The organism is Kosmotoga olearia TBF 19.5.1, assembly GCF_000023325.1.
Classification (GTDB): domain Bacteria; phylum Thermotogota; class Thermotogae; order Petrotogales; family Kosmotogaceae; genus Kosmotoga; species Kosmotoga olearia.
Genome location: NC_012785.1, coordinates 1,038,089 through 1,095,759 on the forward strand (window position 1 = coordinate 1,038,089; position 57,671 = coordinate 1,095,759).

At 41.3% G+C, this 57,671-nt stretch carries 47 protein-coding genes and 1 tRNA gene (2 of these 48 running past the window's edge); 14 read left to right on the plus strand and 34 right to left on the minus strand.

The genetic code is table 11. The annotated features are described in order from the left end of the window. The 16 genes from KOLE_RS04960 to KOLE_RS05040 form a co-directional block, all read right to left on the minus strand. A protein-coding gene (locus tag KOLE_RS04960; protein ID WP_015868353.1) for an ABC transporter ATP-binding protein crosses the window boundary here: on the minus strand, positions 1-638 show its 5' portion. The gene continues 463 nt to the left of window position 1, outside the view; 638 of the gene's 1,101 nt are visible here — the first part of the coding sequence; its start codon is at positions 636-638; its stop codon lies off the left edge, out of view. 17 nt (positions 639-655) lie between these two features. Beyond that, positions 656-1,531: a carbohydrate ABC transporter permease gene (locus KOLE_RS04965; RefSeq protein WP_015868354.1), complete on the minus strand. Its 876-nt coding sequence runs from the start codon at positions 1,529-1,531 to the stop codon at positions 656-658. Beyond that, positions 1,528-2,460, minus strand: coding sequence for a carbohydrate ABC transporter permease (locus KOLE_RS04970; RefSeq protein WP_041288661.1), 933 nt, complete (start codon positions 2,458-2,460; stop codon positions 1,528-1,530). The genes KOLE_RS04965 and KOLE_RS04970 overlap by 4 nt, the downstream gene beginning before the upstream one ends. A gap of 109 nt (positions 2,461-2,569) precedes the next feature. Continuing rightward, positions 2,570-3,922, minus strand: a complete 1,353-nt coding sequence (locus KOLE_RS04975) for an ABC transporter substrate-binding protein (protein WP_015868356.1) — start codon at positions 3,920-3,922, stop codon at positions 2,570-2,572. A gap of 200 nt (positions 3,923-4,122) precedes the next feature. Continuing rightward, positions 4,123-5,160, minus strand: a complete 1,038-nt coding sequence (gene iolG / locus KOLE_RS04980; RefSeq protein WP_015868357.1) for an inositol 2-dehydrogenase — start codon at positions 5,158-5,160, stop codon at positions 4,123-4,125. A gap of 12 nt (positions 5,161-5,172) precedes the next feature. Continuing rightward, positions 5,173-6,069, minus strand: coding sequence for a myo-inosose-2 dehydratase (gene iolE / locus KOLE_RS04985; RefSeq protein ID WP_015868358.1), 897 nt, complete (start codon positions 6,067-6,069; stop codon positions 5,173-5,175). A gap of 16 nt (positions 6,070-6,085) precedes the next feature. Further along, positions 6,086-7,957 carry a 3D-(3,5/4)-trihydroxycyclohexane-1,2-dione acylhydrolase (decyclizing) gene (gene iolD / locus KOLE_RS04990; protein WP_015868359.1) on the minus strand — a complete coding sequence of 624 codons (1,872 nt, stop codon included), beginning with the start codon at positions 7,955-7,957 and terminating at the stop codon, positions 6,086-6,088. A gap of 3 nt (positions 7,958-7,960) precedes the next feature. After that, a complete protein-coding gene (locus tag KOLE_RS04995; protein WP_202795108.1) occupies positions 7,961-8,764 on the minus strand; it encodes a 5-deoxy-glucuronate isomerase in 804 nt (267 codons plus the stop codon). Positions 8,765-8,780: 16 nt separating this feature from the next. After that, a complete protein-coding gene (locus KOLE_RS05000; RefSeq protein ID WP_015868361.1) occupies positions 8,781-9,848 on the minus strand; it encodes a tartrate dehydrogenase in 1,068 nt (355 codons plus the stop codon). Beyond that, positions 9,848-10,825, minus strand: a complete 978-nt coding sequence (locus tag KOLE_RS05005) for a transketolase family protein (RefSeq protein ID WP_015868362.1) — start codon at positions 10,823-10,825, stop codon at positions 9,848-9,850. The genes KOLE_RS05000 and KOLE_RS05005 overlap by 1 nt, the downstream gene beginning before the upstream one ends. Next, the gene (locus KOLE_RS05010) at positions 10,822-11,676 is read right to left on the minus strand and encodes a transketolase (RefSeq protein WP_015868363.1); all 855 of its coding nucleotides are present in this window, start codon (positions 11,674-11,676) and stop codon (positions 10,822-10,824) included. The genes KOLE_RS05005 and KOLE_RS05010 overlap by 4 nt, the downstream gene beginning before the upstream one ends. Positions 11,677-11,679: 3 nt before the next feature. Further along, complete coding sequence (gene larAH6, locus KOLE_RS05015) at positions 11,680-12,945, minus strand: nickel-dependent malate racemase, LarAH6 family (RefSeq protein WP_015868364.1); 1,266 nt, start codon at positions 12,943-12,945, stop codon at positions 11,680-11,682. Next, positions 12,942-14,207, minus strand: coding sequence for a phosphoglycerate kinase (locus tag KOLE_RS05020; RefSeq protein WP_015868365.1), 1,266 nt, complete (start codon positions 14,205-14,207; stop codon positions 12,942-12,944). The genes larAH6 and KOLE_RS05020 overlap by 4 nt, the downstream gene beginning before the upstream one ends. Before the next feature lie 5 nt (positions 14,208-14,212). Continuing rightward, positions 14,213-15,229, minus strand: coding sequence for a type II glyceraldehyde-3-phosphate dehydrogenase (locus tag KOLE_RS05025; RefSeq protein WP_015868366.1), 1,017 nt, complete (start codon positions 15,227-15,229; stop codon positions 14,213-14,215). A gap of 16 nt (positions 15,230-15,245) precedes the next feature. Further along, a complete protein-coding gene (locus tag KOLE_RS05030; protein WP_237697554.1) occupies positions 15,246-16,229 on the minus strand; it encodes a LacI family DNA-binding transcriptional regulator in 984 nt (327 codons plus the stop codon). A gap of 717 nt (positions 16,230-16,946) precedes the next feature. Beyond that, a tRNA-Pro gene (locus tag KOLE_RS05040) sits at positions 16,947-17,022 on the minus strand. Between the two features lie 141 nt (positions 17,023-17,163). Between KOLE_RS05040 and KOLE_RS05045 the strand changes: the two genes are divergently transcribed. The 3 genes from KOLE_RS05045 to KOLE_RS05055 all read left to right on the plus strand — a co-directional run bounded on the left by KOLE_RS05045 (position 17,164) and on the right by KOLE_RS05055 (position 19,914). After that, positions 17,164-18,264, plus strand: a complete 1,101-nt coding sequence (locus tag KOLE_RS05045) for a HesA/MoeB/ThiF family protein (protein WP_015868368.1) — start codon at positions 17,164-17,166, stop codon at positions 18,262-18,264. Continuing rightward, on the plus strand, positions 18,245-18,433 hold the full coding sequence (locus tag KOLE_RS05050; RefSeq protein WP_015868369.1) for a MoaD/ThiS family protein: 189 nt from the start codon (positions 18,245-18,247) through the stop codon (positions 18,431-18,433). The genes KOLE_RS05045 and KOLE_RS05050 overlap by 20 nt, the downstream gene beginning before the upstream one ends. Before the next feature lie 134 nt (positions 18,434-18,567). After that, the gene (locus tag KOLE_RS05055; protein ID WP_041288902.1) at positions 18,568-19,914 is read left to right on the plus strand and encodes a cyclic 2,3-diphosphoglycerate synthase; all 1,347 of its coding nucleotides are present in this window, start codon (positions 18,568-18,570) and stop codon (positions 19,912-19,914) included. 68 nt (positions 19,915-19,982) lie between these two features. Here the strand turns inward: KOLE_RS05055 and KOLE_RS05060 are convergent, their stop codons facing one another. From KOLE_RS05060 to KOLE_RS05075, 4 genes are all read right to left on the minus strand, one after another. Then, the gene (locus KOLE_RS05060) at positions 19,983-20,717 is read right to left on the minus strand and encodes a protein-L-isoaspartate O-methyltransferase family protein (RefSeq protein ID WP_015868371.1); all 735 of its coding nucleotides are present in this window, start codon (positions 20,715-20,717) and stop codon (positions 19,983-19,985) included. A gap of 733 nt (positions 20,718-21,450) precedes the next feature. Continuing rightward, positions 21,451-23,151 (minus strand): HD domain-containing phosphohydrolase, encoded by a 1,701-nt coding sequence (locus KOLE_RS05065; protein WP_015868372.1) that lies wholly within the window; start codon positions 23,149-23,151, stop codon positions 21,451-21,453. Between the two features lie 267 nt (positions 23,152-23,418). Then, a complete protein-coding gene (locus tag KOLE_RS05070) occupies positions 23,419-24,753 on the minus strand; it encodes a TldD/PmbA family protein (protein WP_015868373.1) in 1,335 nt (444 codons plus the stop codon). Beyond that, positions 24,750-26,141 carry a TldD/PmbA family protein gene (locus KOLE_RS05075; protein ID WP_015868374.1) on the minus strand — a complete coding sequence of 464 codons (1,392 nt, stop codon included), beginning with the start codon at positions 26,139-26,141 and terminating at the stop codon, positions 24,750-24,752. Before KOLE_RS05075 ends, KOLE_RS05070 begins: the two co-directional genes overlap by 4 nt. Positions 26,142-26,256: 115 nt before the next feature. On the opposite strand from KOLE_RS05075, the gene KOLE_RS05080 reads away from it, so the two are divergent. Continuing rightward, on the plus strand, positions 26,257-26,853 hold the full coding sequence (locus KOLE_RS05080) for an MBL fold metallo-hydrolase (RefSeq protein ID WP_015868375.1): 597 nt from the start codon (positions 26,257-26,259) through the stop codon (positions 26,851-26,853). On the opposite strand, the gene KOLE_RS05085 is transcribed toward KOLE_RS05080, so the two are convergent. Genes KOLE_RS05085 through KOLE_RS05100 form a run of 4 tightly spaced genes read right to left on the minus strand, consistent with a single transcriptional unit; the run spans position 26,854 to position 29,926 of the window. After that, positions 26,854-28,176 carry a C69 family dipeptidase gene (locus KOLE_RS05085; RefSeq protein ID WP_015868376.1) on the minus strand — a complete coding sequence of 441 codons (1,323 nt, stop codon included), beginning with the start codon at positions 28,174-28,176 and terminating at the stop codon, positions 26,854-26,856. Between the two features lie 8 nt (positions 28,177-28,184). After that, complete coding sequence (locus tag KOLE_RS05090) at positions 28,185-28,949, minus strand: YdcF family protein (RefSeq protein WP_015868377.1); 765 nt, start codon at positions 28,947-28,949, stop codon at positions 28,185-28,187. Positions 28,950-28,959: 10 nt separating this feature from the next. After that, positions 28,960-29,682 (minus strand): glycerophosphodiester phosphodiesterase family protein, encoded by a 723-nt coding sequence (locus KOLE_RS05095; RefSeq protein WP_015868378.1) that lies wholly within the window; start codon positions 29,680-29,682, stop codon positions 28,960-28,962. Further along, entirely contained in the window at positions 29,675-29,926 is a 252-nt protein-coding gene (locus KOLE_RS05100; RefSeq protein WP_015868379.1) for a hypothetical protein, read from the minus strand. The genes KOLE_RS05095 and KOLE_RS05100 overlap by 8 nt, the downstream gene beginning before the upstream one ends. A gap of 179 nt (positions 29,927-30,105) precedes the next feature. On the opposite strand from KOLE_RS05100, the gene KOLE_RS05105 reads away from it, so the two are divergent. From KOLE_RS05105 to pruA, 4 genes are read left to right on the plus strand one after another with little or no spacing between them, the layout of a single operon-like run. Next, a complete protein-coding gene (locus KOLE_RS05105) occupies positions 30,106-30,423 on the plus strand; it encodes a (2Fe-2S)-binding protein (RefSeq protein WP_041288664.1) in 318 nt (105 codons plus the stop codon). Beyond that, positions 30,410-32,224 (plus strand): FAD-dependent oxidoreductase, encoded by a 1,815-nt coding sequence (locus KOLE_RS05110; protein WP_041288665.1) that lies wholly within the window; start codon positions 30,410-30,412, stop codon positions 32,222-32,224. Before KOLE_RS05105 ends, KOLE_RS05110 begins: the two co-directional genes overlap by 14 nt. Continuing rightward, on the plus strand, positions 32,217-33,359 hold the full coding sequence (locus tag KOLE_RS05115; RefSeq protein WP_015868380.1) for an NAD(P)/FAD-dependent oxidoreductase: 1,143 nt from the start codon (positions 32,217-32,219) through the stop codon (positions 33,357-33,359). The genes KOLE_RS05110 and KOLE_RS05115 overlap by 8 nt, the downstream gene beginning before the upstream one ends. Positions 33,360-33,371: 12 nt before the next feature. After that, on the plus strand, positions 33,372-34,949 hold the full coding sequence (pruA, locus tag KOLE_RS05120) for an L-glutamate gamma-semialdehyde dehydrogenase (protein WP_015868381.1): 1,578 nt from the start codon (positions 33,372-33,374) through the stop codon (positions 34,947-34,949). 60 nt (positions 34,950-35,009) lie between these two features. Here the strand turns inward: pruA and KOLE_RS05125 are convergent, their stop codons facing one another. Then, positions 35,010-35,435: a hypothetical protein gene (locus tag KOLE_RS05125; protein WP_015868382.1), complete on the minus strand. Its 426-nt coding sequence runs from the start codon at positions 35,433-35,435 to the stop codon at positions 35,010-35,012. A 596-nt stretch (positions 35,436-36,031) separates the two neighbouring features. On the opposite strand from KOLE_RS05125, the gene KOLE_RS05130 reads away from it, so the two are divergent. After that, the gene (locus KOLE_RS05130) at positions 36,032-37,261 is read left to right on the plus strand and encodes a 6-phosphofructokinase (protein WP_015868383.1); all 1,230 of its coding nucleotides are present in this window, start codon (positions 36,032-36,034) and stop codon (positions 37,259-37,261) included. Between the two features lie 43 nt (positions 37,262-37,304). On the opposite strand, the gene KOLE_RS05135 is transcribed toward KOLE_RS05130, so the two are convergent. From KOLE_RS05135 to KOLE_RS11135, 3 genes are read right to left on the minus strand one after another with little or no spacing between them, the layout of a single operon-like run. Beyond that, positions 37,305-38,402 (minus strand): HD domain-containing phosphohydrolase, encoded by a 1,098-nt coding sequence (locus KOLE_RS05135; protein ID WP_015868384.1) that lies wholly within the window; start codon positions 38,400-38,402, stop codon positions 37,305-37,307. After that, positions 38,383-38,787 carry a response regulator gene (locus tag KOLE_RS05140; RefSeq protein ID WP_015868385.1) on the minus strand — a complete coding sequence of 135 codons (405 nt, stop codon included), beginning with the start codon at positions 38,785-38,787 and terminating at the stop codon, positions 38,383-38,385. The genes KOLE_RS05135 and KOLE_RS05140 overlap by 20 nt, the downstream gene beginning before the upstream one ends. Beyond that, the gene (locus KOLE_RS11135) at positions 38,759-40,375 is read right to left on the minus strand and encodes a sensor histidine kinase (RefSeq protein ID WP_015868386.1); all 1,617 of its coding nucleotides are present in this window, start codon (positions 40,373-40,375) and stop codon (positions 38,759-38,761) included. The genes KOLE_RS05140 and KOLE_RS11135 overlap by 29 nt, the downstream gene beginning before the upstream one ends. A 554-nt stretch (positions 40,376-40,929) precedes the next feature. Between KOLE_RS11135 and istA the strand changes: the two genes are divergently transcribed. After that, positions 40,930-42,399: an IS21-like element ISKol1 family transposase gene (istA, locus tag KOLE_RS05150; RefSeq protein ID WP_012744575.1), complete on the plus strand. Its 1,470-nt coding sequence runs from the start codon at positions 40,930-40,932 to the stop codon at positions 42,397-42,399. A 7-nt stretch (positions 42,400-42,406) separates the two neighbouring features. Beyond that, positions 42,407-43,129, plus strand: coding sequence for an IS21-like element ISKol1 family helper ATPase IstB (istB, locus tag KOLE_RS05155; protein WP_015868387.1), 723 nt, complete (start codon positions 42,407-42,409; stop codon positions 43,127-43,129). Between the two features lie 126 nt (positions 43,130-43,255). Here the strand turns inward: istB and KOLE_RS05160 are convergent, their stop codons facing one another. From KOLE_RS05160 to KOLE_RS05170, 3 genes are all read right to left on the minus strand, one after another. After that, on the minus strand, positions 43,256-44,356 hold the full coding sequence (locus KOLE_RS05160) for an ArsR family transcriptional regulator (protein ID WP_015868388.1): 1,101 nt from the start codon (positions 44,354-44,356) through the stop codon (positions 43,256-43,258). Between the two features lie 93 nt (positions 44,357-44,449). After that, positions 44,450-45,841 (minus strand): dipeptidase PepV, encoded by a 1,392-nt coding sequence (gene pepV, locus KOLE_RS05165; RefSeq protein WP_015868389.1) that lies wholly within the window; start codon positions 45,839-45,841, stop codon positions 44,450-44,452. Next, positions 45,838-46,869: a mannose-1-phosphate guanylyltransferase gene (locus tag KOLE_RS05170; protein WP_235599723.1), complete on the minus strand. Its 1,032-nt coding sequence runs from the start codon at positions 46,867-46,869 to the stop codon at positions 45,838-45,840. The genes pepV and KOLE_RS05170 overlap by 4 nt, the downstream gene beginning before the upstream one ends. Before the next feature lie 97 nt (positions 46,870-46,966). On the opposite strand from KOLE_RS05170, the gene KOLE_RS11140 reads away from it, so the two are divergent. After that, entirely contained in the window at positions 46,967-48,673 is a 1,707-nt protein-coding gene (locus tag KOLE_RS11140; protein WP_049753250.1) for a sensor domain-containing diguanylate cyclase, read from the plus strand. Here the strand turns inward: KOLE_RS11140 and KOLE_RS11145 are convergent. The 3 genes from KOLE_RS11145 to KOLE_RS05190 all read right to left on the minus strand — a co-directional run bounded on the left by KOLE_RS11145 (position 48,670) and on the right by KOLE_RS05190 (position 52,145). Beyond that, on the minus strand, positions 48,670-50,121 hold the full coding sequence (locus KOLE_RS11145) for an HD-GYP domain-containing protein (protein WP_015868392.1): 1,452 nt from the start codon (positions 50,119-50,121) through the stop codon (positions 48,670-48,672). The two genes, KOLE_RS11140 and KOLE_RS11145, sit on opposite strands and share 4 nt — an antisense overlap. Continuing rightward, positions 50,102-51,139, minus strand: a complete 1,038-nt coding sequence (locus tag KOLE_RS05185) for an ABC transporter substrate-binding protein (RefSeq protein ID WP_015868393.1) — start codon at positions 51,137-51,139, stop codon at positions 50,102-50,104. The genes KOLE_RS11145 and KOLE_RS05185 overlap by 20 nt, the downstream gene beginning before the upstream one ends. Before the next feature lie 757 nt (positions 51,140-51,896). After that, positions 51,897-52,145, minus strand: a complete 249-nt coding sequence (locus KOLE_RS05190) for a TM1266 family iron-only hydrogenase system putative regulator (RefSeq protein WP_015868394.1) — start codon at positions 52,143-52,145, stop codon at positions 51,897-51,899. 107 nt (positions 52,146-52,252) lie between these two features. Between KOLE_RS05190 and KOLE_RS05195 the strand changes: the two genes are divergently transcribed. Beyond that, on the plus strand, positions 52,253-55,345 hold the full coding sequence (locus KOLE_RS05195) for a PD-(D/E)XK nuclease family protein (protein WP_015868395.1): 3,093 nt from the start codon (positions 52,253-52,255) through the stop codon (positions 55,343-55,345). 2 nt (positions 55,346-55,347) lie between these two features. Beyond that, on the plus strand, positions 55,348-57,671 hold the 5' portion of the coding sequence (locus tag KOLE_RS05200; RefSeq protein WP_041288666.1) for a UvrD-helicase domain-containing protein. It continues 592 nt past the right edge of the window; 2,324 of the gene's 2,916 nt are visible here — the first part of the coding sequence; the start codon lies at positions 55,348-55,350; its stop codon lies beyond the right edge, outside the window.

A 57,671-nucleotide genomic window follows, 5' to 3' on the forward strand; every position in this document is an offset into this window, starting at 1 on the left:
TGAATCTTTCCCGTGGAGAAGACAGCAATTCTATCGGCCATGGTCATTGCTTCAACCTGGTCATGGGTAACGTAAACGGTGGTGATTCCAAGATCATGCTGAAGTTTCTTAATCTCCGCACGCATATAGGCTCTTAAAGCTGCGTCGAGGTTAGAGAGTGGTTCATCAAAGAGAAGGATTTTTGGCCTTTTAATCAACGCGCGTGCAATAGCGACCCTTTGCTGCTGTCCTCCAGAAATTTGGTGAGGTTTCCTGTCTAAAAGTTTTCCTATGTCAAGATTTTTGGTTACTTCTTTAACTCGACGATCGATTTCATCCTTTTTAACTTTCATTGCTCTCAGTGGGAACGCTATGTTATCGTACAGAGTCATATGTGGATAGAGGGCATAACTTTGAAAAACCATCCCAATTTCCCGATCTTTTGGAGGTACATCGTTCATTAAATAACCATCGAAAAAGATCTCACCCTTTGTTGGTTTGTAAATTCCAGCGAGCATTAACAGGGTTGTTGTTTTACCACAACCAGATGGACCCAGAAACACTGTGAATTCCCCATCTTCAACATCAAGGTTTATTCCATCAACAGCTCTAACTTTTCCAAAATGTTTGTGGAGATCTTTAAGAACGATACGTGCCATAAACTCACTCCTTATCTTTATCCTTTCGTACCGGTTATATTGACTTCTAACAGGTATTTATTCGTAAAGAGGTAGAATACGAGTGTTGGGAGCATGTAAAACAAAGATACTGCTGTAAGAAGACCATAGTCGACAAACCTGAAGTCTCCGATTACACCTTTAATTAGCCTTGATAATGTCCAGGTTTGTTGGTCGAGAATGAAAGTGTTGATAAAGATGAATTCTCCCCAACCGGAGAGGAACCCAAAAATCGCGGTCACGGCAAGACCGGGTTTTACCAGAGGAAGAATGACTTTGAAGAAAACCTGGATTCGAGAATAACCGTCCACTACCCCAGCCCATTCAAGTTCCCAGGGCAGTTGATCGTAAAAGCCTTTCATGATCCAGGCCCCCCATGGGATTTCCAGTGCTGCCTTTAGTAATATTACTCCCCACAGGTTGTTAATGAGTCCTAAAACCTTAAGAACGTAGTAAATAGCTACCAGAAGTGACACGGATGGGAAAGAATGAAGAACCAGTATCCCCATCAGCATCGTTCGTCTACCTTTGAATTTGAAACGTGAAAGAGCATAACCAGCGAAGCTTGTGATGAATAATTCCAGGAACATGACCATTAAAGCTACGATAAGCGTGTTGAGTGTGATATGCCATATATTTGGATAGCCAGCGATTGACTCCCAGAGAAATCTCCAGTTGTGAAGGGTTAACTTTGTGGGAATGATTCCGTACTTCATATTTTCAGAAAAAGAACTCAAGAAAAGCCAAAGGTATCCGAGAACAATTGGGAGACTTACAACGATTAGAATGGTGTAGATTACCAGGCTTGCAATTTTCTCTTTCTTTCTTTGAAAAAAGGTGATTTTATATGTTCTTCCTGTCGTTTTTTCCATCATGCATCAACCTCTATCCGTGGTTCTTGAATCATTTCCTTGAATCTGAATATTTTCAAATACACCAGAGAAGCTACCAGACCAATTACTACCAGTACTAATGAAAGAGCTGCTCCGAAACCAAATCTAAAGTTTTCAAAAGCATTATGGTATGTGTAAAGTGCCCAGACTTCTGTTGAGAACACAGGGCCACCGTCGGTGATTATGAGAATGTATTCGAAGGATGTAAGAAGTGATAACGTTTGGTATGCCGTTGTAAAAAGTATCTGCCATTTTAGCAATGGGAGAATGATCTTTCTTAATCTGTAAAACCAGCTAGCTCCATCTACACTTGCTGCATATAAATAATCCTTTGGAATAGATTTAATCGCAGAGGTAAATAAGATCATTCCAAACGAAGCACCAACGAACCCGTTGGCGATGATGATAATGAGCATAGGATGTTGCCACAAGAAATCAATAGGTTCTACCCCGTTGAAAAGGGCTGAACGTATTCCATTTATCAAACCGTACTTTGTGGGATCGAAGATCCACAGCCAGAGCAATCCATAAACGACAGATGGAGTTAATCGGGGCATCATCCAGATGAGCCTGAAGATGGTGCCACCACGATCTCCTATACTTGTCGTTAAAATCGAAAGAACAAGAGACAAACCGACATTGAAAAATGCAAGGGTAAAAGCGACATATATGATCGTGTTCTTGATGACTCCCTTGATCATGAAATCTCTAAACATGTCTATGAAGTTCTGTATCCCCACGAAATCCCAGTTGAATCTATAATCCATCGAGGTTAAAGATAGAATAACCGTTAAAATAACCGGTATGAAAAAGAATACCACGGTAAGCAGTAATGCTGGCATAATAAAGGTTGCCAGTGTAAAACGGGTTTTTAATCTGGATCTTTTATAAACGACTGCTTTGCTTTTCATATGTCGACGTGCAACAAGAAGCACTTCCTCCCTTCAAAAAGAGTCCAAAAACAAGGGAAATAACCCCGCACACTCAAAACGAGTGTGCGAGGACGGGAAAGAACGGTGATTACTTAATTATTACTTCATCCTTTAGCTGGGCTCTCAAACGCTGAACTACCCATTCTACGGCAAATTTAGGAGTCATCTTTCCGGATTCAAGACCGGTCATAGCATCGAATATGATTTTGTTGTATTCATTGAATCTGTCGTTGTTAGGAGCGAATGTGGCGTAGGGTAGGAGTTTCTTTGCGGTGTCGGTTAAGAAATCATCTTCCGCGTACATTGGCAGTGAAAGTTCAGCATATCTGATTGCCAGGTGACCGCTGTTTACTGCGTGAATTGCGTTCAACCTTGCATCGGACGCGAGAAGAATAAGTAGTGTGGCAAGTTCTGGATATTTTGATTTTGATGTAACCATGTATGCAACCGGATGGGAAATGGTGTTACCGGGTTTCCCTTTTTCAGCGCTGGGTACGAGAGTGTAGGTAAACTTCGCTTTTATATCTTCTTTTGTGTAACCGAACATATTCATCCATTCGGCAACGTTCCAGGTTCCTCCGAGGTAGAAGAGTACGTCTCCTTCGGGACCAGCAAAGGATCTGTGTATTGTGTTCCATGGTGTACCGATGAGGTTCTTTGGAGTGACTTTGTAGGTATTGCAAATGTCATAGAAGAACTGGAATGCTTTCAAATAACCGGCCTTGTCGAATACCAATTTACCCTGATCGGGATCATAATACTGAACACCGAAGGAATTGAAGATCTGGAAGTAATCCACACCGGGTTTTGGTCTGTGCCAGATTCCCCACTTAACGACTCCTGCTTTGATTGCTTCCTGTGATATCTTCACGGCGTCGTAAAGTGTGTATTCACCAGTGGCAAATTTTTCCATCATGTCAGCTATTTCTTCTTCAGTGTAACCCATAGCCAGAAGTTTGTCTTTTCTTGCGTAGAAAGGTCTTGCTTCAGTGTCCTGTGGAACACCATAAATCTTTCCTTTGAATTTCATGGCTTCCCACAGTGACGGAATAATGTCGTAGAATCCAAGATTCCAGAACTTTTTGATGTATTCGTCAAGAGGTCTGACGTATCCGGCTTTTGCCCACATGCCGATATCGTCATGTCCACTTGTGATGATGTCCAATTGCTGGTCCGGGGATTGGAAAGCGATTAACGCTCTCTGTTTGTAGGAAGACCAATCCGTCGAGTCAAAAGAAGATACGAGTTCGATTCTTATGTCCGAACCTGAAGCCTCCAGCATAGCATTGAGCATTTCGGCTGCTCTATCGAGGTTCAGCTTTCTGTTGATGGATGGATCATCTGGTCCAACAGTCCAGGCAACAAGTTTAATTGTTTGAACCGCAAGCAATGAAGTCCCCAGCATAAGCAACAGTACTAACAACCAAAAAGACCTTTTCATAAGTAATTCCCTCCTTCTTTCAATTTTGATAAACAATCCAAAATAAAAGCACCCTTTCTCCACGGAACCTATACATGGCTAACCCTTTTGATTTGAACCGCGTTCGGATCCCCCCAAGTATCACCTCCTTAAATTGGTGGTAATAGGAGTTGTAGTACAGCATCAACATTCACGAAGCTTATCTCGTCGTACCAAAGCACTTAACCCAGCGCAGTTTTTTCTATTTCCTCTATCCTGACAGGTCTTTTTTCTTTAGCGGATAATGTTGCTGCTTTGGCAATGATGATAGCTTTGAGTCCATCATTCCCGGTGACAGGCAATTCTTTGTTCTTTGTTAGAGCGTCAATAAAGTTCTTCATCTCTTCCTCGAAAGATTTCATGTATCTTTCGAGGAAGAAATATAGGGGCTTGTCACTTGAAACACCCTCTTCAGTACTAACTACAACGTTTGTCGGTCTGTCATTTAAAGCCATTGCGTTTCCTCTGGAACCGAAAACCTCAACTCTCTGGTCATAACCATAAACGGCTTTTCTACTGTTATCTATGAGACATGTGGCACCATTCTCAAATTTGAGGACTACAGCAGCTGTATCAAAGTCTCCAGCCTCTCCGATTCTCGGATCGACCATTACACCTCCAACAGCATAAACTTCGGTTACCTCACTACCTACAAGGTATCTGGCCATGTCGAAATCGTGGATAGTCATATCCATGAATATGCCGCCCGAGCTCTTTACATAGTCTATCGAGGGGGGATTGGGATCTCTGGATGTTATATTCACTATGTGAACGTTTCCCAGTTTTCCATCTTCGATGAGTTTCTTGATTTTCCTGAAATTATGGTCGAAGCGCCTGTTGAATCCTATTTGAAGTTTTACGCCGGTTTCCTCGACGACCCTCAAAGCTTCTATCGTCTTTTTAAGATCCAGATCAATTGGTTTTTCGCAGAAGATATCTTTTCCCGCTTTTGCTGTGGCAACAATCAAATCAGCGTGAGTGTTAGTTGGACTACAGACAACAACTGCATCAACTTCTGGATCCGCTATGACTTCGTAAGGATCGGATACCACTCTTTCTATACCAAACTCTTTCGCCCATTCTTTTGTTTCATTTACAAGGGGATCGGCAATGATAGTAACCTCGGCATCAGGAACATTTTTAACGAGGTTTTCGATATGTATCTTTCCGATTCTCCCGGCACCTATAACCCCTATCTTCACTTTGCTTTTCTTCGCCATATCTTTCTCCTCCTAAAATCCCAGTACACTGGATAGATAATTCCTGGCTTTTATTGCGTATTCAAGTGGTGGCGCAAGCTTCGGATCCTGTTCGGCTTCGACAATAATCCAGCCCTTGTAATCTATTTCATCCAGTGCTTTTACGATTGGAACAAAATCAATCGTTCCGTCGCCGGGGACCGTGAAAACCCCGAGTTTAACAGAATTTAGAAAACTAAGATCATCTTTGAAAGAGCGTTCCATTACGTCTTTTCGTAAATCTTTGAAATGAACGTGTTTAATTCTTGGGCCAAACTCTTTTATTAATTCAACAGGATCTCCACCAGCGAAGACCATGTGACCGGTATCTACAAGGAGGTAAACGAGTTCTGGATCAGTGAGTTCCATGAGTTTTCGGATTTCTTCGTAAGTCTGAACGCCCGTACCCATGTGATGGTGGAAAACAATTTTCATACCTTTTTCCGCAGCCAGTTTTCCCAATTCATGAAGTCCATCCACCAGTTTTTTCCAATCCATGTCACTGAAGATAGGTTTTGCGCTGTGCAGGGGGGTGTTTATCTCCCCCTGAATAGATTTTCCAGTCTCAGAAACGACAATAACTTTTGCGCCCATTGCATGGAGAAAGTCGCGGTGTTTCAGAAAGGCAGTATAGGTTTCTTCGGGATCTTTGGTGGTAAAGAAGGTGCTGAACCAGGCGCTGGCTACCTGAAGGCCTCTCGGTTCAAGAGCAGCTCTTAATACCTCAGGATCTCTTGGGAATTTGTTTCCAACCTCACACCCTTCAAATTTTGCTTCTGCCATTTCGTCGATGCATTGTTCAAAAGGAATATCTCCACCAAGTTCTGGCATGTCGTCGTTGGTCCATCCAATCGGAGCAATTCCTAACCCTATATCCTCTCTTACGACCACAAGAACTCCCCCTCGATTACCATTTTCTGGCTTTCTTCATGTATTTCTGGTTTTCTTCAAAGGCTTTCCTTACGGTATCACTTTCTGAAACCTCTGCAACGCCAACTCTCCACCAGGACTCATAACCTCCTGATTGCGTGCCGGGAAGTACCTTAACGTCTATAAGAACACTTATGTCTTCTTTTCTAGCTTTTTCGAGAGCGTCTTTCAGTTCTTCAATAGTTCTTGCCGTGTAGGCTTTTGCGCCAAGACTTTTTGCTATACCTGCGAAATCGATCTTCATATAGTCTCCATCAAGTTTTCCGGTGGTTTTAGAACGATAACGTAATTCGTTTCCAAAACCTGTTTTACTTCCATGTCCTTTTTGCAAGCTGTTTATACTCTGGAAGCCTCCGTTGTCGAGAATTATCACGTTTATCTTTTTGCCTTCTTGAAGACTGGTGATGAGTTCGGAATGGAGCATGAGGAAGCTTCCATCGCTCAGAAGAGCGAATGCCTCTTTTTCGGGTTCAGCCATCTTAACACCGAAGGTACCGGAAACCTCGTAACCCATACATGAAAAACCGTATTCCATGTGATACGTCTTGATTCCCTTACATCTCCAGAGTCTGTGGAGATCTCCCGGTAGACTGCCAGCGGCAGCAACAAAGATGTCATTTTCTGTCGCGAATTCATTTATGACACCAAGTGCGGCTGTTTGAGGAATTCCTTTATCAGATCTCAAAGAATAAAGTCTATCTACCTCACGATCCCACTGAGCTTTGAGTTCTTTCAGCCTTTCTTCGGAATGTCCGGAGCGATAGCTTTTCTCCTTAAGGATTCTTTTGAGTTCTTTAAGGGCAAGTTTTGCATCAGCATTCAAATACTCTGCATCCATTTTCAGACCATCGAATGGATTTACGTTTATGCTCAAAATTTTGACATCCGGATTCTGGAAAGCTGTTTTGGAAGCAGTTGGGAAATCCATGAGGCGCGTACCGATAGCTATAATCAGGTCTGCTTCTTTTGCAAGAATATTTGCAGCCAGGGTACCGGTAGTTCCGACGCCTCCCATATTTAAAGGATGATCCCACAACATAACGCTCTTACCGGCCTGCGTTACGCTCACCGGAATGTTGAAGGCTTCCGCAAATTCTCGAAGCTCTTCTACTGCTAGTGAATAATGCACACCTCCACCGGCTATGATCAAAGGTTTCTTCTTTTGAAGGATCAAATCGACAGCTCTCTCAAGAGCGGGTAGAGAAGGTGGACGGCGGTCTATATGATGAACCCTCTTTTCGAAAAATTCGACCGGGTAATCGTAAGCTTCTCCCTGAACGTCCTGTGGAAGACAGAGGGTAACCGCTCCTGTTTCGGCTGGATCTGTAAGAACCCTCATTGCATTCAGAGCAGCGGACATAAGCTGCTCAGGCCTTTCTATCCTGTCCCAGTATTTGCTTACAGCCTTAAAAGCATCATTAGACGTTATTGTTGGATTGTAAGGCATTTCAATTTGTTGAAGAACGGGATCGGGTTGTCTGTCAGCGAAAGTATCTCCCGGTAACAACAAAACAGGAATCCTATTTACGGTGGCCGTTGCAGCTCCGACAACCATATTAAGTGCTCCAGGACCAATGGAGCTGGTACAGGCGAATATTTCGAGGCGGTTTTTTTGTTTTGCATAGGCGGTAGCGGCATGAACAATGCCCTGTTCGTTGTGTCCCTGGTAGAACGTTAAAGAAAGATCCTTCATATTTTCCAGAGCTTCACCGATACCAAGAAGGTTACCGTGGCCAAATATACCGTAAACCCCTTTGACAAATTTGTGTTCTTCCCCGTCCAATTCAACATACTGAGCATCAAGAAATTTCAGTAAGGCTTGAGCCGTAGTCAACCGAATTGTTTTCAAGGATCATTCACCTCTCTTTGTCCATATGGGCGCATTCTTGTTCATGACCCATGTATGTTCTGGTTCGAAAACCGGTGTTATGTAAGGATTATCATCAAGATGGCGAATTGCCCATATGTAATACATTGCATAACCAGGAGCACTTACCTGAGGGTGTGATAGATCGTTTAGTATTTTCACTGTGTAGCCATTTCTGACTTTAAAAACTTCATCTCCAAGCATCGCGAAACCAAAACCCTGTTCGGGTAAGAAACGGTAGTGATAGATTTCTGGTTGAGGATGGTGATGTGGCGGGTAACTCGACCATTTACCCGGAAAATTCACAACCTCGCCAAGAACCAGTTTCGCGTCTGGTGCGTTGTTTATGTCGAATATAGTTCTGACTATACGGGTTGAGGTTTCCTGCATGGTACCCTGCCCGCGGTATTCGTCTTCTACATCGTATGGGGTGTACAAACGCGATGGAAAAGTTTTATCGTTAGTCGTGCGAACGATCGCGATCTCCGAATCACTCACAGCCTCGATCTTCACGGGAGTCTTTTGTGGGACGTGCAAACACGTTGGGCCTTCATCAAAAAGGGAATTTCTTTTTGCTTCTCGTTTCTCTTCATTGAAAAAGAAAATAACATTTCCACTTAGCAAGAGAAATGCACGTTCTTTCGGAAGGGAACATTCATAGGTTTTACCAGCTTCGAGACGCAAGATGCCAAAATCCATCATGGTATTTCCAGATGCTTCTCCTTCCTCTGTAATTGACGTATATCCCCATTGAAAAATTCCATCTGGTTTGAGTAGAAACATCACCATCCGCCCCCTCTGAAATTCACACGAGTTCTCTCATTTTATTTCTTATGGCCTCTCCTACTTCCTGGGTAGTTGAATTTCCGCCCAGATCTACGGTCAGGTATTTTCCTTCCTCTGTAACTGCTTCCATAGCATCGAATATCAATTTGGCAGCTTCAGGTACTCCCAAAAAGTCAAGCATCATGGAAGCGGCCCATATGGCTCCGATAGGATTTGCTATTCCCTTGCCAGCAACATCTGGTGCGGAACCATGAACGGGCTCAAACATGGAAGGATACTTTCTCTCTGGATTGATGTTGGCACCGGGTGCTATACCGATGCTTCCCTGCATTGCGGATCCTAGATCCGTTAGAATATCCCCGAAAAGATTTGATGCAACGACCACATCTATCCTTTCAGGATGCAAAATGAAGTATCCAGACAAAGCATCAACGTGCATAACCTGTGTTTGAACGTCTTGGTAATCTTTGGCAACTTCGTTGAAAACCCTGTCCCAGAAGACCATGCTGTAATTCAAAGCGTTAGATTTTGTGGCGGATATAAGTTTTTTCTTTCTCTTTCTTGCCAGTTCGAAGGCATATCTCATAACTCGTTCCGTTCCAAAACGCGTAAATACATTGGTTTGCAACGCGATTTCGGATGCAGTTCCCTGATACGCCAGACCTCCAACTCCGGAGTACTCCCCTTCAACGTTTTCCCTGACGACAACGAAATCTATATCCTCAGGGCCTTTTCTCAGGGGGCCCTGTATGCCCTTCAACAACTTTATCGGTCTCAGGTTTATGTATTCATCGAATTCCTTTCTTATAGGCAGAAGCAGTCCCCACAATGACACATGATCCGGTACACCTGGGAATCCGACAGCACCAAGATATATAGCCTCATGATCTTTCAGGATTCTCAAACCGTCTTCAGGCATCATTCTTCCGGTTTTTTTGTAATATTCACAGCCCCAGGGCAAATGGGTGTATTCAAAATCAAAGCCACCGTGGAGTTCTTTAGCTGTTTCGAGGATTTTTAGCCCTTCGTTAATAACATCTACGCCTATCCCGTCACCCGGTATCACCGCGATTTTGTACTTTCTCATTACATACACCTCTTCTTCCTGGAAAGTACTTTCTTTACGCTTTTAACTATATCGTTGGAAGTAAGTTGGAATCGTTTCTTGAGATAATCAACACTTCCGACTTCGCCGAAGAGATCAAAAACTCCAACCCTTTCCATAGGAACAGGACAATTTTCTACAAGAACCTCAGCAACAGCGGAACCAAGACCGTTATGGATGTTGTGATTTTCTGCGGTGACGACGGCTCCTGTCTCCTCGGCACATAAAGTAATGAGTTCTCTGTCGATGGGCTTGATGGTGAATATGTTCACCACTCTGGCGTCAATACCTTCTTTTTCAAGGATGTCAGCAGCGTCGAGAGCTTCAGCCACCATAATGCCTGAGGCTATTATCGTCACGTCTTTTCCATTACGTAAGATGATGCCTTTGCCTATTTCAAAGGTGGAACCTTCTTCGTATATCTTCACCGGGAACTTTCTGGAAACCCTGACGTAAAAAGGCCCATACGTGTATGTTATGTCTTTGAGGATGTTTTTCATCATGACGTTATCAACAGGTTCAACAATAGTCATGTTGGGGATTCCGCGCATTATCCCAACATCTTCTAAAGGCATATGAGTACCGCCGTTGTAAGAAGCGGTTATTCCTGGATCTGTTCCGATCAGTTTCGCATTCAGTTGTGCATAAGCAATCGAAATATAGATCTGATCCAGGGCTCTTCTGGTATTGAAACAGGCGAAAGTATGGGTGAAAGGAATCTTCCCGGTAGCGGAAAGCCCTCCGGCGATACCTATCATATTAGCTTCCTGAACACCTACGTTGATTGTTCTGTCTGGGAATTCTTTGAGAAATTTGTGGGTGGCATTCGAATGCATCAAATCGGCATCCAGAACGACGATATTTTTATCCTTTTTTGCCAGTTCTATGAGATTCTGGATATAAACGTCCCTCATCATCTCAGTATCGGGGATTCTATTTTTAACAATTTTTACTGTCATGCGAGATCCCTTTCTTTCCTGCGGAGTTCTTCTTCAAGAGGCTTTATTGCTTGTTCTATTTGTTCTTCTGTGAATTTCATATGATGGTTCAACTCAATACCTTCGGCGAAACTGCAGCCTTTTCCTTTTATTGTATGAAGGATAATTACAGAGCTTTTCCCTTTTGTTTTCTTGGCCTTCTGGATGGCATCATAAATCTCTGCAACGTTGTGGCCATCGACTTCTTGACTATGCCATCCGAATACTTCCCACTTCTCTCTAAGATCTCCCAATGGGTTGATATCGTCGATGTAGCCATCGAGCTGCTGCTTGTTGTAATCAACGAAAACTATAAGGTTGTCAAGTTTGGCATTTCCACCGTAAAGCGCCGCTTCCCAAACCTGTCCTTCCTGGCATTCTCCATCTCCAAGAACGACATAAACGTAATTGCTTTTACCGTCCATCTTAAAACCCAGAGCAACACCGATTCCCATGGAGATTCCCTGACCTAGAGAGCCTGTGCTCATGTCTATACCGGGTGTTTTGTTTCTGTCACAGTGACTTGGAAGGTTCGTCCCGCCCTGATTCAGCGTTTTCAGTAGATCAATAGAAAAGAACCCTTTCAAAGCGAGCGTTGCGTAAAGTGCCGGCCCTGCATGTCCTTTAGAAAGAATGAACCAATCCCGACCGTCCCATTTTGGGTTTTTTGGGTCGTATCTCATTTCCTTCCCATAGAGAACGGCCAGAAGCTCAACGATTGACATGGCACCACCGATATGCCCAAAACCGAGATATCCTAATTCTTTTAATGTTTGTATCCGAATTTCAAGAGCAAACTTCTCGAGTTCCCTGATTTCTTTTTCTGTCAGCATTATTCAGTTCTCACCTCTCTTAACTCTCGGTAAAGTTGAAGCTCCAAGCGGGAAGACAGCATACTCAGCCTTCTCACCTTTCATTTCAAAAGCTTTTGATATTGCCTTATCCGCATCCGTAAAAATTTCGATCCCTGTAAGTTTTTCATTCGCTAACTTTTCGGAAGTTACCAGGAATATTCTGGATTTCATGGCAACTTTTGCTATTGCTGCCGCTTTGTGTCCCCCAAGAACGAATTTGTTTTTTATGTCCTGTATCAATTCTTCTGGTTTTTTTCCGGAAGTTATCCACTGTCTGAAAGTTTCACTTCCATAACCTTCGGGGCATTCTGCCAGCAGGATCATTATTCCATCTTTCTTGAGAATTCCAGCGCAGTTATCGATTGCCTTTTGTGCCTGGTAAAGATTTATATCTTTGGGAAAACCACCAGCACTGACAACGGCAATATCCACCTTTTTGTCAATATAGATAGCCCCGGTTTCTTCAAGTCTTCTGGAAAGAAATCTGTGAGCTTGAATCCAGTCTCCCGATGCAGCAGCTACAATTTTGTGGTTTTCATCAACGATTACATTTAAGATGAAATCTATTCCGATGAATTTGACTCCTTCTTCAATATCTAACCTTACGGGATTGTTTTTTATATTGGCAGTAACCGCACCATCCTCGATCATGTGAGAATGGTTCTGGCGAATTGTCCTGGCAGAAGCAACACCAGGAATAATAGCTTTGGCACCACCAGAGAACCCAGCAAAATAATGGAATTCAACGTTTCCCAAGCAAATAAGAAAGTCTGCTTCAACAACGGGTCTAAAGATTTCAACAGGGGTACCTCTGCTGGTAACTCCTACTTGAACTACATCATCGGCATCATGGTTGATTACCTTGACTCGATTGAAAACACTTTCACCTACGATTCTTCTGAGCTCTTCATCAGTCATTTTTCTGTGCAGCCCCAGCGCTATAACAATAGTGATATGATCATCCGGAACACCAGCTTTATTCAATCGGGTTAAAAGCGGGGGTAACATTACATCGCTGGGGCAGGGACGCGTCATATCACTTGTTACTATCACAACCTTTTGGCCTGGTTTAACGAGTTCCTCCACCCTTTTAGAAGCAACAGGATTGTCCAGGGCATGTTCAATGATTTCTTCATCGGTTTTTCCTGAAACGTGCCTTATTGGCAAAAACTCACCTGCAAACCCAGCAAGAGGCAATTTAACCGGTAATTGCCTCTTGCCATAAGGGAGGGAAAACTCACGTATCATTTTTCAACCTTCCTAAAAGCTTTTTTCAAAGCTTTTATAAGAGGAAGTTCTTTTCCAGAAAGGAATCTAACCATTGCCCCGCCTGCCGTACAGATGTAGCCGAACTTTTTTTCGGCATTTTCTACAAGTTTTTGGGCGGCTGTAACGCTGTCGCCGCCTCCAACGACGCTGTAACCAGGAGCATCAGCTATTGCGTTCCAGATTTCCCGTGTTCCCTTTTCAAAGATTGGGTTTTCGTAGGCACCAGCTGGACCATTAACGAAGATAGTACCAGCTCTATTAATCTCCTCTTTATAAAGCTCTATCGTTTTGGTTCCAATATCCATGAAAAGCACATCATCTATTGGGAGATCATCGATCGAACATTCCACCCTTTTTCCATCTCTCTCGTAAGCGAAGTCCACCGGATTGAGAAATTTGTCTCCAAATTTTTCCATATACTCTTTAGCGGGTTTTATGAATACATCGAGTGACCGGTCATAGATGAATTTTTCCTGGGCCTTTCCAAGTTTTTTCCCCATCGCCATCTGCATAACGATACCGGTGACCCCACAAGTGAGGATTTTGTCTGCTGTACCGTTTTCGAGAACTTCCTTCATCATACCGAAAGCATCTGATATCTTCAGGCCCCCCAGAACGAACACCGCTGGTTTATCCGGATTTTCCCTGACTCTTGTTAGTGCGGATACTTCTTTGAAAAGCAGTTCTCCAGCAGCAGTTGGGAGAATCTCTTCAAAGGCAACCATAGAAGGAGAATTTCTGTGGGCAGCAGAAAAAGCATCGTTGACATAGTAATCAGCAAGCGGTGCGAGATTTCTTACTATGTAGGTATTCAACATTTCATGAGGTTCTAATTTCACGACGTTTTCAAAGGTAGAAACTTCTTCAGTAAGATAGCGAACATTACCGAGAAGAATCGCTTCTCCTGGCTTTAAGTTTTTAACAGCTTCCTGAGCGGCAGGTCCGGCAACATCATCGATGTACTTGACTTCCTTTCCAAGTTTTTCGGAAAGTTTCTCGGCATGTTCGTTCATTGGTATCAGGTTGTGATAATCGAGTGTATCACCCTGATGGGCAAGAATTGCAATTTTGGCGCCTTTCTCCATCAAAGTTTTTATGGTTGGAATGCTTTTATTTAGCCTATTTTCGTTAACGATTTTCTTTGTTTTTGGATCTATGGGAGAGTTTATGTCTATTCTCAGTATCACGGTCTTGTTGTTAAAATCGAAATCATCGAGAGTATTGATAGGAAGCTCCCTCATGGAAACTATCCCCCTATCTTCAAGTATTTGTTTGTGAGCCCAACAGCCTCAAGTCTGTCTGTTTGCATTTCCATGGCTGCTCTGATACCATCTATCGTCTCAGGGATAACGACGGCTTCTTGAGGAATATTCAAGGCGTAGATAATGTGATCTTCAAAGATCGTTACCGTTTCTTCCCAGATCGCTATCTCGTACATATCTCCTCTGGGGTTTCCAAGATCTCTGGCGTATTTGAAGAGAGATGCGTTACCGAGGAATCCGTCCGCGATTCTCACTACTCTGATTCTTGGATGGGCTCTGAAACTTTCGAGGACTTCCTCTCTGGTTATCTTCTTTTTTGGTTTGGCAAATACGGTGATTATATGTCCGTGGGTAACCGGTGTGTGAACGAGAACACCCGTAGCTTTTACATGAGGCATTATCAGCATAAGGTCAACAGCCTGGTGATTGGGAACAGGATCGATTTTAAGGGCATTGGTAAGCCCCCTGTGATAATCACCTGGATCAGCTACACGTCTGACTATATGGATCATTACGCTATCTATTCCAACGACCCTGTCGAGACAATCAACAGAGCGAATGAGTCCGGTTGTGTTACAGGATGTGAGTTTCAAAAACTGTTTACCGATTCCCTTTTCGTAATTGGCATATCCATGGAAGAAAACATCCGCTACACTTGTTTTTTCTCCACCCTGGAAGATGGCTTTTTTCCCGTACTTTTCATAAAGAACCTTATTCTTTGCGCCAACACCGGCATTTGTAGCATCAAGAATGATATCGACCTTCTGGATTAGTTCTTCCAGAGTCCCGGAAATTGGTATTCCGGCTTCTTCAAGTTTCTCCCTGTTTTCCGGTACAGCAAGATAAAAATCGTAGGGCATTCCTTTTTCCTTCAGTGCTCTAACGGGAAGAGTGGGTCCAATATCGGCAACCCCCACAAGCTCCATATCACCTTGAAATGCTACTCCATCGGCAAGTCTCTGCCCTATGGTTCCATAACCTACTACACCGACCTTTACCATTTGAAATCCCTCCTGTTTATAGTTTCACGCTGTCTCGAATAACAATGTTGGTAAACAACGATATCTGTGTAGGCCTTATGTCTTCGTTGTTCAACAGGTCAAAAAGCCTTTTGGCAGCAAGAGAGCCCATTTCTTCTTTGAAGACATTGACCGTTGTCAAAGCAGGATCTGATGTTTCTGCGGATTCTATATCGTCAAAACCCATTACTCCCACATCATCTGGAACACGTTTTCCCAAAGCCTTCAAACATTCAATTACTTTAAGAGCAACCCTGTCTTCACAGGTAGCGATCGCTTCGACTTCAGGGTGTTCTTCAAGGATTCTCTTTGTGATTTCCAGCATGTTGCTTTTTTCGTTGAATGGATAAACCAGAGGAGTGTAACCTTTTTCGTACATAGCTTTTTCGTAACCGAGCCTTCTTTGTTCATAGCTGAAGTGGGTGGCAGTATCGAATAGATAAGCTATTGAACGATAACCTTTATCCAGAAAGTACTTTATTAACTTGTACTCACCATAGAAACCATTGGAAACAACACAATCAATTTCATAACCATAAATATATTGGTCAACGAGAACGACGGGTTTTCCGATACTTTGAAAGAAATCAATAGTTTTTTTAGTAACGCCTCCACCGACCAGCAAAAACCCCTGTTTTCCTTTTATGTTTTCTTCGAGATTTTTAGAGTCAACGGAAAAAATGGTAAAGTTACATTTTTTCCTGGAAAAGTACTTTTGTATTCCCTCAATAACCTTGAGATAAAACTGATAATCTCTACTTTCAATTCCCCTAAAAACTTCATCAGTACAGCCTATTCCTATCTCCCAATAGCGTTTTTTGGCAAGGTTTTTTGCAAAAAGGTCAGGTGTGTAGTCAAGAGATTCTATTGCCATCAAAACTTTTTGTCGGGTTTTTTCAGAAACATTCGGACTTCCATTTAAAACGCGGGATACTGTTGCAGTTGATACATTCGCGATTCGTGCTATGTCTTTTGTTCTCACTTTCAAAAGCTTCATCCTCCTTTGGTAATTGTAAGCGATTACATTTATATGCCATATTATTTCACATCAAAGGTTATTAAAGCTAACCTGTTTTCTACTGAACATATACAGTCAGGACTAAATAATCCGGATTAGCGGTTTTTGACTGAAGTGATTATGTAATCGCTTACAATTGCATTGAAAAGATATAATATATGAATTTTTTCACAAAATACAACGGCATATGACCTTTTTAAGCGAAACACGAAATGATAAATGCGAAGTATTTCACAAGCAGATTGCTTATGTATGCGGATACATTTTTGGTGGTGAGCGCTGGTCTGCGTCCAGGAGGATTGGAATGGCTATGCCGTTGACGCTTGGAGCGACTACGTCGCTGACAAAAAAGGGCACAGCATCCTGTATAAAATCCGAGAGTCCGAGACCCGAGAATCCGAGAAATCAAGAACAGCGGATCTTGAATCATGTTCAGGATGACGGTTTTACCAAACGTCGCTTCATCAGTCGACAGCTTCCGCAAGCATCCTGTTTTTCTCAGACTCTCTTGTTTTTCCAATCTCCAGTTTCTAACATCCAATCTCGCTCTTGATCTCTAATCCCGGGTCTCGGGCTCTCGGTTCTCGGATTCTCGGTTATTTATCTGCACCCTAGACCCGGTTTTTATAGTCTCGGCTTTCTAAAAAAAAAAGAAACGGCGCTCTTTTCGAACGCCGTTCCTGGTCGGGGCGACTGGACTTGAACCAGCGACCTTCTGCGCCCCATGCAGACACGCTTCCATCTGCGCTACGCCCCGCTAAACTTCATTCTATCACAGAGAACAATCACTTTCAAGTATATTGTCTATGGCACTTTTTTGTTGTACATCCGGGAGGGTATATGGTTTCTTTATTCATGTTAAAATTCAATTGAGAAGAGAGGGAAGGAGGGGGGTAATTTGGATGATACGGTTATCCTCACCTTATATGAAAGACAGATTCTGGTAGAAGGTATTGATATTGAATTTCAACAAAGACTCACAGAGCAGGTTTTGGGAGTTCCGAGAATACCTGCCGAAAGGTTGATAGTAAGGTTATTGTTCAGGTCAGGGTTGCTTGGGGTTTCCCAAGACTATTCCTGGGATGAAATGAAAGTTCTTTCGGGGATTAATTCTTATATTTTTCCTTCTTCAGAAACTACGGTTATTTTCGAAAATTCAAGTGAGATGTCAGTTGAGTATGACAACACCAATGATCGGGTTACAGTAAAATCCCCGGCAAATATTTCGGATATAGCCGCGGTAATACTGGCAAGCAAGGTCTTCATGGCTTTTTTGAAGAAGGAAGGCACAAAGCTTTCCCCGGATATAATACCGGATTTTGGCAGATTTTCAATCCCGGAAAACAAAAAGGTAATGGTGGTCGGAGCTGGAGGGCTTGGATCACCGGTAATTGAATATTTGCTCCGTTGGGGATTGAAAAAGCTGGTGGTTGTCGACAATGATTGGGTGAATGTATCCAACCTTCACAGACAGACGTTGTATTTCTACGAAGATATTGGGAAGCCAAAGGTCAAGGTTTTAGAGAAAAGGATTTCCCGTTTCATGCAGGACGTTGAAATCATCGGTTATGAGACAACATTTTGTGGAGAAATGTTGTCAAAAGAGAAACCAGATGTTGTTGTTTCAGCGGTGGATAATTTCAGGACTCGTTATGAAATCAACTATGAGTGTTATCGCAGGTACGTACCTTTTATCGACGCTGGTGTGTCTGGATACGAGGGTTATGTGATGAGACATACACCTGAAGAATCTTGTTACAGATGCTTTGTTGGTGATGATAAAAAGGATAAAGAAGGTAAAAAGCCAATTCTACCATTTACCAGCTATTTGGGTGGACTGCTGCAGGCTTACTGGGTATCTGCATTGTTAAATAATAAGAAATTGCCTCAAGCGTATTGGTTTGATCTGAAGAACATGATTTTCAGTTCTTTTGAGGTTCCAAAAAAGGAAACATGTCCTGTTTGTGGGAGGAATAGCCGTGGACGTCGTTTATGGTGATAAGAAGTGGAAATTCAACGAATCCATGACAGTTAAAGAACTTCTGGAAAAGACCGGTTTGAGAAGAGATCCGGTACTTGTTATGGCGGATGGACGTTTGTTAAGTCCGGAAGATGTTATTCATGCAGATGCCAGGGTACTAATAATAAATGCGGCGAATGGAGGTTAGCATACTCGCGCATACTCATGCATACTGTGGTAAAAAAGAGTCCTTTTTCTTTAATTGCTGTATTTTATGAATAGGTCTTTTTGAAGGCAGCTATTTTCGTTGATAAAATCAAAGCGGTACATTTAGAAAATCAAATGGAGGTGACATTTGTGACAAAGAAACGCGTCATAATAATGGGAGCTGCCGGAAGAGACTTCCATAATTTCAACACGTATTTTAGAGATAATCCAAATTATGAGGTAGTAGCTTTCACGGCAACACAAATCCCCGGTATCGATGACAAGAAATATCCGGCTGAACTTGCCGGCGAACTGTATCCTGATGGGATACCTATCTATTCTGAAGAAAGACTTTTCGACCTTATAAGGGAACACAATATCGATGAAGTTGTGCTCTCTTACAGTGATCTTCCTCATCAGTACGTGATGGAAAGAGCCGAAATAGTTCTCGCGGCTGGTGCGGATTTCAAACTGATGGGTCCAAAGAACACGATGTTGAAATCTTCTAAGCCTGTTATCTCGGTTTGTGCCATTAGGACAGGTTGTGGAAAAAGTCAGACCACCAGAAGGGTTCTCGATATCCTCAGAGCCAAGGGTAAGAAAGTCGTTTCTATCAGGCACCCGATGCCTTATGGTGATCTGGTAAAGCAGAAGGTCCAGAGATTTGCAGATTATTCAGATCTCGATAAGCACGAATGTACTATTGAAGAGCGTGAAGAATATGAACCTCATATCGACAGAGGTTCTATTATTTACGCTGGTGTTGACTACGAAGCCATTCTTCGCGAAGCTGAAAAAGAGGATGTTGACGTTATTCTCTGGGACGGCGGAAACAACGATTTCTCCTTCTACAAAACCGATCTTTATATAACCGTTGTTGACCCGCACAGGCCCGGTCATGAAATTACATATTACCCCGGAATGGCAAACCTCATTATGGCCGATGTTATTGTTATCAACAAAGAAGAAACGGCAGATCCAGAAGGCATCGATATAGTCAGGAAGAACATTGCAAAATACAATCCCAATGCCATCGTTATCGATGCAGCTTCACCGCTCATCGTTGAAGATGGAGAGAGTATCAAGGGTAAAAGAGTTCTTGTTGTCGAAGATGGACCAACCCTGACTCACGGTGAAATGAGATATGGTGCTGGCTGGGTTGCTGCAAAGAAATATGGCGCTGCTGAGATAATCGATCCCAGGCCATATGCTGTTGGTTCTATAATCGATACTTACAAGAAGTATAACCATCTTGACCAGATCCTGCCTGCCATGGGTTACGGTGAAAAACAGATGAAAGAGCTTGAAGAAACCATAAACAACACGGACGCCGATCTTGTCATAATTGGAACCCCGATAGACCTCAGAAGGGTTATCAAGATAAACAAACCTGCTGTGAGGGTAAGATACGAGCTTCAGGAGATTGGTGAGCCAACTCTGGAGCAGGTAATAGATGAGTTCCTGAAAAAGCACAATATCTGAGTTTGAATAAAAAGAATCAAGCCGGGAGGTCATCTCCCGGCTTTTTTATGAGCACTGTTTGGTGTTTCTTAATCCAGAGTGTTTTCATCAATGGGTTTTAAATTTTTTCCATCGAAAATAAGTTCGTAGTCGAAGATCTGAGGTAAGAACGTTCTATATTCGTGTTGCCCTTTCATTGACATAAAAACAGCGTCTATTAACTTATAAGCGTGTATTTGCTCTCCCTTTCTTGTGAACTTATAAACTGGTGTGTAAAAGCTGTTGAAGACAATCGGGGCAACGATCCTTCCACCTGAACTTTTGAGTTGTTCTATCCATTGAACGGGAAGGGTTTCGCAAGCAACCATAGAGATTATGGCATCGTAAGGAGCCTTCAAACTATATCCCTCAAATCCGTCTCCACTGATGCAGGTAATATTTTCAACCCCATAACGTTCGAAATTCCTTAGTGCTATTTCATGGAGTTCACGATTGTACTCGATGCTAATGACTTCGCCATCTTTGAGAATTTTGGCGAGTATTAGAGTGGCATATCCTGTTCCTGTCCCTATGTCAAGCACTTTCTCATTTCCTGTGAGATTTAGATTTTGAATCATTTGGACAACAAGGGATGGTTGGGTTGAGGTGCTGATGATGAACCCGTTCTTTTCTGCGGAAGGAAGGACTTCATCGATGTGCGCGAGGAATTTATATTTCGGCAGGACAAACTCGCTTCTGTCAATTTCGCACATCGCCTGATAAATTCTTGAATCTCTTATGATGTTCCTCTGGAGCAGTTCATCGGCGAGGTCACGGGACTTCATGATGTTTAGGCATTCCTCGTATTATTAATGAAATGCCAGTACCTCCCTTCTTCGGATTTTTAGCCAATTTTTGTTTTTTTTTGTCTTCTTTCACGTATTAGTGTGAGTCCCTTACGAAGTATAACAGTTATATTCTTTTTTCACAGCAGAGTGTTATCTCTAATCAGGCAGTAATTTGCCAAGTCAATATCAAAATCTCATTTGTGAAAACCCGCTTCGGTGATGCAAACGCTTTTTTCCGATATAAAATAATTCGGTCGATTTTGTTAGTAATTCACGGTGATTTTTATCCAATGTTATAGCTCAATCGTATGATATTTCCACGAGGGAAACTATACAAGAAAAGCGAAGGAAACGCTAAAAAAACCGATTTACAGTGAGATATTACCGAATTTTGAGGATTACAAGTAAAAAAAGCAGTTATTCTCGTGAATAATCACGTTTATACACTCTTTGGCGATATTGCCCTCGAATTGTACAATAAAGATGTCAAACGAATGAGATATACTTTAGAACAATAAATAAGAAAGATTCTATCAATTACATCAAACGATTAAATTCAAAACAACGCATGGAAGTAGAAGGCAGTAATCTGTAAGTAAGAATACATAATCTATTTAAAGGGGGTAATGAGAATGATACCAACACCGATGGGAAGTCCAGGACTTTGGGCAGTACCTGTGGAAGACGAGGAATTGGGGGAAGTTTAGTATAAGAATCTGAAATGTGGAAGTTATACGGGGCTGTGCCCCGTTTGTTTTTTTAGTAACTCTTCGAGGATTTCAGACCAGATCTCTTCGAAACCAAGCTCGTAAGGTTGCGGAATCCCTTCTTTTGCACACAATTCGAGGTTCTCGATTATTTCTTTTCTTACAATATCTTTTCCGTGGTCGTGGATATATTTCAGCGCTTCGTATGAGGACCAGCCTTTTCTGTACGGACGATCGGTCGTCAGAGCGTCGTAGATATCCGCAATCGCGACTATCTGGGCGAGTTTAGGTATTTCCTCTCCTTTTAAGCTCAAGGGATAGCCGGAGCCATCCAGGCGTTCGTGGTGCAGCATAACCACGTCCACTATCTCTTTGGGAAAGTCCTGCTTCTTCAAATACTGAGCCCCGATCAGGGGATGTTGTTCAATGATCGCTCTTTCTTCAGGGGTTAGCTTTGTTGGTTTGTTCAGTATTTCGGAAGGTATTTCGATCTTCCCGAAGTCGTGGAACATAGCACCTACGGAAAGATAGAAAAGGTGGGTGCGGTCTATTCCGAGTTTTCTGGCGATTCTGTGGGAGATCATGGAGACCCTGAGCGTGTGCGAAGCTGTGTAGTTGTCCTTCTTTCTGAGTTCCTCGATGAGTTCTTTAAAAATAAGCGCGATACTTGCAAGAAGGTTATTGAGAAGATCTTCTATATGCGGAGAACTGACTTTATAGACGTGCAAGAGTTCAAATGCTTTTATTGCGCTTTTAAGGCCTTCAAAGTTTTTACCCTCGCTGTTTTTTATCAATGCATCGAGAATGAGTGTTTCGCCTTTCATATAGTTGTTTATCTTATATTCAGGGGAACTTATTAACTTTTCATGATAAATTTTCGCGCGCTGGATGTTTCCTTTCATAACGTAGTAATGTCCCAAAAAAATGTGAGAAGACCAATCACTTATCCACTCTTTTCGTGAATTGAGTTCTTCTAGTTTTTGAACAACCATGGCAGCTTTTTTATAGTCAGATAATTGCAAAAATATCTTCAATTTCAGTGTTTCACGATATCCAACTATAGTTGGATAAGCATTATCATCGATTTTTTCAAGTATATTTATGGCCGATTTATATCTTCTTTTACTGTAATAATAGTTGGCCAGATTGATGAAGATTATCAATTTTTTTGTTTCAGTATCTGCGTATTTTAGCGCCGCGAAATAATATCTTTCGGGATCACCTTCCTGAAAGAATTGAGCGATAACGAGAGCCAGACCGTTGTAGTATTCGAAACCAAAATCCTCCGGGATGAATTTTTCTAATCGAACCAGCTTGTTATAGTTTTTCAGGGTTTCTGCCGTATCCCCGGTATCGAATGCGGTCATCATCTGGAGAAAACGTAGTTTGATAACATACAGAAGTTTCTCATCTTCATTCTTTATAAATTCCTCAGCCAACGACAAAATCAATTTTGCTCTTCCATCAAGGTTTCTTCTGACAAAAAAATACGCGAGTTCATAGATTCCTTCCAGTAATTGTTCTTTTGTAAAATTTTCTATGATGGGTTTTTTTGCAAAAGCTTTTGTTATGGCAAAGTCAAGTGCCACGGCAAAATTGAACGATTCATCATTTAAATCGTTCTTTTCCAAAATCTTTTTAAGTTCGTTTTGTATTTCATCGGCGTGCTCGTAATCAAACTTTTTTGCCAGACGTCTTAGTCGCTTCAGTATATTTTCAGTCATATTTTCTCCTCAAGAATATGTTACCATGAAAACCGCTTTAAGAAGAACCCTCTAAGCGTACTAAATTTTGAATCAACGCTTAATATTTTCACACAATCGATTGATATGGAAAATATCCACTTATTTTATTATATTGGGTTCAATGGTTTGTATGTAGGGTATCTATTTAGTCATTTTCGCTATTGGTTATTGTTCAGAAAAGTAAAAACCAGAGAACCTTCTCTGGTTCCCTGGTTCTCCGGTTTCCTATATTATTTTCTTTTGTTGTTATTGTTTCCCGGTGAAAGAGACGGTGTCAACCAGAATATAAGGAAGTTCTCCCATTGTTGTTTGTTCTCTTTCTCTTGAAACAGCCACGATATGGTTCAGCAGCTCCAGTGCGTTTCCAGATACGAGTGTTCCCGTTACCGGGTGAATTCTGTTACCGTTTTCCAGATACCAGCCTCCTTTAACAGCGCCGGAGAACAACCCGTTCACGGGATTTATATTTCCGCTGAATCTATTCACATATACACCCTTATCGATCATTTTGTAGATATCATCGAGGGGTATTTCACCTTCAACGACAGCGTTGTAGATGCTTATTTCCGGGAGGCTGGAGTAATCCCCTGTGGCATGTCCTGTCATCGGTGCCTTAAGAAGCGTTGCGGAATACGCATTGTGGATGAATGTTTTCAGAACACCATTTTTGATGAGGGTCAAGCGTTTTGTCGGGACGCCTTCTCTGTCAAAAGGTGTGGAATAGGGATTATATGGAATGGTGGGATCGTCGTATATGGTCAGATTTTCCCCCGCAATTTTCTCCCCGATTTTTTCTTTGAAAGGACTGCGGTTTTCCAGGATGTTTTCACCGCTAAGTAAGAAACTGAGGGGCATAATTATAAGCCTTTCGACGGTGGAGGGACTCAAGAGTGCAAGCCCTTTGAAGGAGTTACACGGTTTGGCACCCAGTGAGCCAAGAACACTGTTTGCAAAGCTCTGAGCGGCTTCTTGAAGTTTTGATTCTATTTCTTCAGGATTCAGAATCATTCCATAACGGTAGTCAAAAGAGGAAATATCGTTCCCGTCGATTGCCATTCCCATTATTACGTATGACAGGGAGGATTTGCTTTTGGTGGCGCTGATACCTCTGGAGTTTACAAGGTGGGAATCGGTCACTGTTAGCTGGACCTGAGCGGAATCTATCGTAATCCTGGAATCGATCTTCTTTACAGTTTCAAACAGCATTTTACCGAATTCCAGAACCTTTGGAAGGTTATATTCGCTAAGTTCTTTAGAATATAAACCTGGGATTTCTTTTATTTCGGCAGGATCTGGTAATACGTTTCCGGGATCCGCTTTAGATTTTTCCATAGCGCTAACAGCATCATCGATAAGAACCGCCAGGTCGTCTTCCTCGATGGTATTGGAGGCCCCAAAGCCGAGTTTTCCATCTTTTACAACCCTTACGCCGATTCCGCTTGATTCGTCTTCGTGCAGTGTTTTGAGTTCATTTTTCTCGAAGAAAACTCTCGCTCTTTTTGTATGCTGAAAACATACCTCGGCATCTCCTTTGCTTTTATTTTTAGCCAGTTCAAGAGCTTTTTTGACTATTTCTCTCATTTTTGTTCCCCTCCTATCTTGACTTTACACCTTATATGAGGGCCACCAGCATCTACCTTGGCAGGCTGGAATTTTCCACAATATCCGGCTCCCAGTGTAAATTCAAAATCATTTCCAACCGCATCTACTGATTTAAGAACTTCAAAAGCCTGCCCGGAGATGGTTATTCCCTTCACTGGTTCCCCGATTTTTCCGTTTTTTATTTCGTAGGCTTCAAGAACACCAAACATGAATTCTGCGTTGGCATCTGCCTGGCCGCCGCCACCGAGTCCTTTGAGGTATAAACCTTCTTTTGTGGTCGCGATTATCTCTTCAACAGGGGTTTCACCAGGTGCTATGTATGTGTTTCTCATCCTGATTATAGGTTCATCTGAATAAGTGAAGGCTCTTGCATTTCCCGTCGGTTCGACACCAAAAACAGCGGCTGTTTCAGCATCGTGGAGATACGATTCCATAATTCCATTCCTTATTACGTAAATCTTTTTTGTGAGGTTTCCTTCATCATCTATCAAGACTATTCCAGAGGCACCGGTTCTTAGTTCTGGATTGGGGTCATCTATCAAAGTGACGAGATCGCTTGCAACTTTCTTTCCTATCATCCCTTTAGCTGCGGATCCGGCAAGAACAAAATCGGCTTCAACCGTATGCCCTATAGCCTCATGAGCAAGCACACCCACCAAAGATGGATGTAAAACAACAGTATAGATGCCACCTTCTGGAGTTTTTCTACCGAGCTTATCCAGAGCAATTCTCGCAGCTTCTTCGGCCATTTCTTCCCATGATTTATCGCCGAAGAGTTCTCCCCAACCACCAGTGGCTCCGGAACTTGCATAACCTAACTCCATTTCACTTCCGTCACTTGCAAAAGCAATAGCCCGGAAATCAGCTTTTACATCATAATAGGTTGCTTCCACGCCATAGTTTGAAACCATGGTTTTATTGTCGATAAGCTCCATATAGGTTGAACTGGAAGAAACAATCTTTTCGCTCACGTTCTTGATTCTTTCAACCGTTTTCCTGACGAGGTCTATCTTTTCATCAACCGTGTGGTTTTCAACCGGGTCAGTTTCAATGATCTTAAACTCTCCTCTGGCAGGTTTGAAGATAGGTTTGTAAATCTCTCCTGATTTAACTCCTTTCCCTTTACGCGCAGCGTCGATAGCACTTTCAATGGCTTTTGAGATTCCGGCTTTTGTCATGATGCTGGTACTGGCGAATCCCCAGACTCCTTCGTACCAAACTCTGACGCTGACACCTGTTAGTTTTTTCGTGGATGCTTCTTTTAGTTTCCCGTTAGAGAAACTAAAAACGCGAGAGGTTCTGGCGTGGTATCTGAGAAGAACCGGATAAGAAACCGCCGGTACCACGGATTTCAATAGTTCTAACATTTCTACACCTCCATTTATTCATTAACACAAATCCATTATATAATAATACGCAGTATGAACTAAATACACTGGTAACCCACTAAAATATCTTAAAAGGATTTAGGAGGCAGATAAAATGATTGAAAGGGTAATATCTTCAGTACTTGATGAAAATTCCTATATAGTGAAAATTGATGGAACCGTGTACGTTATAGATCCGGGAAAAGGAGCAGCAGAATTTGTTAAAAAACGTTATGGTAATGAAGAGGTTTTTGTGCTTTTAACCCATTCTCATTCAGATCATTTGATTGATTTGCCTGAACTAAAGATAAAAGCTATATATATGCATCCTGAGGAAAGAAGCGTTTTTGAAAACCCCGAATTGAATTTCGTCAACTATTTCGGGATGGAGCAATCTCAGCTCAGTAAGTTGAAAGAATTTTTGACAGACAACCCCGGAGAGCACTGGAAAGTGATACACACCCCCGGGCATACTCCAGGTTCATGTTGTTATTTGTTGTGTAACAGGTACCTGTTCGCCGGAGATACGCTTTTTGAGCGATCGATAGGAAGAACAGATTTACCGGGTGGTGACCCGGAAAAAATGGAGAATACTCTGAGGTTATTAAAATCTTTTCTTGAGAATAATCCCGAACTGGTAATATTTCCAGGTCACGGACCTTCAACAACAGCCGCTAGAAATTTGAAGGAGAATCCTTTTTTTAATTTCTAATCAGAGTCGTGTTTTATGCGATTTACCTTTTTTGCCGAAAAAACGCTTATTCTGGAGGTTCCAGTACAAACGAAACACAGGAGAAGCTTTTCCTTTTTTCAGATTTTCAGATTTCTCAATCAAAAGATCGCCAATCTTCCAGCTTTCGTCAAAAGCCATTTTGGTGATTTTGCAGAGTTCGTCAAAATCCTGTGTGTCCATTGATTTCAGCTCTTCCACAAGTTCGAGAAGCTTTCTTTCCAGGGGTATAGCTAATCCTTCGAAGAGATCTTTTGCTTGCGAATAGTTTTTTAGGGCTCTTCTATGAAATCTTTCCCAGTGAAACCAATGCTTCAAGGCCTCATCCTCTGAGTTGTATGGAAGAGAACTTTTTTCACTGTCAAACCACACCGGTTTGAAGATTGAGAGACATGGAGCACTGCCGGAAGTTACCCAGACTGTCGCTTTTTCACCGATTTCACAGACCATAGAAGCTGTCGTCTGACTGGAGATGATTCCACCTGCGTGCATACAAACGGTTTTCATGGAACCTTTCGTTATGTTTTCCTTTCCCCCATGATCCCTTAAGATTTCAAAGAGTTTTTTTACGTTTATATCAGGCAGAGCATCTCTCAAAAGTTTTTCGGACCGTTCTTTTCTTATTTTTCCGCCGGATAAGGAAGCGTACAGCTCTTTCCCATAGGCTTTTTTGAATTCAAAATCATCTATACTCTTGCACCAGTGTTTTTTCACAGCGTGTTCGATGGCTTCAGGATGGATCATGTCGAAGTCATTTCCAATTGTCAGGGCATTTGATATGGTGCAGATTGTTTTGATTTCCTTTGCCACCCAGTACTTTCCTGCTGTTTCTAAAAGCCATACCTTGCTTTTATCTGCTAATATGAAGGAATTATGATACATGAGTTTTTTGTTGAGAGCTCCATTGCCGCCCTGGCCAGGGATTTCCAGAAGAGAAGTGATTATCTCCAGAGCGGAATCAGCCGAATCGGCCCTTTCGAGAGCAATTCTGAGTATATCCATTCCCAGGAGCCCATTTTTGTTTACCGGCTCTTTTGTGAAAACCGCTTCATTTCCTATCACGACATTTTTATCGTTCACCCCCATTTCTCCACCCCATATCCACGAAGGCTTTGAGAGAATGAGAGCGTTCGTTCTTTTGACCTGAGGAAGAGTGATATAAGTAGCGTCTATTTCCTTTTCTTCCGGGATTCGTGAAGGAAAGTATACGATGCTCTGGGGTTCATTTGGTTCCCGATCGCTGTTTTTAGCGAAGAAGAGGATTCCGCTGGTTAATTTTGGAGCTACTACAAGGGTATCGCACATACTTTCCCCTACCTTTTTGCGTTGTACCAGATAATACCGATAAATTCATGTATTCCTGAAAGATTTGCAGTTAAAGCGTCTCTACCTGGAAGGAAGTCAACCCAGCTCAAATCGGTATAGTCGTAAAGGTAATCCGTTGGATAAGGGATCACGTTCAATCCCTGTTCTTCAAAACTTTCCACGGATCGTTTCATATGTACAGCCGAAGTTACCAGAACTATCTTTTTCCATTTCTTTTCTTTACAGATTTCGGCAACTCGAACCGCATTCTCATTGGTATTCCTCGCTGAGTTTTCAACAATTACATCGTTTTCATCTATTCCCCAATTGAGCAGCGTGTTCAACATTACCTCACTTTCCGATAGTGAATCACGTCCCATGGGTGTTCCACCTGTAACAATGATTGGTTTACCTGTTGCTCTATGTATCTGAAAAGCTTTATAAAGCCTTTTGAGAGTATGATCACCTGGTTCGAGTTCATACGGAGCTATGATCATTCCCCCTCCCAGAACAACAATTGCTTCAGCTGTATCTAAAAGTGAGGCATTTGGTACCGAATATTCAGTTTCCAGAGGCTTTACGTAAAGGTAAGTACCTATACCGCTCATTAAGAGATACGAGAAGAGCCCGATAATAAGGATAGAAAATGACAACATTTTCTGGAGAGGAGAAATTGCCTTTTTAAGGCTGATCAGGCCAATTATGATAATTAAAACCATTATGATTCCTGGTGGAACGAGTATAGAACTGATCACTTTTTCAAGATAAAACATCTAAAACCCCCTATCTTCCACCTTTCAGGGCGAGAATGGAAAGAAGGTTATCGGTGATAAAGAAATCGCAGTGCTGTCTGACTTTGAGTGCTAATTCTGGATCGTTGATCGTCCAGAGGGCTATTTTTATTCCGTTGTTACGCAGTAGTCTTAAAAAGGCAAGACCGGTTTCCAGGCCAAACTCGTCGAATAACTGAACAGGCAAATGCAGCGAATAGGGTTTGTATCTATTGAGCAGTTCTTCGAGATAGCCAACAGGATCTTTTCCTTTTGCGTCTTCCCCTATTAGAAGCCCTATTTTGGCGTCTGGGGTGTTCGCTTTCACGTCCAGAAGGCATTCATGATGAAAGGAGGAGAAAATGGTTCTCTCTATGGCGTTGAAGCTGTTGACAAGAGGACCTACGAACTTAGCGGCGTCAGGATCTTTAATCTCCACATTCACAATAGCGTTGTTTGGCAGTTCAAGATAGAGTTTTTCCAGCGTTGTGAGTTTTTCATCAGATATGAGGCCAATTTTTTTGAGCTCTTTATAAGTGATCTCTTTGACCTTAGCGTCAACTCCGTAGAGTCGTTTTAAATCCTCGTCGTGTGCCAGAAGCAGAGATCCGTCTTTCGTTAACCATACATCAGTCTCTACTCCGTCTGCACCAATCTGTACTGCCCTGATCAAGGATAAAAGAGAGTTTTCATCGTTGCCTTCTCCCATGCCTCTGTGTCCTAGTACTTTAACCATCGTTTCTACCCCCTAAATCTAAATATGTTCTGCCGGAAGACCCTTTCTCCTGAATTATTTGATTTGCCTCTTTGATGATGCTATCGAGTTCTTCACTTTTTCCCTGTCTGTTGACTTCTTCCTCAAGTGTACCCCAGAGAACGTCTCCACAAACCATTAACTTTATACCTTTTTTCAGAAAAAAATCGATCAGGAAAGGATAACGATCAACTATCTCAGGAATAGGCATGTTTTTACTGATCATATCCGTCCTCCCAATGAAAGGATATTTGTCCTTTAGTGCTCTATACATTCGATTATAGCAGGTTAATAAATGCGTACATCTTTATGCTTCGTATTAGAAATTTTTTTCTTATGGTGTATAAAACATATACTTGTATTGTAAACTACAAATTTTTTTATTGCGATAGGGGGCAAAAATCTGTGGAGAGATTGCGAGAGCATCCTATCCTCAAAATCAAGAGGGGGCGCAAAATTCATTTCTTCTTCGAAGGAAAAGAATTCGAAGCATACGAAGGCGAGACCATTGCAGCGGCTCTTCACGCAAACGGTATAAGAGTGTTGAGAATCACCCCAAAGCGGCAACGCGCACAGGGCCTTTTTTGTGCCATAGGAAAATGCTCTTCCTGTCTTATGGAAGTTGATGGTGTTCCAAATGTTAGAACATGCATAACCCCGGTGCGCGAAGGAATGTCTGTCAGGCGTCAAAAAGGAAGAGGTGAGATTGTTGAACAGGATTGATGCTCTGGTAATTGGAGGAGGTCCTGCTGGTCTTGCCGCAGCCATAGAAATCGGCAAGAGTGGGTTAAAGGTATTGGTAGTTGATGAGGGAGTCAGACCCGGAGGACAATTGGTTAAGCAGACACACAAGTTTTTCGGCAACAAAGAATTCTATGCTTCCATCAGAGGATTCGAAATAGCGGAAAATCTCATTCAAGAACTGAAGAAGATGGACAATGTGAGGATCATGACTGAATCCACGGTTATCGGAATCTATGAAGATGGTGTTCCTGTGCTTCACAGGCCTCGTGACAAGACAATTCTCTATCATCCAAGAAGAATTCTAGTGGCAACCGGTGCGTCAGAAAAGTATCTTCAGTTCGATAACAACGATCTTCCTGGGGTTTATGGTGCTGGTGCGGTACAAACACTCATGAATCAGTTTGGGGTATTACCTGGAAAAAATGTTTTGATGATAGGTTCTGGAAATATTGGATTGATAGTTAGCTATCAATTAATTCAAGCAGGGGTCAATGTAAAGGCTATCGTAGAGGCAGCTGATAGGGTAGGAGGCTATCAGGTACACGCCGATAAGGTAATGAGACTGGGAATCCCCATTTTGCTCAGACATACTATCGTGAAGGCAATAGGGAAAAAGGAGGTTCAGGGTGCGGTAGTTGTACAGGTGGATGATCATTGGAAACCGATACCCGGTACAGAAAGAGAATTTGTTGTGGATACAATATGTGTGGCTGTTGGTTTGTTGCCTTCGGCAGAGCTCATAGCCCAGGCAGATGGAAAGCTGCAGTTTATACCTGAACTTGGAGGCTATGTTCCGGTAAGGGATGAAGATATGAGAACTACCGTTCAGCATGTCTTTGTTGCTGGTGATGCTGGTGGTATAGAAGAAGCAACAACGGCTATGATTGAGGGTCGGATAGCTGGATTGAATATTGTAAAAGACCTTAAAGGGAGTATAGATGAATCTTATCTGAATCACCTGAAATCCCAGCTCGAAGGGTTTAGAAGCGGTCCCACATCTGAAAAAGTGAGAAAGGGATTGCGAAAACTTGGTATCGAGTTCCATCCTGGTAGTTATGAAGTTAATCGGAATAGTGTTTCGAAGAATTATATTGGAAAGCTGAGGCCCATAATAGAGTGTTTCGAAGCTATTCCCTGTAATCCCTGTGAAACAAGCTGTCCTGTTGGTGCCATAACGATCGGTGAAAACATAAACAATGTACCTGTCGTCAATTACGATAAATGTACCGGCTGTGGAATTTGTGCTACCAAATGTCCCGGTCTCGCCATATTTATGCTTCAGGAGTTCCCCGAAAAAGGAAAAGCCATAATAGGCATACCTTACGAATTCCTCCCGATTCCCGAAAAAGGCGAAATGGTTGTTACCCTCCGAAAAGACGGTAGTGTTGCCGGAACAGGTGTTGTTCATAAAGTTATCAAAACACAGAACAGCACGACAGTCGTTTATGTGGAAATTCCCATCGAACATGCATCAGAGGTCAGGCATATTCATGTAGGTGAAAAAGAGGAAAATGCCTTTGTTTGCCGGTGTGAAGAGATAACTGTGAAGGAGATAGAGGAAGCTATCGAGGAAGGCTTTACAGACTTTGAGGAACTGAGAAGGCGCTTGAGGATAGCCATGGGACCCTGTGGGGGCAGGACGTGCCGTCTGAACGCACTCATGATACTTTCGAGAAAAACAGGTATTCCTGTTGAGAAACTTGATCCCGGTACATTTAGACCTCCAACGGTTCCAACGACTTTTAGAGCCATCGCACGGGAGCGTGAAGAAGATGAATGAAAGGGCATCCGTTGTGATAATAGGTGGCGGAATAATTGGAACCGCCATAGCTTTTTACCTGTGCAAGAACGGAATGAATGATGTAGTTGTTCTGGAGAAGAATTATCTTTCCTCAGGAGCTACGGGAAGATGCGGTGGGGGGATAAGGCAGCAGTGGAGTGAAAGGATGAATATACGCCTTGCAATGAGGAGCGTGAAGCTTTTTGAAAACTTTGAAGAAGACGTTGGCATGGATATAGAGTACTACCAGGGGGGATATTTGCTTCTCGCATACACAGATGAAGAGGTCGGTTTTTTCGAGAAAAATGTGAAAATGCAGCAGGAAGAAGGGCTTGATGTTCGCATACTGACGAAACAAGAAATAGAACGTATGTTCCCATTTATGAATTCAGAAGGTGTCAAATTGGCCACATACTGTCCCACAGACGGCCATGCCAACCCGCATTTAGCGACCTTTGCATATGCCAGAGCTGCCGAAAGGATGGGAGCAAAGATTTACACTCACACAGAAGCCACAGGTATCGATGTTGCTAACGGTCAAATAATCGGTGTTCAAACCAGTAAGAGTTATATTAAAACCTCCGTTGTCATAAATGCTGCAGGCGGTTATTCCAGAGAGGTCGGTTTGATGGCAGGTGTGGAATTGCCGACAGAATCTTACCGCCACCAGATATTCGTTACGGAACCTCTCGAACATATACTCGATCCGTTGGTTATAAGTTTCGAAAACAATTTTTATATCAGGCAGACAAAGTCCGGCAACTTCATCATGGGTCAGGGAGATAAGGATGAGCCACCAAGCCACAATCACAATCCGAGCTGGCGCTTTTTAAAGGAAATGACTCAGAAGATGCCAAAATTCTTTCCTTTTCTTGAGGACGTTAGGGTACTCAAGCATTGGGCTGGGTTGTACAACATGTCTCCAGATGCTCAACCCATAATAGATAAAGCGGACAACGTACAGGATTTCTATTTTGCCGTGGGTTTTAGCGGGCACGGTTTCATGCTGGCACCTGCCGTTGGGGAAGCCCTTGCGGAATGGATTGTTTACGGTAAACCGAAGAAAGTAGATATCTCAAATCTCAAAATAGATAGATTTGCAAAAGGTGTTTCAAGAGAAAAAAATGTTGTATAAGGAGGTATGAATATGCCAGAGGCCACAGATTACATTATTCTTCCACCCTTTAAGAATGAAGGGTACATCAACGTTTCTGATCCAGAGATCCAGCGGAAGATGAAAGAAGCTTTCGAAAAAATCGAAAAAGAGAGCAAGGAATACGACATAATTGTTGCAGGTAAAAGAATTAAAACCGATCGGAAGATACGCTCTATCAACCCTAGCAACCCTGAAGAGGTTGTTGGAATCGTTTCAAAGGCGGATAAAGAAATTGTCGATACGGCTATCGAAAAAGCGTGGAAGGTCTTTGAATACTGGAAAAATCTCCCGGTCGAAAAACGGGTGGAGCCGTTCCTTAGAGCCGCCAAAATAATGAGGGAAAGGCGCTTCGAACTCGATGCAACGATGATAATGGAGGTTGGGAAGAACTGGCTCGAAGCCGATGCGGATCTTGCCGAAGCGATTGATTTTCTCGAATTTTACGCTCGTGAAGCTGTCAGATATGCATCACCCCAACCGGTGGTAAGAATCCCAACCGAAAACAATGAATTGGTTTACATTCCTCTTGGCGTTGGTGCGGTAATTCCACCATGGAACTTCCCAGCAGCTATAATGGTTGGAATGACCACAGCAGCGGCTATAACAGGGAATTGTGTCATACTCAAGCCCGCGAGTGACTCTCCTGTAATAGCCGCAAAATTTGTTGAGATCCTTCATGAAGCTGGTCTACCCGAAGGAGTGGTCAATTACGTTCCGGGAAGTGGTGGAGAGATAGGTGATTATATCGTACAGCATCCGAAGATAAGGTTCATCTCCTTCACCGGCTCAAAAGAAGTGGGGTTGAGAATAAACGAGATCGCTGCGAAGCACCAGCCTGGGCAGTTATGGATAAAACGTGTTGTTCTCGAAATGGGCGGAAAAGATGCTGTTGTAGTTGATGAAACAGCCGATCTTGATGCTGCAGCTGAAGGATGTGTTGCCAGCGCCTTTGGGTTCCAGGGGCAAAAATGTTCTGCCGGATCCCGTATAATCGCCGTTAAGGAGATATACGACGAACTCCTTGAAAAAGTCGTTGAAAGGACAAAAAAGATAAAGATCGGTGATGTGAGAGACCCAGAAAATTGGCTTGGCCCGGTTGTGAACCAGTATGCCGAGAGGAAGATTTTAAGCTATATAGAAATTGGTTCGACAGAAGGCAGAATCGTTTATGGCGGCAAGAAAGTGAAGAGTCTTCCCGGATATTTCGTTGAACCAACTATAATTGCTGATGTAGATAGAAATGCACGGGTAGCTCAGGAAGAAATCTTTGGACCGGTAACAGCCTTTATAAAAGCAGAGAATTTTGATGATGCGATGGTAATAGCGAATGGAACCGAGTATGGCCTTACGGGTGCTCTTTATACCAAAAGGCGTGAAAGGATAGAGACAGCTAAAAGAGTGTTTCACGTTGGAAATCTGTACTTCAACAGAAAATGTACCGGAGCTCTTGTTGGAGTTCATCCCTTCGGTGGCTTCAACATGTCTGGAACGGATTCGAAGGCTGGCGGAAGGGATTATCTGTTACTATTTTTGCAGGCTAAATCGATATCCGAGAAGATAAATCTGTAAAGCTAATAAAAACGCCACCCGGATCGGGTGGCGTTTTTGGTTTTCAGTTTTAATCTCAAATTAGAATATGTATGCGATAGCTCCTGACCAATAGTATCCACCTATACCGTATCCACTTGTGGAGGTAAGTAAAAAATTGTCACCAATCAAGGTTTTGAACGTTATGCCAGCGCCAAGAACAAGAGATGTACCGCTAAAATTGAAGGATAAACCAGCCCCTGCACCGAGATAAACTTTTGCCAGTTTGGTTCCGAGATTGTATTCATAAATTTTGAAGGGAGTGTAGTTGGCAGAGATACCTAACCCATTTCCAAGTGCTCCCATCAGGACGGTATGCCCTTCTCCAAAATCTGCGAGATTGTAGGTTAATGTAAGACCTCCGACGATTCCAACAACATCTCCAACCCCACCAACACCCGCGAAGTAATTCGCAAAAGCAAAGCTTGCCAGAGAGAGGATTAATACCAATGCCAAAATTGTTCTCATACCTTCACCTCCAAAAAAGCATATAGATATGAGCATTATAACAAACATTTCATAAATTATTATAGAAAAGCTTGGAATGGCTACGCCGTTGATACTTAGATTCGCTTCGCTCATTATCGTTGTCGGTTGTGGGTTGTAGGTTGTTCGTAACAATCGAGAATCGAGATTCGAGATAGCCGCTTCGCGGCGGATACGAATCCCTTCGGGATTGTTGCGAACTCCTTCGGAGTTGACCCGAACTGCTGCGCAGTTGGCATTGCTTAAAATAGAATTACAGACAAAGGATTGTCATTCCGTACATGATTCGGAATCTGAAATTTTTCTAAGGATGAGATCCTGAATCAAGTTCAGGATGACGGATAGAGTTAGGGGTGACATATGGACTGTACCTTTTTTTGAGGCGTACCCCCGGCATAGCCGGTTTTCCCCTTGCAATGCCAGGCTTTTCCATAACGCAGCCAAGCTTACCTGCTGACAGTGTGCTTACTGATTCTTGGTTTTTATTTACTTACTCTCGGGCTCTCGGATTCTCGATTCTCGGTCACCAAATCTCACTCCATGTTATAATCATCAAAAAAATGAGGAGGTGTTTTCTTATGAAGAAAAGAAATCTAATATATGGCCAATCTGGCGGAGTGACATCTGTGATAAACGCTTCAGCATACGGTGCTATAATTGCAGCCATCAACAACCCTATGGTTGAGAATGTTTACGCTGCTCTGAACGGGATAAAGGGAATACTGGAAGAAAGAATAATCGATTTGAAAGCCGAATCAAAGGATGAGATTGAAAAGATTGCTTTTACTCCTGGAGCAATCTTTGGCTCTTGCAGGACAAAGCTCAAAACTGAAGAAGATTTCGAGCGGTTGTTCAAAGTCTTTGACGCATACGATATAGGTTATTTTCTATACAATGGCGGGAACGACTCTATGGAAACCGCTTATCAAATAGCGTTAAAAGCACAGGAATACGGCTATCCGCTGAAAGTAATAGGAATCCCCAAGACTGTTGATAATGACCTTATGTATACTGACCATTGTCCCGGTTATGGCTCCGCAGCAAAATTTACAGCCATATCAATTCTTGAAGCTACAAGAGATCTGGAGTCAATGCATACCGACTCGACTCAGGTTTTCATACTAGAATCCATGGGACGCTATGCCGGTTGGCTTGCTGCTTCAGGGATTCTTGCAAGTATAAATGGAGAACGCGGCCCTCAAATCTTTCTTCTACCGGAGGTACCCTTCAATGAAGAGAAATTTCTGTCGAAAGTTGAGGAAGTCATAAGAAGAGACGGATATTGCAGCATTGTTGCTGCTGAAGCTTTAAAAGACTCTGAAGGAAATTACATTTCGACAGAAGATTATACCGACGCATTTGGCAATATCCAGCTTGGAAAGATAGGTATTTACCTGCAAAAGTTGATACGACAAAATCTCGGCAGAAAGGTTCATACAGCTCTTCCGGATTATCTCCAGCGGTCTTCTAGACACATAGCCAGCTTGACAGATTGGGAGGAAGCCATCGGAGTTGGAGCTGCTGCGGTTAAATTTGCGGTTGATCAAGGACTAAGTGGTGTTATGGTGTCGATAGTAAGAGATTTAGATAGTCCATACTTGAAGCACTATGAGCCTGTCAGTTTAGAAGGGATAGGTGGAAAGGTTAAGTATCTGCCAGAAGAGTATATCTCCCCGGATGGTTTTGGTGTCACCGAAAAGTTCGTCGAATACGTAAGACCTTTGATACAGGGCGAAGCTCCCAACCATTACCTTCGAGGGATACCGGTATATGCAAATCTGAAAAAAGTTCCAGTAAAAAGAAAATAAAAAACGGGAGTCAAAAGACTCCCGTTTTCATAATGTAAGCTTTTTACCTCTCTTTTTCAAAATCAAATCCTCGTGAGAACACTGCTATGCAAGCTTTTACAGCCTCAGGGTCGTAGAGGTTACCTGAATTTGTGGTGATCTCCTCTAAAGCTTTAGCTATACCAAGTGCCGGACGATAAGGTCTGTGGAACGCCATGGCTTCAACAACATCTGACACTGCTAGTATCTTCGCTTCTGTGAGAATTTGGTTACCCTTCAAGCCATTAGGATAACCGGATCCATCTATTCGTTCATGATGCTGGAGCACAATCTCAGCTATGGGCTGGGAAAATTCCACGTCTTTTAATATTTCAAATGCAGTTTGTGGATGGTTTCTTACAATTCCGAGTTCAAATTTATTCAGTTTGTCAGGCTTGTTCAAGATATCTGTCGGTATGGATATCTTGCCAATATCATGTAAAAGACCAGCTATACGAACAGCCTCAATTTGTTCTTCTGACAGGTTCATTTCTCTGGCAATAGCGCAGGCAAGCTGACTTACGCGTCGTTGATGACCAGAAGTGTAGGCATCTCTCATTTCAATTACCAATCCTATTGTTTCAACAACGGAATCCAGGGTTCTCTGTACCTTTTTATAGCTTTTTTCGAGTTCTTTGTTTCTTTCTTCTAACTGAAGCATTCCATCTTCCAATTTCTTGATCAATCTCTCGTTGTATTTCTTAAGATATACAATCTCTTCCTTATTTACTACCTTGTTGTTTGAAGGTTTTACTTTATGGTTCTGAATAACTTCTTTTATTATCTCAACAAAAGTAGCTGGTTCTAATGGCTTGACAACAAACCTATCGACTCCAAGGCTGAGGGCGAATTTTCTATCTTCTGGATCGGTGTAGGCAGCGGTATAAAGTATAAAAGGGATTTCTTTTAATCTATCATCCATTTTCACCCTGCGACATAATTGAAAACCATCCATCTCGGGCATCAAAATATCGGAAATTACCACGTCAAAATCCTGTTCGGCCAATTTCTCCAGAGCTTCAACACCATTCTGGGAAGATTCAACTTCATAACCATAGCTCTTGAACAAAGTCTCTAACATATAGATATTTTCTTTGTTATCATCAACAGCCAGAATTTTCATGTTTATCACTTTCCTTATTTTCGAAAAGATATTTCTCTATTTCTGGTATGAAATTCTCAGGAAAAAATGGTTTCTTGATGTATCCAACACAGCCGATGGCAAGCGCCTTTTCTTCATCTGCTGGCATGGCGTAAGAAGTTACAGCGACTATTGGAATATGACTAATCTCGTCTATACTCTTTATCCGCTTCGCCACCTCGTAGCCATCTAACTCAGGGAGCTGTATATCCAGGAGGATAAGGTCAGGTTTCTTCTCTATAGCTTTTTTTATCCCTTTGATCCCATCGATGGCTGTAATGACCTCATATCCTTTACTTTCAAGAAGAAAGGTTATTAAATACAGATTCTGTTCGTTATCATCTATCACCAGTACTTTTTTCTTCATGATTATTCTCCTCCACAGATTTGAGCGGCAGGGTGAATGTAAATGTAGAACCTTTACCGTATTCGCTCTCAACCCAGATTTCACCGCCCAACAATGTCACAAGCTTTTTGGAAAGATAAAGCCCCAGCCCAGCACCTTGGTACCTGCGCCGTGCCGAACCACTTATCTGTCGAAATGCTTCAAATAATGTTTCCATATCTTCTTCCTTTATCCCTTTTCCTGTATCAGAAACGCTGATTTTCAGTTTATCTCCATCTACCTCGCATTTTATCCTTATCTCGCCCTTCTCCGTGAATTTAATCGCGTTACTGACCAGATTCAGGAGAATCTGGAAAACCCTCGTTTTATCACTGTAGACCTCTGGAATCTCGTCAGGTATTTCTGTTATTAACTTCACTTCTTTTTTAGAAATCAACGGCGAAACATTTTGTACAACTTCAGAAATAACGTCTTTAATATTGAATCTATCCTTAGAAAAACTCATTTTACCAGCTTCAATCTTGGAGATATCCAGGATATCGTTTATCAGATTTAAGAGGTGTATTGAAGAACTGTGAACCATAGAGAGTTGCTTCCTCTGCTCCTCGTTGATGTCTCCTGAAATGCCCTGCAAAATCATGCTAACGAACCCAATAATAGAGTTGAGAGGGGTTCTCAACTCATGACTCATAGTAGCAAGAAATTCGGATTTAAGACGTTCTAACTCTTTGATCTTTATATTATCTTGTTCCATAGTTTTTATCATCTTCCTTGCGTTTGTGAGAATAGCAAAATACGTTAGGAGAATAACGGTGAGGAATGTGGCAGCAATAATAATCGAAATGAGCAGGGCCAATTTTTTTATATGAGCGTAGATAATATCATTAAGTATGCTGGCAACCAGAAAGGCATCCGTATCTCCTATTTTCATAGTATACCATGTTATTTTCTCATTTGAACCCAACGTATCGTCTTTGAGAACGTCAAATGTTTTTCCTTTTGATGAAATGTATTTTGAATTAGTTGCGATATAGATCTCATATACAATATTTCCTGTATTGATTTCATCTAAGAGTTTTGTCATGTCAAAAGAAACAAAGTCATAACCTATAATTGTGTCGGCTTCGCGTATTGGAGAACATACATTGACAACAATCGATTGATTCTCAAATTCTATATCTAAAGATGTTTCTGACACGTCTTCACAACTTATTGCTTTTTCCATGTTTGAATCTCCAACAGAAGCAATGATGTTTCCCGAGACAACTCGAGTAGCACTTTTCAAATTCCGGAGTGTACTAGCTCCATCGAGATATTTCGGTGAAGTGTATTCTTGAAGTTCCTTGAGGGTGATGTTACCACCGAGATATTCAACTATCATCTTCCTGATCATAGTACGGCTGGAAAGGCTTTCTGCTCCCTCGATACAGCGTTCAAGGAAACTCTCAACAGTTTTCTCGGATAATTTGGCGTTGTTTGAGAAGCTCTCATGGACTTCTTTTGTAAGTTCATTTTTCATTGGCAGGTATATCCCAAATAGTATAGCGAATAATATGATCAGCAAAGAAAGAAGTAGACTCAATCTGAAGATGTTCAACAACTTATTCATAGAACGCCTCCAGGCAATTAAACGAAAAGAAGAACATTTAAATAATGACAATGTCATCCAAAGGATGATTTTGTATGGGAACAAGACAATCTCCCCGTACATTTTGACTAACCGCGAATATATAAAGGGTCATGCTGTTTTCAATGACCTTCCATCTTGCCTTTAAGTTGGTTAAAAGTATGTGCTTTGAATTCGTTATATACAATTAATTATATGTTTTTGTCATTATGTTCCCCTTTCATTGATATTATATTTGTTCATATGATTGTGTTTTATTATTTCATTAGTATTACTTATTCATTCGTATGATTGGTTCATTGGATTTAGTATAAAATCTGGGAGTATGTTAAGGGTCTGAAATTTTCTGTGTACCTGATTTGTTAGAATTAAAGTCGGTTTTATCAATAAAAATAACCCTCCACTCTGCAAAGTTGTATGTGGTCAAATAAAATTGACCCCCCAGGGCCATAGAAAATTGACCCGTTACCCCCTGGAAAAAAAGACCTTCTTGAGCGAGATAATAGAAACAATCTGCTCAAGGAGGTATACGAGGGGTGAAAAACGTGTACGAGGTCAAAGAGATTCAACGGCTCTATCAGGAATATGGTTCTATTCGTGAGGTAACAAGACTCACCGGGATATCCCGGAACACTGTTAGGAAGTATTTACGCAGAATCGAAGCAGTGAAATTAGGAAGCGCAAAGGAAGTGATTGTTAGGAAGCCCGTTCCTTTTAAGCGTCGGACGATTGAGCCAAGGACAGTAGCGAGGATTGAAGAACTCCTGGATTCCAACAAGGACAAACCCAAGAATTTGCAATTCACCGCGAAGAAAATCTGGCAAATGGTGGTTAAGGAAGGACACAAGATAAGTTATACCTCGGTGAAAAGGATTGTTCGCAAATGGAAGGAAGAACACGGTCAAAGGGATGTCTACATCATTCAGAAGCCGGATGGTAAACGAGCTGAATTTGATTGGGGAGAGGTGGAACTGGTCATTGCCGGTGAAAAAGGGAAATACCCTGCTGCATTCATGGTACTGAATCGTTCGCTGTATCGTTTTTCCAGGGTCTTTGAAAGAGAAACTGCCCAGGAGGTAATCCAGGCACACATAGACTTTTTCGAGGAGATTGGTGGTGTACCACAGGAGATATTCTACGACAACATGAAGGTGGTGAAAGACAGGAAGAACCTGAACAAGAACTTCGTCAAATTTGCCACCTTCTTTGGATTCACTCCCAGGTTGTGTAATCCTTATTCACCCCAGGAAAAGGGGACAGATGAGGAAAGTGTTGGTTTCGTTAGAAATTGGGTATTCAGTGAAAGGAATGAATTCGATTCCCTGGAAGAAGCGAATGAATATTTAAAAGAAAAACTGGCAGAACTAAATGCTTCTCCTGTATATGGAAGAGAGTTAGTTCCGGTAAAAGCTCTCAATGAAGAAAAACTAAATGCATTACCTACCGCCAGCTACAACAACTATCGTCTTGAAGAAAGGATCATATCCAGATATTCGTTAATAATGCTGGACGGTAATTACTATTCTGTTCCTGAGGATTGCCCCGGGAAGAGAGTGCAGCTGAAGATATATCCAGACCGTATAGAAATATTGAAAGAAGGCAAAGTCGTTGCGGTTCACAAACGCTTAAGAGGTAAAGGTAAATACGCCATACAGATAGCTCACTACCTGAACACCCTAAGAAAAAAGCCTGGAGCCCTTGCAGGATCAAGAGCCTTCCAGGCATTAAACGACACACTAAAAGTCGTGTTCGGCAAATATTATACCACTAAGCCAAGGGAATTCGTACAATTACTGGAATTATTGAACGATTATGACGAAAAAACCTTCTGCGAAAAAATAGAAGAGCTCTTTGAAAACGGGATTATCCCAACAGCAGACATAATGAGAAACCTATTACAACAAAAGCCCATACAATATGAAACCTTTGACTATCCTTTGAAGATACAGATAGACCACGGTGATCCTTCTGAGTTCGACAGATTGGTAGGTGTTCACCGTGGATGAAAAACTAATGAGATTGTGCAAAAGGCTGAAAACACCGGGAATATTCAACAGTTACGAGAGAATCACTAGACAAGCTCAACAAGAAGGCATGAGTTACATTGAATTCCTTCTGGAGATACTGGAATCGGAAGTACAATCCAGAGAAAGCAGAAACATAGTGAAAAAAATAAAACGGGCTGGATTTCCAACACCCAAAAGATTTGAAGAACTCAACGAAGCAGCCCTTCCAGAAGACGCCAGGAAACATCTTAAAGAACTGAAATCGTTGAAATTTTTAAGCGAGAATAGAAACCTAATACTGCTGGGTAACTCCGGTACAGGAAAAACACATCTGGCAACGGCAATAGGAATAAAAGCCTGTGAAGAAGGATATAACGTTCTATTCAAAACAGCGGCAGGCCTGATTAACGAACTGAAAGAAGCAAAAGACGAAAAACAACTTGTGAGATACGCAAAACAATTCAAAAAGCTCGATCTGGTGATAATAGACGAATTGGGATACATTTCCTTTGACATTGAAGGTGCAGAGCTGCTCTTCCAATACCTGGCAATGAGATACGAGACAAAGAGCACGTTAATTACAACGAATCTCGTGTTCTCAGAATGGATAAAGATTTTCCATGATAAAGCCCTAACCATGGCATTGTTAGACAGAATTACACACAACGCTTTGATCCTCAATATGTCTGGAAGAAGTTACAGAAGAAGGGATATTTTAGAAGATACCTGAGGTGGGTAGCGGGTCATTTCCTTATGGCCCTCCCGGGTCAAAAACCTATTGACTTTATACACAAAGTGGAGGGTTTGATTCTAAAAAATTGTAACGGTTAGAGTTAGAGGCAGTTTAAAAACAATTTTAGCCCAACGTGTTTATTAACTTTTCTAGAGCTTTTTCAACTGAGGCTTTAATTGTATTAACGTCGGAGGAAACCATGAGTCTTTTATCAGCCTTTTCTATTTTTATTAGGTCACTTTCTATTAAATACCAGATGTGATGTGAAATCTCTGAGTTTGATAATTTCAAGGTTCTTCCCAGATCTGATACATCTATTTTTTCTTTCACAGCTGCTTTTAATATTTGAATTCTTATTTCGTTTCCCAGAGACTTAAAAAGGAGGCTGACACAACTTAAAGTATCATCTTTCTTTTCAGCGGCTTTATGTATCCGATCGTAGCCGTTTATGCTCATCACCATATCGTCATTTATGGAGCTTAAAGATGAAAGACCATAGAAATAAGAAACACCAAGAACGATTTTTTCTGCCTTCATTGCGAATTCCTGAGATAGTACGAGCTTTTTTAAATATTCTTCCCCATAGTCATTCAAGTAACCTTCTAAAAATCTCAGGTAGTTCTGATTAGATTTTTTTACTTTATCTTCTATTGGCTTAAATATATGCTCATAATACCATTCGAGCAAGTATAGATAATCCTGCTTGGCTTTTGAAGGGTCTGAAAAGAATTCAAGAACCACTGCCTTTTGTTCCACAGGGAAAAGCAGATTCTTGCTTATAAACATGAGCATCTTTTCCTGGTCGTCGATGAGTTCCTCGATGAGTTTTTCGAATGATTCAACCTTTTCATCCTTCTCAATAATCGGACCAAAGCCTGAGCAAATAAAATGCTGTAGAAGTTCTTTTTCGGACATATTTCTAATAAAATTAATGAATTCTTCAACGCTTTTGATATCGTGACGTACTATGTTTAGTGCCAGGCAGAGACCAAAAGAGGTTTCCCAATGGAAATATTTGTCCATCAATTCTTTGATATCTTCAGGTAATTCTTGAAGAGTCTCATTTATCCATGCTACCAGTTCCGGAGATGGGTAGAATTTGTTCTTTATCCCGGGTTTGTCGTATGCACTTCTAAATTTTTCGTTATTGTTGAGTCTTTCGAGACTCATCAGAAAGTCATAGACGATTGAATCGGTCAGAACAACTTTTTCAATTAAACTCATGCATTTAACCCCCTTCACTTTCAACCTTTAAACTCCTTGAGAAGGGGGGCTTTTTAACTGCCCCCTGTCATCCCCTTGGTTGTTTTGTATATATTACCACTCTGTTAGAACACGATAGAACAGTTGAGCATATATTCTTGCCAGCATTATCAGATCATCGATGAGGACTCTCTCATCGGGTTTGTGACCGGTGAACTCCCTACCCGGGAAAAGTGCTCCAAAGGCTACAGCATTGGGAACAGCTCTGGCGTAGGTCCCGCCACCGGTTGTGAGAAGCTTTGCTTCTTCCCCTGTAACCTCTTCATAGACTTCTTTAAGAAGTCTCACAAGATCGCTGTCTGGTGACATATAGAGTGGATCATGATGATGTTTCCTTTCCACTGTTAAGCCCTTCATTGCTTCTTTTACCTGCGAGAAAATCCGTTCTTCGTTGAAGAAGACTGGATATCTTATGTTTATAACCGCTTCTAACGCGTCTCCGTTTGCCTTGAGTGTTCCTAGATTTACCGTAAGGGGTCCTGTGATTCCATCCATCCCGGAAATCCCGAGGGAATTACCATCGATTTCATAGCCGATTTTTTCGTTCAGAAGTTTAATAAACCTTTCAAATGACTCGTTGTTTAAATTTAGCTTTGAAAGAAGGTCGAGCATTGGAGCTATCGCGTTGACACCATTTTGAGGTTCTGCACCGTGTGCTGAAACGCCTTCGAAGTTAATTCTCAGTTTGGTTCCTTCCTTTTTCCAGTTTATCTTAGTATCATTCTTTGGTTTGAATTCTTTGAGAAGCTTTTCTGCCTCATCGAGTTCTCCGTTGAGCACAACATAAGCGGATGCTGGAACCATATTCGAAGCGTTGCCACCATCAATTTCTTCTATTCGCAAGTTTCCCTTCCATTCTCCTGTTTCCCCAAGAAAATGATAGTTTACTATTCCCTTCTCCGCGTGAATGATAGGGAACGAAGCATCGGGGGTAACGGACATTTCAGGAATTTCTTCTTTTTTGAGGTAATAATCAATACCCTTCCAGCCTGACTCTTCATCTGTACCGAATATAACTCTAATTCTGTTTTTGACTGGAATTCCAGAATCTTTTACAGCCTTAAGTGCGTAAAGAGCGGCTATCGTTGGTCCTTTATCATCAATTGCTCCTCTACCCCATATATAACCATATTTTATAACCCCACTGTAAGGATCGACGCTCCAACTGTCACCTTCCGGAACAACATCAAGGTGACCTAAAACTCCAAACAGTTTTCCTGAGTTACCGAATTCGGCGTGCCCTGCGTAATTATCTACGTTTTTAACGTTGAACCCCAGAGATTCACTCAATTTAAGGGCATAATCCAATGCTTTTTTAACACCTTCACCAAATGGAGCATCGGGTTTTGGCGTTCCTTCAACGGAGGGTATTTTAATAAGTTCTGAAACGGATTCAACTATTTTGTCGCGCAATTCAAGAACCATTTTGTCAATTTTTGTATTCACGCTTTCTCCTCCAATCTTTTTGTGATTTCTCTTACATATTGTGTTTCTCCGCGATGACATAGTAAAGTTCCTTCATTGGAAACAACGACTATCATATCTTCAACATGAGAAATACCGATATTCCTCTGTGTGGTATTTACTAGAAGAGAATTTCTTACATTGTGTAGAATAAAATTTCCCTTAACGACGTTACCATTTTCATCCTTTTCTTCCAGATCGTAAACGGAATCCCAGCTTCCAACATCGTTCCAATAAAAGTTCGCTGGAATTACAATAACATTATCTGCTTTTTCCATTATCCCATAATCTACAGAAATGTTGGGCATGCCCTTGTAAACGCTCTCAAGTTTCGAATAATCATTTTTGATTTCTTTCATAGCTGAGTTGATATCCTTTAAGTGCGAAGCAAGAGCTTTATCGAAAGAGGATTTTTTCCATACAAACATTCCAGAATTCCAGTAAAAACGTCCATCTTTTACATAACGTTGGGCGACATCAAAAGAAGGCTTTTCGTGGAATTTTTTTACGGTGAAACTTCCCGTTTCTGAATTGAATGTCTCACCTCTTTCAATATAACCGTAACCTGTATGAGGTGAATTTGGTGTAATACCTATAGTGACAAGGATATTGTTTTTTGATGCTTCTTTGATTGCGGAATTCATGGTTCTTTCAAAGGTTTCTTTATCTCTTATAATATGATCAGAAGGTAGAACTACTATTATATCTTCATCAGAAGCATGCAAACACCCCAGAGCGATTGCAGGAGCAGTATTACGCCTGAAAGGCTCTATCAATATGTTTTGTTGCGGAAAATTCGGAAGATAATTCGTGAACAATGCTTTTTGTTCTCGGGTGGTAACTATATAGATTTTATCCGCAAATGCCTGTGCCCTTTCCACTGTTAGCTCTATTAGAGTTTTTTCTGCTCCAAAAATGTGAAATTGCTTTGGCTTTTTTCTGGTACTGAGGGGCCACAACCTTTCCCCTATACCCCCTGCCATTATTACTGCGATTATCAAAAGTATCACCTCCATTATATTAGGATATCAGAAAAAAAGGGAGTTGTTTCAAAATGTAGTATAATTGTTAAAGGTGGATATGATTCGTATATGTGGGGTCGATTGTATGAGATATTTGTTTCCCCTTTTTATAATGGTGGCGGTTTCAGTTCTTATAACGACAATTTTTATCATACAAGGGTTCACTTTTAACTTCCAGCTGGAGATAGTCCCTTTGATTGCTTTTTATGTATTTACTGATCTATTTAGGATAAAAAAATCAAAGATAAAACTTGTCACCAATTTTGCTGGTGCAGTTCCTATTGTAGTTTTTGGGGCACCGTATTTTCTTCCTTTTATTGCATTTTTCTCCAGTTTCTTTAAAAAACACTCTGAAGGGCCTGACTTGATAAAAAGAAAGCTGTACGGGGCCCTTCACTATTTCGTTATGTACGGAGTTGCCGTATATTTTTCGGATAACGTAAGAAACCCCTACATAGCTCTGCTGGTGTTTGCAATAGTGGCAAAAGCACTGAACTTTATTATGGGAGATCTGTTGTACGCGTATATTAGAAAAAAACAGGTATTTGATTCGGAGCTGTTGAAAGTTAGTGGTATAGAATTTATTTATTTTGTATTTCTCGCGATTTATGGTGGCCTTATGTGGCGGCTTTATGAACTTGGCCTTGCTTTTGAAACCATTTTAGTTTTCCTTCTTTATCCTGTCATTGTGGGAATCGTTTGGGTATATGTTCAGTTTTCAAACATCTCTAAAGAACGAAAGAAAAGTATAGAAAGAATAGAGAGTATAAGGGAAAGGCTTAAAAAGATTTTAGAAATGATTTCAATAGTTCGATCAAATCCGGACTTTGAAGAGGCGTTAAATACAATGGCGCAAATAGTAAATGACGCGTTAGGTTACAAATACTGTATTATAAATCTTCTGGATAGAAGGAATAATAAGATAATTCGTGTTGCACAATCAGGATTAACAAAAGAAGAGTTCGATAAGCTGAAGTCAAATCCTCCACCGATTGACTATATAATGCAGGTTTTAGATGACCAGTTCAAAGTAAGTAGATCGTATTTTATACCTGAAGGTGCTAAAGAGATTGATACCACATATGCTTATGTCGGCGATTACGATGAACTTTTGAAATCCGAAGCAGAATGGAAGCCGGGCGATGTATTGATTGTTCCCATAATGAGAAACGAAGAAATGGTTGGTTATATATCTGTCGACGCGCCCAAAGATGGAAAAAGGCCTCAGTTTGAAGATATTGAAATGCTCGAAATCATCGCGGATCAAATATTGAGAGTAATAGAGGATTCAACCAGGTTCAGAGAAATTCTTATGGCTAGTAAGACCGATCTTGCAACAGGGCTGTACACCCATACAGAATTTTATTCAGTCTTAGAAAAACTAATAAAATCGAAAGAAAAACGTTTCTCAATCATTATGATAGACCTTGACAACTTCAAGGAAATAAATGATACCTATGGGCATGTTGTTGGAGATCAGGTGATAGAAAAGATAGCTCGGGTTATAAGGAAGAACCTTAGAAAGAAAGATATTGGTGCAAGATACGGTGGAGATGAATTCGCTGTAATCGCTATGGATGCTTCAAAAGCAGACGCTATGAATATTGCTAAAAGGATCAGTAAGGAGATAAGAGAAATATCTGTAGGACAGATAAAAATGAGAGTAACATGTAGTATGGGGATTGCCTCATATCCTTTCGACGGTGAAAGTGCTTCTGATCTGGTTGAAAAAGCTGATAGGGCTTTGTACGCTGCGAAAAAAGCCGGGAAAAATAAAATTTATGCTATCTAAGATTCTATTGATTTTGATATCACTCGCTTAAAAACTTCAACAACTTTTGGATCAAAAGATTTTCCTTTCTCACTTTCAATGATCCTCAATGCTTCTTTTTTGGGGTATTGTGCTCTGTGGAATCTTTTTGAGATAATGGCGAAATATGTATCAACCAGATTGACAACCTTGGCTCTTGTTGATATATGATCACCGGATAGACCATCCGGGTATCCCTGGCCATTGTAGCGTTCATGATGGTGCTTTATGATATCTTCCAGAAGTGGTGATAGCGAGAGTTGAGAAACTAATCTTGCTCCGATTAACGGATGTTTTTCAACAATTGCCCTTTCATTTTCCGTTAGGATCCCCGGTTTGTGGAGAATGCTTTCAGGAATTTCTATCATCCCGATATCATGGAGAATAACGCCAAACTCTATAGCTTCAAGCTCTTCTTCATCTTGTACCCCTAATTCCTGAGCTGTCAAAAGTGCTACTTCCACCATCGTTTTAATATCAGGTGTCACGCTGTGAGAACGTTCTTCGATCTCTTGTCCGAGTGCCGTAAGGAGCTTTTTGAAATGTGCTCTAGCAATTTCGCGTTCCAATTCGATTTTTTTCTTACACTTTTCCAGTCCCTCTCTTAACTTACCTAGCTCGTTGAGTAGCTTTTTCCGTTCGGAAGAACAGGACTTGATTGCTGTAAGTAATTTTATGTGTTCCTTATAATGTACGATTACCTTTCTGTCTCGATTTTCGAGTACTTTGGAAAGCTCTTTTTGGTCATTTTGGATTTCATTTGTTTCTGCAGCGATTTTACTAATTGTAAGAGCTAAAGGAAGGTATGATATGAAAATTATAATACCTAATGAAACAAGAAGGAACATAAGGGAATTTATCCATTGTTCTCCGATTCCTAGAACATAATCCGAACCCAAAATATTGAATGTTGTGAACTGATAAAAATGATCTGACCCCTTCAAAACATCTTTGCTAGATTCACTCAACACCAATGGCGTTGAAGAATATAGTATTTTTCCATTTTCGTCCGCTATGTACCAAATAATTTTTGGAACATTGAAAAATTTCTCTATGAATTTTATGGGTACCTCGACCAAATATCCCTTATCGTTCTCTTTTTTCAGAAACTTGAAGCTGGTTTCCTCACATAGAATGCCTTCTCCTATTGAAAAGTTTTGATCCCCTATCAGGCGTTCTAATTCGATTCCCCTCACTGTTCCATCTTCAACCGGTTCGATAAAAACACCCGGAAGCTCAGGATTTACAGAGATCATTTGCAGAATTGACTCGAAGTTTTCTTTTGCCATGGTAGCTCTATCTCGGACACTTTTTGTGTATATAGAAGAAATTAAAACAATCGCGATAACCGTCCACACAATATAATTGATCCAAACAGCAGCAACTGCGCGTTTTGAATACTTCTTCAAATCACCAATGCTTTTCTCCATTGAAAACTTCCTCCAATGTTATTATGCTGCATTCCTTTGTTGCGTAATAATTTTCGGTAATCGTAACCGGGCCATCTATCCCCTCAAAAGAAAAGTTTATAAGTTCTGTAAATGCCCGCTTTAAATCATTGTGATATCTTTCCAAAAGCAGTTTAGCAAGGATGACGGCGTTATAAGTTCCAACGTAGTCGGCATTTTTACTTGGCGCTATCTTTTTCGAAACAGGCATAAACACTTTCAATTTATCGATATATTTTTTGGAAAAGAGCAAAAGATTTTTGTCCATAGCATAATCAGAAGCATATATTTTTCCTTTATAACCTATGTCGAAGAGTTTTTTGCACAGCATACCCGTTGTTTTGCCGTCGGTTACACACAGAATTCCGTCGAAGTTTAATACATTATCGGGAAGTTCAAATTCCTTCTTGGCATCTTTGTGAAGACAATGAACTATAACTTCTTCGCCTTCAAATTCAAGCTTTAAAAGTTCTATAAAGGGTAAAAAAGCATAAGCGTTATTCTCTTCTCCCTTAATGACAAGAAGTCTCTTTATCTCATCTTTCATCATTTCTTGAACCAGCATCTCGATTTGTTTTTTATCCTCAACAGCCATGGTTACTATTCTTCTGTCGATTCCTACAACACGGGGAGAAGTGACGGTGGGAGAAATCGCATACATGTCCAATTCAACCAGGATGGGCAACAAAACTTCAGCCTCTGAACTAAGTCGTGGCCCGATTATCAGCCGAATCCCATGACGTGAAACCATTTCAAGTTGTTTTTTAACAGTATCGGGATTATATCGTATTTTGAAAACCTTCAAATCAAGATTATACGCTTCGTAAGCTTCCTCGAAAGCTCGCAGCATATCGCTGCTGTCATCGTAAAGTAAAATGACACCGGAAATTGAAACTATCCTTAAAATACTAAAAACTGCGGATATGATAACAACTATTCCTAAAAGGACAAGCCAAAAGATTTTTGCTCGTTCTCTTTTACTTTCTTTTGTTCCTGTCATTTGTTGCCCCCGTACCTGTGTAAAATCAAATATTACCATATTTATTCCTAGGAACCCCGAAAGATTTTAGAAAATCCTAGGGTATTGTAACACTTTATTTTGTATCTGTGACCGGTAAGATTCGACTTATTTTTTTGGTTTTGTATTGTGCAAGTCAATTGTGAAAGAATTTTTGATTCAGACAACTTAAGCACTTTTTCTTGAAATAACTCTTTGAAAAAAGATATTATTTCTATACGTTCAAATAAAGTATTTGTTTGTTTCTTGTCACTTGTTACTATATAAATATCCTGTTTTTTTCGGGAAGTGTAGAAAAAGTTATATATGATGGTATGATGTAAAATCGTACTTTGTGGGAAAAGGCGAACATGATTGCTCTGTTTTTAATCTTAGGTTAATTATAGCACAAAAATGGGCAAGGAATTGTTTTGAAAACGACAATGCCGCTGATACCGGGCGATGCTTGGAATCAGCTTCACTGACTGATGCTGGGCAGCGCTTCGCGTCGGATGCCAGATCTCGAACAAGAATTCAGTTGCTAGTTGTTAGTTCCTAGTTTTTGAACTTTCTAAACCCTATACCCCAGATCCGATACCCGCTTTTGGTTTTTTCCGCCGAAGGCGCATGACAACCACGTAGTGGTTCGAGTCAACTCTGCAGGAGTTCGTAACAACCGCTTGCGGTTCGTGTCGCTTCTCCAACTGACAGCCTGCAAGCGTCCCAGACGTTGTCCGGTACTTCCACCGCAAAGCGACTCTCAAACCTTCAACAACGTAGCTTTGACCTTAACGCCTTCGATTTGCCCAAGTTTTCCAGTAAGGGCTCCAATTTCGTCAGTCGTTCCATCAACCAATACGGAAATTATAGAGATTTGTCTCTCTTTAACCGGTAAACCCATCCGTCCTAAAATTACGTCTGCAAATTGATGTAGAATTTCGTTAACCCTGGCATAATTTTCACGGTTTAAAACGGTTATTGCCACTATGCCCACTTTTCTTTCCTGCAAATTTATCACCTCAAAACTATGTTATCAAAGAGATTTGAATAGTGGGTTAAACGCTTTCGATGGTACAATAAAATTGTGATGGAATTGAGGTAAGAAAGGAGATAGAAATGAAAGTCTTTCTTATCACTGGACCTACCGGATCTGGAAAAACAGAACTTATAATCTCCGAAATGGAGAAAGCACATCGTTCCAACCCTTTTTCATACGTTTTTGTTGGTCCAACCGGTAGTTACGTTAAAACAATCAGGGAAGCCTTTTTAAATCGGGTTGGGAGTATCGTTGCATCCAGATTTATGGCGATTGACGAGTTTGCTGTAACGATTATGAAGAAGCTTCGCCCGGAAATGCTTCACATCAGCAGCAATATCGTTAAATCTGAAATAAGCGATATCCTTGAGGAAATCGGAAGAAAAGACCTGGCACAATCTCCGACTTTTGTAGAATATGTATTTGACATAATTAATGATGTGAAAGAAAATGATGGATTCGATAAGATATTTGCCCAAGATGATGAAATCACCTTGCTTATGAGAAGCCTTTATTCAAAACTTTCAGATAGATTCAATTCGAATCTCATATACGACACCTTTGATGCTTATCTTTCTTTAGCAGAATTATCGGACGAACTACATCCAGGTGAATTTGGAGAAACCTTGTTTATAGACGGCTTCCACGACTTTTCGCCGGCTGTAAAAGCTTTTCTCGAAGGGATTGTTCCAATCTTTTCAAAGGTTTTTATAACTGCTCCAGAAGACGCAAACCGGTGTGAATTGTTTGCCGAGGCAAGAACCATTATTGATTTTGTTGAAGAACGGGAAGGGAAAATTGATTCAAACGGCGAGATTATAACTTCCGAAAAAAGATTTCTTTCAGAACAACATCTACCAAAAAATCTCGAACCTTTCCTCAAAACCTTTTTCTCAGAGCAAAAAATCACTCAAAGCTGCGAAAATGTTGAAGTTATTGTAGCCTCGGATATTTTCAACGAAGTGGAATACATTTCGAGAGAAATAAAACGTACGATAAAATCCGGTTACGAGCCTGGAGATATTGCGATCGTTGCATCTGATTTTTCCAGATACGAAAAATTGTTTTCAGAAAGATTAGACGAGTACGGTATCCCGTTCAGAAGCGAAGGGGATGAACCTCTTTTAGAATCCAGAGCGGTGAAAATGCTTCTTTTACCCTTTGAAACGGCGGTCAATGGTTTCAAACCAGAAAAGATCGTTGCAATGGGAGATTTTGGTTATGGCGGCAGTAAACTTGACACAAAGTTTTTCGAATCCATCGCTATACAGGCACGGCTTATTTATGACTACCCCACTCTTACGTTGCAGAAAAGAGTTGAAAGCTGGGAAGAACGATTGGAAAGATACAAAGAGCTTGTTCAGAGAAAGATAAGAGCTGTTGAAGAGATTTCCGATGAGGAATTCATCGAGCAGGAAATCAGTGGATACAGAGAAGTAATTCTGAGGGTAGATGAAGAAATCGAGCCAGCAATAGAGAGGATTTTTCAGGTTCTCGCGCCATTTCGTAGCCTTTCTAGAAGGGATTGTCGAATATACCGTGAATATTTTTATGAATGGTCAGAACTCATAAGAATTGAAGAACGCTATAGAAAACTGGTTGAAGAGTCAGAAGAGGAACCATTCAGGAAACTTGAAGGGGAGCGTGAATTATTAGCGCTGAAAAGATTCTTTAATGATGTACTGCCTGCTTTAGAAGAGCTTCTCCTTTTTCTCGGGAAAGAGCGAATTTCTCCAGCTGATTATCATAGGTATCTAATGCTCATTTTGAGGAACACCTCTTTTAAAAGTTCCAGGGCCATTGAGAACAGGGTTGAGATTCAATCTTTGCTGAATGCTCGTTTTTCACGAAAAAAAATAAAATTCTTTGTTGGATTTAATGACGGTTACTATCCTATGATTCGAATGAATCCCCTGTACAGTTTTACCCAATATGACGAGAAAGCTCCTAAAGACTTGCTTCTGGTAAAAGAGAAACAGCAGAAGCTGAATCTATACCTTGCGGTAACAAGAACATCCGATAGGCTTTATTTTTCTTATCCTGAATCTACGATTGATGGTGAGCCTCTTTTGCCATCAGCATACCTTCAGGATGTAATAAAAAGTGCGGGGGTAACTCCTGAACGAGTTGGTCAAAAGGAAGGTAGAAAGGTGGATATTATTCCAGAGCTCGAAACGGTTATGAGTGAAAAGGAACTGAAAATAGCTGTTGCTAACTATTTTAATACCGGGCACTGGAAATCGCTGAAAGATCGGTTTGGAATGGGTGATCTTGAGAAAGTACTGCAGGGTTTCAATCGGGAATTCACCTGGATAATCAGCAATCGAAAAAAGATAGAAGATCATATTGGAAAGGTCTTTAGTTTTTCCAGATTGCAGAGTTATCACAAGTGCCCCTTTTCCTTTTATTTGGCCTATATCCTGAAAATACAGACGCCGGAAGAGGGACTTTTTGAGCTAACCCCGCTGGAGGAAGGTAATGTTTATCATAACGTGCTCAAAGACTACTTCTCGAAGAGTGCTCTCGACTGGGAAAAATCCCTCGAGGAAAACATGAGGAAGTATATCAGACATGACAGTGAACTGGTTTTTAAATTCGAATATGAACGCCTTCGAAGGGTAATTGCCGAGTATATTCAGATAAAGGAATCAAAGAAACTGCCAAAGGTGGAAGGGGAATTCGAACCGACATATTTTGAGCTGGGTTTCGGGATGGGTAATCAGAAGCCGGTGAAGGTCCTGGAAGATGCTTACATAAGGGGAAAGATAGATAGAATCGACGTGGATAAAGATACGGGTGCGATGTATATTATGGACTACAAGAGAGGAAACTCCGGAGAGAAAGAACAGCTAATACTTTACTCTATTGCAGCAAACGAATTGTTGAAAGAAAAAGGATATTTTGTGGTCGGGGGTAGTTTTAGGCCGCTTTCTGGTAGCACAAATTTCAAGGATAGTTTTGTCGTTGTTACAGACGAAGGAAAGGATATATGGAAGTTTTCGAAGAGTAAATTTACCAGGGAGGATATTGAGAACTGGGTTAAAGAAAAAACGGAAGGGATATTCAACGGGGTTTATATTCCCAAAATTATTGAAAATAGATCTGGCTGCTACAATTGTTCATTCGCAAAATTAAAGATCTGTTCGGTTATTTTGTGGAGGAAGGAAGAATAATAGTGAGTGTAAACAGGGACATATTCATTTCTGCATCCGCTGGAACGGGAAAAACCTACAGATTGGTGAGTCATTATGTTCAGATATTCGAAGAGGCATTCAGGCACGGTGAAAAACTCGACGTGCACAACGTCGTGGCGATAACATTTACCAGAAAAGCGTCGAAAGAGATGAAAGAGCGGGTGCATTTGAGAATCAACGAAAAAATCGAGAATAATGAGCCCGGCGACTGGAAAAATCTACGTTCCAGATTGATATACGCATGGATTTCAACTATCCATTCCTTCTGTGAACGCATACTCAGGGAGAGTTCCATTTTTCTTGGTATTGATCCGGGATTTGAAATTTTGAGCGGTGTGAGACGGGTGGCTCTTGAGGCACAGGTAGTTAGAACCTATTTTGAGCAGCATCTGGATGAACTTGAGCCTCTTTTCGATTTGATAGGTGTTGACAAAACCTTTGAGCTTTTTAAGAAAGCACTTTCTGGCATGAGGGTGAATTTGAGGATCATTTCTCCTTATGAAGAGGAACCATTAAAGATAGGAAATGACGGAGAAAAGATTCTCCTGGCAACCAGAACCTTCCATAAACACTTTAAGCAATTGGTAGAGCATTATGAGAACGAAGCAAGAAGAAATAATTCCCTTGACTTTGATGATCTTCTTATCAAGACTCGTGACCTGTTGCACAACTTTCCGCAGCTCAGGGAAAAATACGTAAGAAGGTTTAAATACATACTGATAGATGAATTCCAGGATACTGACTGGCTTCAGAAAACGATAATAGACTACCTCCACGAGGAGGAAAGAAACTTTCTTCTCTTTGTTGGTGACGCCAAGCAGTCGATATACCGTTTCAGGGGAGCTGATGTTACGGTATTTAATAGAACAAAGGCAGAATTTGAAATAAAAAATGCTCATCTTGAAACGCTAAGTGTCAACAGGCGTTCGCATCCGGATCTGGTCGAATTTCAGAACAGGCTTTTCTCAAAAATAATGCTTCAGGATCGGAGCGGAAAGTATTACAAATCAATCTACGATACAGAAGTATCTGCCATTCCATACGAACAAGATTCTAACGATTCCAGAGTAAGGGTGCTGGTTTCTGAAAATTCAGACGATTCGCAGGTTGTTGCACAGTATATAAAAAATTTGTTGAGTGAAGAAATAACCTTTAGAAACAAAGATGGTAGCTATTCCACCAGAAAGATCAAACCGGGGGATATAGCGATACTGTTGCGAAAATTCGTAAATGTCAGTAGATATGAAGATGCTCTTGAAGAAAATGGTATCCCGTACTATACGGTTGGAAGCAAAGCCTTTTACGACCGACCAGAAATTGCAGGCCCTCTTGCGTGGCTGGATGTAATCGTTGATCCGCTAGATGATGCGGCATTTGCAAGGTTTCTCCTTTCTCCGGCTTTTGGAGCGACATTCGAAGATCTTTTCGAATTGAAAAGCAAGGAAAAGCACATATCAGACGCTATTCTAAAAACCACAGATGAACGTTTCAAACCGTTACGAGAATTGTTCATCAAATATTCTGAATTAAAGCATGTTCTTTCACCGAGTAGTGTTTTACAGAAATTTGTAGATGAGACGGAATATCTTCCAAAACTTGCCAGCATGAAAAGAGGGGAAAGGGCGATAAACAATGTTAAAAAGATGCTTGAAATAGCAAAAGAACTCGATCGTCTTGGAACAAGCCTCAGGGAACTCTCGTCAAATATAAAGGCGTTTATAGACTCGAGTGAAGAGACGGAAGCAACCCTTGAAACGGAAGAATCTGACAGCGTTAAACTCCTGACAGTCCATAAATCAAAAGGTCTGGAGTTTCCTGTTGTGATTGTTGCAGATACATTCTGGAAAGGGAAAAGTGATGGTTCCCCTTACATATTAACCGGTGAAGACGGGTATATTGTTTCCAGAGAGCAACCAAAGAAAGAAAGTGATACCATTGAATCGCAGTTGCATCTGGAAGAGAAGGAAAAGAATCTGGAAGAGGAAAAAAGAACCCTTTATGTTGCCTTTTCCAGAGCCAGGGAAATGCTTGTGGTAAGCTTGAATGGGAAGAAAGCCACTTCAGATCGTCCGTGGTCTCAAATGCTTCAAGGAACGTTGATTACTGGTGAAAACCAATTATGCGAAGATATGGAGGACCTTGTGGAAATTGTTGAACCTGGAGAAGCGGTAAGAGAAGAACCTGAGAGTATTGAAGAAAAAGAATCGTTTATAATTCAATGGCCTGATATCGAATTCATAAAATCCGTAGATGACAGGTCTTATATAAAATATATTTCACCATCATTGCTTGCGGAGGATTTCAC

What these genes read in the sequence shown, in the direction of transcription:
- KOLE_RS04975 (WP_015868356.1), bottom strand. Translation starts at nt 3,922, where the DNA reads ATGAAAAGGTCTTTTTGGTTGTTAGTACTGTTGCTTATGCTGGGGACT.
- KOLE_RS05000 (WP_015868361.1), bottom strand. Translation starts at nt 9,848, where the DNA reads ATGAGAAAGTACAAAATCGCGGTGATACCGGGTGACGGGATAGGCGTA.
- KOLE_RS05080 (WP_015868375.1), top strand. Translation starts at nt 26,257, where the DNA reads ATGATTGAAAGGGTAATATCTTCAGTACTTGATGAAAATTCCTATATA.
- KOLE_RS04970 (WP_041288661.1), bottom strand. Translation starts at nt 2,460, where the DNA reads ATGAAAAGCAAAGCAGTCGTTTATAAAAGATCCAGATTAAAAACCCGT.
- KOLE_RS05115 (WP_015868380.1), top strand. Translation starts at nt 32,217, where the DNA reads ATGAATGAAAGGGCATCCGTTGTGATAATAGGTGGCGGAATAATTGGA.
- KOLE_RS05085 (WP_015868376.1), bottom strand. Translation starts at nt 28,176, where the DNA reads ATGTGCGATACCCTTGTAGTAGCTCCAAAATTAACCAGCGGAATCCTC.
- KOLE_RS05065 (WP_015868372.1), bottom strand. Translation starts at nt 23,151, where the DNA reads ATGACTGAAAATATACTGAAGCGACTAAGACGTCTGGCAAAAAAGTTT.
- KOLE_RS05135 (WP_015868384.1), bottom strand. Translation starts at nt 38,402, where the DNA reads ATGAAAATTCTGGCTGTTGATGATAACAAAGAAAATATCTATATGTTA.
- KOLE_RS05095 (WP_015868378.1), bottom strand. Translation starts at nt 29,682, where the DNA reads ATGGTTAAAGTACTAGGACACAGAGGCATGGGAGAAGGCAACGATGAA.
- iolG (WP_015868357.1), bottom strand. Translation starts at nt 5,160, where the DNA reads ATGGCGAAGAAAAGCAAAGTGAAGATAGGGGTTATAGGTGCCGGGAGA.
- KOLE_RS05010 (WP_015868363.1), bottom strand. Translation starts at nt 11,676, where the DNA reads ATGCTGACAGAAAAAGAAATCAGGGAACTCGAGAAGTTTGCTCTTGAA.
- KOLE_RS05125 (WP_015868382.1), bottom strand. Translation starts at nt 35,435, where the DNA reads ATGAGAACAATTTTGGCATTGGTATTAATCCTCTCTCTGGCAAGCTTT.
- KOLE_RS05130 (WP_015868383.1), top strand. Translation starts at nt 36,032, where the DNA reads ATGAAGAAAAGAAATCTAATATATGGCCAATCTGGCGGAGTGACATCT.
- pruA (WP_015868381.1), top strand. Translation starts at nt 33,372, where the DNA reads ATGCCAGAGGCCACAGATTACATTATTCTTCCACCCTTTAAGAATGAA.
- KOLE_RS05055 (WP_041288902.1), top strand. Translation starts at nt 18,568, where the DNA reads ATGGAGGTGACATTTGTGACAAAGAAACGCGTCATAATAATGGGAGCT.
- larAH6 (WP_015868364.1), bottom strand. Translation starts at nt 12,945, where the DNA reads ATGATACGTGAGTTTTCCCTCCCTTATGGCAAGAGGCAATTACCGGTT.
- KOLE_RS05005 (WP_015868362.1), bottom strand. Translation starts at nt 10,825, where the DNA reads ATGACAGTAAAAATTGTTAAAAATAGAATCCCCGATACTGAGATGATG.
- KOLE_RS04965 (WP_015868354.1), bottom strand. Translation starts at nt 1,531, where the DNA reads ATGATGGAAAAAACGACAGGAAGAACATATAAAATCACCTTTTTTCAA.
- KOLE_RS05195 (WP_015868395.1), top strand. Translation starts at nt 52,253, where the DNA reads ATGAAAGTCTTTCTTATCACTGGACCTACCGGATCTGGAAAAACAGAA.
- KOLE_RS05075 (WP_015868374.1), bottom strand. Translation starts at nt 26,141, where the DNA reads ATGTTAGAACTATTGAAATCCGTGGTACCGGCGGTTTCTTATCCGGTT.
- KOLE_RS05025 (WP_015868366.1), bottom strand. Translation starts at nt 15,229, where the DNA reads ATGGTAAAGGTCGGTGTAGTAGGTTATGGAACCATAGGGCAGAGACTT.
- KOLE_RS05060 (WP_015868371.1), bottom strand. Translation starts at nt 20,717, where the DNA reads ATGAAGTCCCGTGACCTCGCCGATGAACTGCTCCAGAGGAACATCATA.
- KOLE_RS05070 (WP_015868373.1), bottom strand. Translation starts at nt 24,753, where the DNA reads ATGAGAGAAATAGTCAAAAAAGCTCTTGAACTGGCTAAAAATAAAAGC.
- KOLE_RS05020 (WP_015868365.1), bottom strand. Translation starts at nt 14,207, where the DNA reads ATGAGGGAGCTTCCTATCAATACTCTCGATGATTTCGATTTTAACAAC.
- KOLE_RS04995 (WP_202795108.1), bottom strand. Translation starts at nt 8,764, where the DNA reads ATGGTGATGTTTCTACTCAAACCAGATGGAATTTTTCAATGGGGATAT.
- KOLE_RS05100 (WP_015868379.1), bottom strand. Translation starts at nt 29,926, where the DNA reads ATGATCAGTAAAAACATGCCTATTCCTGAGATAGTTGATCGTTATCCT.
- KOLE_RS05140 (WP_015868385.1), bottom strand. Translation starts at nt 38,787, where the DNA reads ATGAAGAAAAAAGTACTGGTGATAGATGATAACGAACAGAATCTGTAT.
- istB (WP_015868387.1), top strand. Translation starts at nt 42,407, where the DNA reads ATGAGATTGTGCAAAAGGCTGAAAACACCGGGAATATTCAACAGTTAC.
- KOLE_RS11140 (WP_049753250.1), top strand. Translation starts at nt 46,967, where the DNA reads ATGAGATATTTGTTTCCCCTTTTTATAATGGTGGCGGTTTCAGTTCTT.
- KOLE_RS05185 (WP_015868393.1), bottom strand. Translation starts at nt 51,139, where the DNA reads ATGACAGGAACAAAAGAAAGTAAAAGAGAACGAGCAAAAATCTTTTGG.
- KOLE_RS05160 (WP_015868388.1), bottom strand. Translation starts at nt 44,356, where the DNA reads ATGAGTTTAATTGAAAAAGTTGTTCTGACCGATTCAATCGTCTATGAC.
- KOLE_RS11135 (WP_015868386.1), bottom strand. Translation starts at nt 40,375, where the DNA reads ATGAATAAGTTGTTGAACATCTTCAGATTGAGTCTACTTCTTTCTTTG.
- KOLE_RS05090 (WP_015868377.1), bottom strand. Translation starts at nt 28,949, where the DNA reads ATGTTTTATCTTGAAAAAGTGATCAGTTCTATACTCGTTCCACCAGGA.
- KOLE_RS11145 (WP_015868392.1), bottom strand. Translation starts at nt 50,121, where the DNA reads ATGGAGAAAAGCATTGGTGATTTGAAGAAGTATTCAAAACGCGCAGTT.